Annotated in this window: 53 protein-coding genes, 5 pseudogenes and 1 riboswitch (2 of these 59 cut by a window edge); of the genes and pseudogenes, 29 read left to right on the top strand and 29 right to left on the bottom strand. The window is 59.5% G+C overall.

Going from position 1 to position 55,859, the window contains the following annotated elements; all coding sequences use genetic code 11:
* The 3 genes in view from C5L12_RS05620 to C5L12_RS05610 are tightly spaced (each overlapping or abutting the next) and all read right to left on the bottom strand, a layout consistent with a single transcriptional unit that may run on beyond the window.
* Window positions 1-23: the 5' portion of a DUF3618 domain-containing protein gene (locus tag C5L12_RS05620; protein WP_105371028.1), read on the bottom strand. Its footprint begins 1,000 nt before the window's first position; the window shows 23 of its 1,023 coding nt (coding positions 1-23); it begins with the start codon at window positions 21-23; the stop codon falls past the left edge of the window.
* Entirely contained in the window at window positions 23-439 is a 417-nt protein-coding gene (locus tag C5L12_RS05615; protein ID WP_105371027.1) for a phage holin family protein, read from the bottom strand. Before C5L12_RS05615 ends, C5L12_RS05620 begins: the two co-directional genes overlap by 1 nt.
* Window positions 432-1,097, bottom strand: coding sequence for a nutrient deprivation-induced protein (locus C5L12_RS05610; RefSeq protein WP_105371026.1), 666 nt, complete (start codon window positions 1,095-1,097; stop codon window positions 432-434). Before C5L12_RS05610 ends, C5L12_RS05615 begins: the two co-directional genes overlap by 8 nt.
* Before the next feature lie 254 nt (window positions 1,098-1,351).
* Between C5L12_RS05610 and C5L12_RS05605 the strand changes: the two genes are divergently transcribed.
* Window positions 1,352-2,401, top strand: a complete 1,050-nt coding sequence (locus tag C5L12_RS05605; RefSeq protein ID WP_105371025.1) for a glycoside hydrolase family 25 protein — start codon at window positions 1,352-1,354, stop codon at window positions 2,399-2,401.
* A gap of 10 nt (window positions 2,402-2,411) precedes the next feature.
* Here C5L12_RS05605 and C5L12_RS05600 read toward each other — a convergent pair whose 3' ends face one another.
* The gene (locus tag C5L12_RS05600; RefSeq protein ID WP_205839309.1) at window positions 2,412-3,365 is read right to left on the bottom strand and encodes an IS110 family RNA-guided transposase; all 954 of its coding nucleotides are present in this window, start codon (window positions 3,363-3,365) and stop codon (window positions 2,412-2,414) included.
* A gap of 253 nt (window positions 3,366-3,618) precedes the next feature.
* A complete protein-coding gene (locus C5L12_RS05595; protein ID WP_105371024.1) occupies window positions 3,619-4,695 on the bottom strand; it encodes a class I SAM-dependent methyltransferase in 1,077 nt (358 codons plus the stop codon).
* Between the two features lie 144 nt (window positions 4,696-4,839).
* Between C5L12_RS05595 and C5L12_RS05590 the strand changes: the two genes are divergently transcribed.
* Both C5L12_RS05590 and C5L12_RS05585 read left to right on the top strand, forming a co-directional pair.
* Window positions 4,840-5,886, top strand: coding sequence for a GlxA family transcriptional regulator (locus C5L12_RS05590; RefSeq protein ID WP_105371023.1), 1,047 nt, complete (start codon window positions 4,840-4,842; stop codon window positions 5,884-5,886).
* Between the two features lie 78 nt (window positions 5,887-5,964).
* Entirely contained in the window at window positions 5,965-6,279 is a 315-nt protein-coding gene (locus C5L12_RS05585; RefSeq protein WP_105371022.1) for a hypothetical protein, read from the top strand.
* Between the two features lie 61 nt (window positions 6,280-6,340).
* On the opposite strand, the gene gcvA is transcribed toward C5L12_RS05585, so the two are convergent.
* Entirely contained in the window at window positions 6,341-7,282 is a 942-nt protein-coding gene (gene gcvA / locus C5L12_RS05580; protein WP_105371021.1) for a transcriptional regulator GcvA, read from the bottom strand.
* Between the two features lie 163 nt (window positions 7,283-7,445).
* On the opposite strand from gcvA, the gene speB reads away from it, so the two are divergent.
* From speB to C5L12_RS05525, 11 genes are all read left to right on the top strand, one after another.
* Window positions 7,446-8,504 carry an agmatinase gene (gene speB, locus C5L12_RS05575; protein WP_105371020.1) on the top strand — a complete coding sequence of 353 codons (1,059 nt, stop codon included), beginning with the start codon at window positions 7,446-7,448 and terminating at the stop codon, window positions 8,502-8,504.
* Between the two features lie 74 nt (window positions 8,505-8,578).
* Window positions 8,579-9,667 carry an ABC transporter substrate-binding protein gene (locus tag C5L12_RS05570; protein WP_105371019.1) on the top strand — a complete coding sequence of 363 codons (1,089 nt, stop codon included), beginning with the start codon at window positions 8,579-8,581 and terminating at the stop codon, window positions 9,665-9,667.
* Between the two features lie 134 nt (window positions 9,668-9,801).
* The gene (locus tag C5L12_RS05565; RefSeq protein ID WP_105371018.1) at window positions 9,802-10,839 is read left to right on the top strand and encodes an ABC transporter ATP-binding protein; all 1,038 of its coding nucleotides are present in this window, start codon (window positions 9,802-9,804) and stop codon (window positions 10,837-10,839) included.
* Window positions 10,836-11,690, top strand: coding sequence for an ABC transporter permease (locus tag C5L12_RS05560; RefSeq protein ID WP_105371017.1), 855 nt, complete (start codon window positions 10,836-10,838; stop codon window positions 11,688-11,690). Before C5L12_RS05565 ends, C5L12_RS05560 begins: the two co-directional genes overlap by 4 nt.
* The gene (locus C5L12_RS05555) at window positions 11,687-12,481 is read left to right on the top strand and encodes an ABC transporter permease (protein WP_105371016.1); all 795 of its coding nucleotides are present in this window, start codon (window positions 11,687-11,689) and stop codon (window positions 12,479-12,481) included. Before C5L12_RS05560 ends, C5L12_RS05555 begins: the two co-directional genes overlap by 4 nt.
* Window positions 12,478-13,245, top strand: a complete 768-nt coding sequence (locus C5L12_RS05550) for a carbon-nitrogen hydrolase family protein (RefSeq protein WP_105371015.1) — start codon at window positions 12,478-12,480, stop codon at window positions 13,243-13,245. Before C5L12_RS05555 ends, C5L12_RS05550 begins: the two co-directional genes overlap by 4 nt.
* 116 nt (window positions 13,246-13,361) lie before the next feature.
* Window positions 13,362-13,661 (top strand): hypothetical protein, encoded by a 300-nt coding sequence (locus tag C5L12_RS05545; protein ID WP_105371014.1) that lies wholly within the window; start codon window positions 13,362-13,364, stop codon window positions 13,659-13,661.
* A 136-nt stretch (window positions 13,662-13,797) separates the two neighbouring features.
* The gene (locus tag C5L12_RS05540; protein WP_105371013.1) at window positions 13,798-14,178 is read left to right on the top strand and encodes a GFA family protein; all 381 of its coding nucleotides are present in this window, start codon (window positions 13,798-13,800) and stop codon (window positions 14,176-14,178) included.
* A 38-nt stretch (window positions 14,179-14,216) separates the two neighbouring features.
* Window positions 14,217-14,642 carry an HD domain-containing protein gene (locus C5L12_RS05535; protein WP_105371012.1) on the top strand — a complete coding sequence of 142 codons (426 nt, stop codon included), beginning with the start codon at window positions 14,217-14,219 and terminating at the stop codon, window positions 14,640-14,642.
* A 75-nt stretch (window positions 14,643-14,717) separates the two neighbouring features.
* A complete protein-coding gene (locus C5L12_RS05530; RefSeq protein WP_105371011.1) occupies window positions 14,718-15,497 on the top strand; it encodes an SDR family oxidoreductase in 780 nt (259 codons plus the stop codon).
* A gap of 134 nt (window positions 15,498-15,631) precedes the next feature.
* Window positions 15,632-16,183, top strand: a complete 552-nt coding sequence (locus C5L12_RS05525; protein ID WP_105371010.1) for an isochorismatase family protein — start codon at window positions 15,632-15,634, stop codon at window positions 16,181-16,183.
* On the opposite strand, the gene C5L12_RS05520 is transcribed toward C5L12_RS05525, so the two are convergent.
* On the bottom strand, window positions 16,180-17,769 hold the full coding sequence (locus tag C5L12_RS05520) for an ABC-F family ATP-binding cassette domain-containing protein (protein WP_105371009.1): 1,590 nt from the start codon (window positions 17,767-17,769) through the stop codon (window positions 16,180-16,182). The genes C5L12_RS05525 and C5L12_RS05520 overlap by 4 nt on opposite strands.
* Window positions 17,770-19,170: 1,401 nt before the next feature.
* Complete coding sequence (pepT, locus tag C5L12_RS05510) at window positions 19,171-20,406, bottom strand: peptidase T (protein WP_105371007.1); 1,236 nt, start codon at window positions 20,404-20,406, stop codon at window positions 19,171-19,173.
* Between the two features lie 212 nt (window positions 20,407-20,618).
* Between pepT and C5L12_RS05505 the strand changes: the two genes are divergently transcribed.
* The 6 genes from C5L12_RS05505 (at window position 20,619) to C5L12_RS05480 (ending at window position 27,054) form a co-directional block, all read left to right on the top strand.
* On the top strand, window positions 20,619-21,629 hold the full coding sequence (locus C5L12_RS05505) for a LacI family DNA-binding transcriptional regulator (protein ID WP_105371006.1): 1,011 nt from the start codon (window positions 20,619-20,621) through the stop codon (window positions 21,627-21,629).
* Between the two features lie 41 nt (window positions 21,630-21,670).
* Complete coding sequence (locus tag C5L12_RS05500; protein ID WP_105371005.1) at window positions 21,671-22,945, top strand: ABC transporter substrate-binding protein; 1,275 nt, start codon at window positions 21,671-21,673, stop codon at window positions 22,943-22,945.
* An 82-nt stretch (window positions 22,946-23,027) separates the two neighbouring features.
* A complete protein-coding gene (locus C5L12_RS05495; protein ID WP_105371004.1) occupies window positions 23,028-23,879 on the top strand; it encodes a carbohydrate ABC transporter permease in 852 nt (283 codons plus the stop codon).
* Window positions 23,876-24,706, top strand: coding sequence for a carbohydrate ABC transporter permease (locus C5L12_RS05490; RefSeq protein ID WP_105371003.1), 831 nt, complete (start codon window positions 23,876-23,878; stop codon window positions 24,704-24,706). Before C5L12_RS05495 ends, C5L12_RS05490 begins: the two co-directional genes overlap by 4 nt.
* A 12-nt stretch (window positions 24,707-24,718) precedes the next feature.
* Complete coding sequence (locus C5L12_RS05485; RefSeq protein WP_105371002.1) at window positions 24,719-25,777, top strand: ABC transporter ATP-binding protein; 1,059 nt, start codon at window positions 24,719-24,721, stop codon at window positions 25,775-25,777.
* A 20-nt stretch (window positions 25,778-25,797) separates the two neighbouring features.
* The gene (locus C5L12_RS05480) at window positions 25,798-27,054 is read left to right on the top strand and encodes an MGH1-like glycoside hydrolase domain-containing protein (protein ID WP_105371001.1); all 1,257 of its coding nucleotides are present in this window, start codon (window positions 25,798-25,800) and stop codon (window positions 27,052-27,054) included.
* 70 nt (window positions 27,055-27,124) lie between these two features.
* Here the strand turns inward: C5L12_RS05480 and C5L12_RS05475 are convergent, their stop codons facing one another.
* From C5L12_RS05475 to C5L12_RS05460, 4 genes are all read right to left on the bottom strand, one after another.
* On the bottom strand, window positions 27,125-27,526 hold the full coding sequence (locus C5L12_RS05475) for a response regulator (RefSeq protein ID WP_105371000.1): 402 nt from the start codon (window positions 27,524-27,526) through the stop codon (window positions 27,125-27,127).
* 10 nt (window positions 27,527-27,536) lie between these two features.
* Window positions 27,537-29,162, bottom strand: coding sequence for a sensor histidine kinase (locus tag C5L12_RS05470; protein ID WP_105370999.1), 1,626 nt, complete (start codon window positions 29,160-29,162; stop codon window positions 27,537-27,539).
* A 229-nt stretch (window positions 29,163-29,391) separates the two neighbouring features.
* Window positions 29,392-29,604, bottom strand: a complete 213-nt coding sequence (locus C5L12_RS05465; RefSeq protein ID WP_105370998.1) for a hypothetical protein — start codon at window positions 29,602-29,604, stop codon at window positions 29,392-29,394.
* An 11-nt stretch (window positions 29,605-29,615) separates the two neighbouring features.
* Window positions 29,616-29,801 (bottom strand): hypothetical protein, encoded by a 186-nt coding sequence (locus C5L12_RS05460; protein WP_105370997.1) that lies wholly within the window; start codon window positions 29,799-29,801, stop codon window positions 29,616-29,618.
* A gap of 133 nt (window positions 29,802-29,934) precedes the next feature.
* On the opposite strand from C5L12_RS05460, the gene C5L12_RS05455 reads away from it, so the two are divergent.
* Window positions 29,935-31,632, top strand: a complete 1,698-nt coding sequence (locus tag C5L12_RS05455) for a glycoside hydrolase family 13 protein (protein WP_280952512.1) — start codon at window positions 29,935-29,937, stop codon at window positions 31,630-31,632.
* On the opposite strand, the gene C5L12_RS05450 is transcribed toward C5L12_RS05455, so the two are convergent.
* Window positions 31,618-33,810, bottom strand: a complete 2,193-nt coding sequence (locus C5L12_RS05450; RefSeq protein ID WP_105370996.1) for a heavy metal translocating P-type ATPase — start codon at window positions 33,808-33,810, stop codon at window positions 31,618-31,620. The two genes, C5L12_RS05455 and C5L12_RS05450, sit on opposite strands and share 15 nt — an antisense overlap.
* 113 nt (window positions 33,811-33,923) lie before the next feature.
* Window positions 33,924-34,018: riboswitch (TPP riboswitch) on the top strand.
* A 46-nt stretch (window positions 34,019-34,064) separates the two neighbouring features.
* On the opposite strand from C5L12_RS05450, the gene thiM reads away from it, so the two are divergent.
* The 3 genes from thiM to thiD are packed head-to-tail and all read left to right on the top strand — an operon-like array spanning window position 34,065 to window position 36,312.
* On the top strand, window positions 34,065-34,862 hold the full coding sequence (gene thiM / locus C5L12_RS05445) for a hydroxyethylthiazole kinase (protein ID WP_105370995.1): 798 nt from the start codon (window positions 34,065-34,067) through the stop codon (window positions 34,860-34,862).
* The gene (thiE, locus tag C5L12_RS05440) at window positions 34,859-35,494 is read left to right on the top strand and encodes a thiamine phosphate synthase (protein WP_105370994.1); all 636 of its coding nucleotides are present in this window, start codon (window positions 34,859-34,861) and stop codon (window positions 35,492-35,494) included. The genes thiM and thiE overlap by 4 nt, the downstream gene beginning before the upstream one ends.
* The gene (gene thiD, locus C5L12_RS05435) at window positions 35,491-36,312 is read left to right on the top strand and encodes a bifunctional hydroxymethylpyrimidine kinase/phosphomethylpyrimidine kinase (protein ID WP_105370993.1); all 822 of its coding nucleotides are present in this window, start codon (window positions 35,491-35,493) and stop codon (window positions 36,310-36,312) included. Before thiE ends, thiD begins: the two co-directional genes overlap by 4 nt.
* A 28-nt stretch (window positions 36,313-36,340) precedes the next feature.
* On the opposite strand, the gene C5L12_RS05430 is transcribed toward thiD, so the two are convergent.
* The 10 genes from C5L12_RS05430 to hutF form a co-directional block, all read right to left on the bottom strand.
* A complete protein-coding gene (locus C5L12_RS05430; RefSeq protein ID WP_105370992.1) occupies window positions 36,341-36,922 on the bottom strand; it encodes a HutD/Ves family protein in 582 nt (193 codons plus the stop codon).
* 8 nt (window positions 36,923-36,930) lie between these two features.
* Entirely contained in the window at window positions 36,931-38,604 is a 1,674-nt protein-coding gene (gene hutU / locus C5L12_RS05425) for a urocanate hydratase (RefSeq protein WP_105370991.1), read from the bottom strand.
* A gap of 1 nt (window position 38,605) precedes the next feature.
* Window positions 38,606-39,415, bottom strand: coding sequence for an N-formylglutamate deformylase (gene hutG, locus C5L12_RS05420; RefSeq protein WP_105370990.1), 810 nt, complete (start codon window positions 39,413-39,415; stop codon window positions 38,606-38,608).
* A gap of 1 nt (window position 39,416) precedes the next feature.
* Entirely contained in the window at window positions 39,417-40,952 is a 1,536-nt protein-coding gene (gene hutH, locus C5L12_RS05415) for a histidine ammonia-lyase (protein ID WP_105370989.1), read from the bottom strand.
* Window positions 40,949-42,181 (bottom strand): imidazolonepropionase, encoded by a 1,233-nt coding sequence (gene hutI / locus C5L12_RS05410; RefSeq protein ID WP_105370988.1) that lies wholly within the window; start codon window positions 42,179-42,181, stop codon window positions 40,949-40,951. The genes hutH and hutI overlap by 4 nt, the downstream gene beginning before the upstream one ends.
* A complete protein-coding gene (locus C5L12_RS05405; RefSeq protein ID WP_105370987.1) occupies window positions 42,178-43,686 on the bottom strand; it encodes an HAL/PAL/TAL family ammonia-lyase in 1,509 nt (502 codons plus the stop codon). The genes hutI and C5L12_RS05405 overlap by 4 nt, the downstream gene beginning before the upstream one ends.
* Complete coding sequence (locus C5L12_RS05400; protein WP_105370986.1) at window positions 43,679-44,509, bottom strand: quaternary amine ABC transporter ATP-binding protein; 831 nt, start codon at window positions 44,507-44,509, stop codon at window positions 43,679-43,681. The genes C5L12_RS05405 and C5L12_RS05400 overlap by 8 nt, the downstream gene beginning before the upstream one ends.
* Window positions 44,502-45,359, bottom strand: coding sequence for an ABC transporter permease (locus C5L12_RS05395; protein ID WP_105370985.1), 858 nt, complete (start codon window positions 45,357-45,359; stop codon window positions 44,502-44,504). The genes C5L12_RS05400 and C5L12_RS05395 overlap by 8 nt, the downstream gene beginning before the upstream one ends.
* Window positions 45,360-45,464: 105 nt before the next feature.
* Entirely contained in the window at window positions 45,465-46,502 is a 1,038-nt protein-coding gene (locus C5L12_RS05390; protein WP_105370984.1) for an ABC transporter substrate-binding protein, read from the bottom strand.
* Window positions 46,503-46,548: 46 nt separating this feature from the next.
* Window positions 46,549-47,919, bottom strand: coding sequence for a formimidoylglutamate deiminase (hutF, locus tag C5L12_RS05385; protein WP_105370983.1), 1,371 nt, complete (start codon window positions 47,917-47,919; stop codon window positions 46,549-46,551).
* A 135-nt stretch (window positions 47,920-48,054) separates the two neighbouring features.
* On the opposite strand from hutF, the gene hutC reads away from it, so the two are divergent.
* Both hutC and C5L12_RS05375 read left to right on the top strand, forming a co-directional pair.
* Entirely contained in the window at window positions 48,055-48,789 is a 735-nt protein-coding gene (gene hutC / locus C5L12_RS05380; protein WP_105370982.1) for a histidine utilization transcriptional repressor HutC, read from the top strand.
* A gap of 103 nt (window positions 48,790-48,892) precedes the next feature.
* The gene (locus tag C5L12_RS05375; RefSeq protein WP_105370981.1) at window positions 48,893-49,495 is read left to right on the top strand and encodes a YdeI/OmpD-associated family protein; all 603 of its coding nucleotides are present in this window, start codon (window positions 48,893-48,895) and stop codon (window positions 49,493-49,495) included.
* Window positions 49,496-49,533: 38 nt separating this feature from the next.
* Here the strand turns inward: C5L12_RS05375 and C5L12_RS05370 are convergent, their stop codons facing one another.
* Window positions 49,534-50,268, bottom strand: coding sequence for a leucine-rich repeat domain-containing protein (locus C5L12_RS05370; RefSeq protein ID WP_105370980.1), 735 nt, complete (start codon window positions 50,266-50,268; stop codon window positions 49,534-49,536).
* Between the two features lie 106 nt (window positions 50,269-50,374).
* Window positions 50,375-50,755: pseudogene (locus tag C5L12_RS05365) on the bottom strand (integrase core domain-containing protein); the annotation flags it as partial.
* Between the two features lie 143 nt (window positions 50,756-50,898).
* Between C5L12_RS05365 and C5L12_RS05360 the strand changes: the two are divergent.
* Window positions 50,899-52,192, top strand: a pseudogene (locus C5L12_RS05360) (IS110 family RNA-guided transposase).
* Window positions 52,193-52,402: 210 nt separating this feature from the next.
* Here the strand turns inward: C5L12_RS05360 and C5L12_RS05355 are convergent.
* Window positions 52,403-52,939 (bottom strand): annotated as a pseudogene (locus C5L12_RS05355) (DDE-type integrase/transposase/recombinase); the annotation flags it as partial.
* Window positions 52,940-53,003: 64 nt separating this feature from the next.
* Between C5L12_RS05355 and C5L12_RS05350 the strand changes: the two are divergent.
* Entirely contained in the window at window positions 53,004-54,056 is a 1,053-nt protein-coding gene (locus C5L12_RS05350) for an IS110 family RNA-guided transposase (protein WP_105371053.1), read from the top strand.
* A gap of 238 nt (window positions 54,057-54,294) precedes the next feature.
* On the opposite strand, the pseudogene C5L12_RS05345 reads toward C5L12_RS05350, so the two are convergent.
* Window positions 54,295-54,558, bottom strand: a pseudogene (locus C5L12_RS05345) (transposase); the annotation flags it as partial.
* Between the two features lie 151 nt (window positions 54,559-54,709).
* Window positions 54,710-55,162, bottom strand: a complete 453-nt coding sequence (locus tag C5L12_RS05340) for an ankyrin repeat domain-containing protein (RefSeq protein WP_105370977.1) — start codon at window positions 55,160-55,162, stop codon at window positions 54,710-54,712.
* 100 nt (window positions 55,163-55,262) lie between these two features.
* Here C5L12_RS05340 and C5L12_RS05335 point away from each other — a divergent pair.
* Window positions 55,263-55,467, top strand: a pseudogene (locus C5L12_RS05335) (UTRA domain-containing protein); the annotation flags it as partial.
* An 85-nt stretch (window positions 55,468-55,552) separates the two neighbouring features.
* Here C5L12_RS05335 and C5L12_RS05330 read toward each other — a convergent pair.
* Window positions 55,553-55,859, bottom strand: partial view of a tetratricopeptide repeat protein gene (locus C5L12_RS05330; protein ID WP_105370976.1) — the 3' portion only. The gene runs 125 nt beyond the window's last position; only the last 307 of its 432 coding nucleotides appear in the window; the start codon falls outside the window, past its right edge; it ends in the stop codon at window positions 55,553-55,555.

Below are 55,859 nucleotides of genomic sequence, written 5' to 3'. Positions count from 1 at the left end.
GCGTTATCAGAAATGTGAACCATCACACACGCTCCTTGATCATCTGGGCGTCCCGGCGAAGCGAGGACGAGGTACGATCCAGTTTGAGATTTTCGCCACGCAGGGTGGCAAGGCCTTTGGAAATCATCATCCATGCCGCAAGTGCGACAAGCACTCCGACAATGACGGAGGACAGCGCATCGGCGCCGGGTTCAGCCATTCCGCGGGAAACGAAAAATGCGGTTAGCCCCCTAACGAGGGCGGCCAGGAGGACGCCGACTGCGGCGATGGCGAAAATCACGCCGGCCGCGAATGCCTCTACGCCGGTCAGCGCGGACGACATCTTTGCCGAAGCTTCCGTCTTGGCCAGAGTAATTTCCTTGCGGAACAGGCCGGTGATATCGGTCACCAGGTCCCGTACCAGTTCCGGAAGGGGGCGATTGTCGAAGCTGTTAGCCATTGTGGGTGCCTCCTGTCTGATAACCCGTACCAAAATTTGTGCCCGTCCCGGTGGTAGCGGGAGAGGTGAGCGCGGATTGCGATCTGGTAACGCTTGCCTCATCGCTGCGTGAGGTCTTCGGCTGTGCGTGGCGATCTGCGGATGCAGTCAGAAAGCGGCTAGCGGCAAAACCGGCAAGCGCTGCGATCCCGAGGAAAGCTGCCGGGTTCCGGCGACCAAATTCCTCCGCCATTCCAGCGATCTCACCGATATCCTTGCCCTTGATATCATCTGCAAAGCGCTGCACGCTTGAGCCGATCTGCTTTGCGTAACGCCCGACAGCCGCTTGGTCGCCTTGCTGCAGTTCGTCGCCAACCTTGCCGATGGCCGCGGCGATGCCACCGACCCGCTCAGCGGCAAAGTCCTTTTGACCGGCTGCTGCTTGCTTTGCCTTTTCAGTTGCCTGGCTGATTTCAACGCGGGCAGCTGACTTGGCCCCACGCAAATCCTCCCTGGCCTTGTCCACGATTCCGGCCCCAGCGCCCTGCCGAGATTCCATCCCGGGTCCGGAGCCCTGGCCGGATTGCGGGGTCGGAATATCCCTGGCCGGATTGCCGGCGTCCGCATACGGAGATTCGGGTTGAGGACCTTTTGTGAGATTAAGGTCACGTTCTGTCATTGGTCTCTCCCAGTGTTCTAAGACAGGATCGGCGGATTACCGTCTGTGCGATGTCTACCCAACCACCCTGTTAGGAAGTTGTTCCCACCAGGCCTGACAAGCCGCTGCAGCCGTTGGTGTTTCCCCAAGCGGGAATAAGAGAGAATTCAAGGGCCGGTAATTAAGATTGCATTCAGTGTTTTCCGGTAATTTTCCATTAGGTATTCCGTCGGCAGACGGGATGAGACTCCGGTTTATGTTGCGTACGGGTTGTCATGCGTCTAACGGTCTTGCCACTTTTCATCGCTGGCTTCGCACTTGCTGGCTGCACGTCCAGCTCAGGCTCGGAAAGCGCCGCTTCGGGCGTCGCCGCCAAGGAAACAACCGGCTCGGTCGTCCAACCGGCAGCGCCAGTGCCATCGGTCGGCGTCGGCAAGACCTCTCGAGTCGGCTCTCAGGCGCCACAAGCGGAGACGCTTGCGTGGTCTACCCCGGCACCAGGACCGCAGGCCTTCGTCCGCGAAACAACGGTCGGGATGCCGCTTCCCACGGAACGACCCGTTGCCACGCTGATGCCTGAAAGCCCCGCGATCGAACCGGCGCCGGGGCGCGGACGCATGCAGATCTACAGCCGCCGCTTTCGCGATGCCAAACCGATCAACTTCGGACGCGTCTCGCCGAAGGATTACGCCGTTCACGGCGTCGACGTATCGCGCTGGCAGGGCGATATCGACTGGACGAAACTCCGCATGCAAGGGGCGAATTTCGCCTATATCAAAGCGACCGATGGCGGCGACCATCTTGATCCGATGTTCAGGACGAATTGGCGCCGTGCCAAGGAAGCCGGCCTGAAACGCGGCGCCTACCACTTCTTCTACTGGTGCCGCACGGCGGGCGAGCAGGCGGAGTGGTTCATCCGCAACGTGCCGAGGGATCCGGACGCGCTGCCGCCGGTCATCGACGTGGAGTGGAACGGCGAATCCCGCTGCAAGCAACGCCTTGCGCGAAAGCGCGTGCTGGAGAAGATGCAGGTCTTCATGGATATGCTCGAACGTCACTACGGCCGGCGCCCGATCATCTATACGGCACCCGATTTCTACGAGGACAACCTCTCGGGCGAATTCCTGAACTACCCCTTCTGGCTGCGCGCCGTTGCCCAGCATCCCTCCAAGGTCTATCCGGGCCGCAAATGGGTCTTCTGGCAGTATTCCGGTTCGGGCCTGTCACACGGCGTCGACGGCAAGATCGACCTCAATGTGTTCCATGGCAGCGTAGAGCAGTGGCACAACTGGATCTCGCCGAGAACCGCGATGGCACAAAACTAAAGCAACGGTGTTAGGTGTCAATCGCGTTAGCGTGGTGTTCCCGCATTCTTGCGTTGAGGATGATGATCATCTTTCGCATGACGGCGACGAGCGCGACTTTGCCGGGTTTTCCTTTCGATTTCAGCTTTTCGAAGAAAGCTCTGATGTGGGGATCGAAGCGGATTGCCGGCAGGGCTGCGATGTAGAGGGCATCGCGAACCGGTTTTCGACCGCCGGCAATCATGCGCTTGCCGCGCATCTGGCCGCTGTCCCGGTTGAGCGGCGCGACGCCGATGAGCTTGGCGATCTGTCCTTTGTCCAGGCTTCCGAGTTCAGGCAGACCTGCCAGCAGGAAGCAGGCTGTGCGCAGACCAATGCCCTTGAGCGACATCATGACAGCGACCTTGCCCGAGAGCGCCTTATCCGCCTCGAGGCAGGCTGTCATCGCCTCGACAACCGCCTGGCGCTGGTCAAGCAGGAACTGTAGGCTTTCTTCGATCCAGACCCTCGTCTTGTCGTCGGCCCGGCTGGCCAGCTTCTCCCGGCGGTTTTTCTCCTGCACGATCATGTGTGACAGCTGCCTGTAGCGCGCCACCAGACTGACCATATTCATCTGGGCTGGAGAAGCTGGCAGGACAAGTTCGGTTTCCATCCGCCGACCGTAGTCGGCCAGGATGAAGGCGTCGATCCTGTCGGTCTTGGAGAGTTGGCCGCAGGCGCCGGCGAACTGTCGCACCTGTCTGGCATTGACGCGCGCCACCGGCATCCGCGCTGAAAGAAGCGCATCGAGCACACGGCGTTCGTAGCCGCCGGTGGGCTCCAGCAGGAAGCGCTCGATCCCTTTCAATGGCGCGACAAAGGCCAGGAAGCGGGCAACTCCTGCCGCCGTGTTGGCAAAGCTCGCCGAGCGGCTATCCGGCAGGATGCAGAGGTCAAAAGAGGATTTTGATATGTCGATGCCGACAAAACGACTAGTATAAGACATGAGGCAGGTCTCCCTTATACGCGAGCGCGAAGCTCCCTCAACGGTGCGACGATGCCTCGATGAGCGCAAAGGGTTCTGCTTTTTTGCGAACGAAGGTTCAGGGCGGCCAAGCCCAACCGCTTTGCCCTCAGCCATTGCGGTGTTGCGATCACCCCAATGACAAACGAGGCCGGAGCATCATAACAGACGCTCCGGCCTCTCAATGTATAAGGGCGGGATATTCTTTCCCGCCCCCGATCTCCTTCAGGTCAAGTCAAAGCCGCGCTTCAAGGATCAGATTGAACGGCGTTGCCATGGCCCGCCTGAAGTGGGTGAAACCTGCCTTGTAGAACAGATCCCGCAATCGCGCCTCGCCGGCTTGTGCCCCCAGCACGGTGCGGCCGCCGTCGGAAATGGCATGCGCACAGCAGATGGTTGTCGAGGCCGCGTAATAGAGGCGCGCGACGGGCGAAATATTGTCCTCCACGCGATCATTGGCAAAGGGCTCCACCAGCATCACGGTACCGCCAGGGGCGAGCATTCGTGCAGCGTGTTTTGCAGCAGCGAGCGGGTCGCCCATGTCATGGAGGCAATCGAAGAAGCAGATCAGGTCATAACCTGCCCCAGGATAGTCTTCCGCACGTGCCTGTTCGAACGTCGCCCTGTCTGCGACGCCCGCATCGGCTGCAATCTTCCTCGCCTCGAGAACGGATTTATGGTGCGTATCAAAACCCCGGAAGCGCGAGGCCGGGAAGGCTTCTGCCATCATGACCGTGGAATGGCCATAACCGCAACCGACATCGGCAACAGACGCCCCGGCCGTCAGTTTTTCGATGATGCCATCAAGCGAAGGCAGCCATTCAGGGACAAGACTGGCCTTGTAGGCGTTCCGGTAGAACGAAGCGACGCCGCAATAAAGACGGCCGTCGTGGTCTCCCCAGGGGATTCCGGATCCTGTCCGGAAGGCCTCAAGCGCCTTGTCCTCATCCGCCCACATGGAGGCCGGCACGGCCCAGGCGCCTGCGACGAAAACCGGGCTTTCGTCATTCGCAAGTACCAGCGCCTGTTCCGGGGTGAGTTCGAAACGATCCGTTGCGGCGTGGTAGGCGAGATAGCCGCCTGCGACCTGCGAGTTCAGCCACTCGCGCACATAGCGCTCCGCACAGGACGTGCGGTTTGCAAGCTCCCGCGAAGTCAGCGGGCCTGCACCTGCCATTGCCTTGTAAAGGCCGAGGCGGTTGCCGATGCTGATCATCACGCCTCCATAACCGGCGGAAAGATCCCCGATGGCACGGGAAACGATTGCGTCCAGCTTTGCCGGATCTATCGCAGTGCTCGTAACATAATCCATATTGCTATCTCCTTTTCATTCATCTGTTGTGATGATGACTGGAAGATCGCAGGTCAGGGGCTCGACCGGCAGAGCGGGAAACACCAAAATCGGGTCGTTTGGGCCACCTGGTTGCAGCGGCACGAATCGATATGGAGAAGGGTCATGTCGCGTGAGGCGACCGGAACGGATGTCAGGCCGATACATGTGAGCCTTGTGGCTATTCCCGACGCGGTGGTCTCGACGCTCAGCGGTGTGTTCGACGTTATGAACGCCTTTTCCGTTTTCCCGCCTCCGGGACCTGCAAGATCGCAACCTTTCGAAGTACAGATCGTCGGGCTTGAGGCGGGTCCGCTACCGCTGGCAAGTCGCGTGCCGATTACCGTGCAGCGGAGTATTGGAGAAATCGAAACTACCGAGATCATCATTGTTCCCTCCATATTGCTCGCAGCAGATGGCTGGCAGAAAGGTCGATATCCGCAGCTGGTTGCCTGGATACGCAGCATGCACGACAAGGGCGCCCTCCTGTGCTCGGCATGTTCCGGCATCTTCCTGCTGGCAGAAACAGGTCTGTTCGACGGCGCCGACGCCACCGTGCATTTCGGCTACGCCGATACCTTTGCGAAGACCTTTCCTAAGGTTTGCATCCATCCTGAACGGGTGCTGGTTGTCTCAGGCGACCGCGAGAATCTCGTTACGTCCGGCGCGTCGATGACATGGCACGACCTCGTTCTTTATCTGATTGCTCGTCATGCCGGAGCCGCAGCAGCGCAGGCTATTGCCCGCAGTTTTGCGCTTCAATGGCATCAGGACGGGCTTGCGCCTTACATCGTGTTCGAAGGGCGCAGGGACCACGGCGACACGGCCGTCAGATCGGCGCAGGATTGGATTGCTGCGCATTTCTCGGTTGCCAATCCGCTCGAAGAGATGATCCGCCATTCCGGGTTGACCGAGCGCACCTTCAAACGGCGCTTCACCAGTGCTTTAGGCATCAGCCCGCTCAGTTATGTTCAACGGCTGCGGATCGAGGAGGCCAAGCGCCGGCTGGAGCGTACGGATATGTCGGTCGACGAGATCAGCTGGCAGGTCGGATACGAAGAACCCGCCTTCTTCCGCCGCCTTTTCAAACGGGTGACCGGCCTTGCTCCGGCAGCTTACCGGAGGCGTTTTTCCATTCCTGATTTTGCCCGTTCAAGCCAGCGCTCCCGTTGAGCGACCATCTCCGATTGAAAGTTCCGGGAACAAATCGCGCGCCGAGGCATTGAAAGCCAGGCAGAAGGAGGAAGCATCATGACTTATGATCCCAATGACAGATTGAATGAACCTCGCACAACCCCCGGGGTGAACAACAATATGGAAGTTCGCCGCAGCTCCTCGTGGGTGCCGTGGGTAGCCGTGCTCGCCGTCATTCTTGTCGGCGCCTTCGTTTGGTCGCAGATGGGCAGTTCGCCCACCGATCCCCAAACCACCTCTTCAACCACGCCGCCGGCCGCCGACAACGCCTCTCCGGCCCCGGCTCCTGCAACTCCGGCTCCGCCGGCTGCCAATCCTGCTCCAGCAACACCGCCTGCCGGTGGTACTGGCGGGACCGGTACGCAGCCTTAAGCCTTCCGTTCTTCCGTGAACGAACTGAAGCCGCCCGACTTTGCCTCGGGCGGCTTCTTTTTTATGCTCTGCGCCCCCGCAGCAGCGTCCGAGCGGATGTTTGTGGCTCCGCAATCCGATCCGCTTCGAGCGAGGCAAATATCCAATCGATGAAGACGCGCACGATGGGCGTGGCACGCACTGCAGGACGGCAAGCGACATAGAAGGAATCGTTTGCTGCCACGCTCAAGTCGAAAGGAACCACGAGTTCGCCGCGGGCGATCAGATTGCTGGCGGTGATCGTGTCGCCAAGTGCAATGCCCTGTCCATGCAACGCGGCTTCCGTGGAGAAGCGGGCGTCTCCCATAAAATGCTGCTGCCGACGCGGCAGCTCGATGGCGTCCGCGGCCGAAAGCCAAGTATTCCACTCACGGCCATCCGCATCGCCGTGCAGCAAGACGTGGTCTTCGAGATCACGCATGGAGCGCAGCGGCCGGCTGTTCAAAAGCGTCGGGCTGGCGACTGGGAACAGTTGCAAATTGCTCCAGAGCCGTGTCCACGCGTCCGGCCAATTGCCGTCCCCATAGAGAATACAGACGTCCACGTCAGGTGAATGAAGCTGCGCCGGGTCATTGGAGGCGAAGATCTTCAGCCTGACGCCCGGAAATTGCTCCGTGAAGGTGTTGAGCCGCGGAACGATCCAGAAGGACAGGAGCGCCGGAACGCAGGTGATCGACAGCTCACCGCTTGTCGCAGGGCGCTTCATTTGCGCGGTGGCGGCAGCAATCTCGCCGAAGGCTTGAGTGACGGCGGGAAGCAGTAATGCGCCCTCAGATGTGAGTTTGAGCCGCTTGCCGCCGCGCTCGAACAAGGAAACGTTCAGCGACTCCTCCAGCGCTTTAATCTGGTGGCTGACCGCCCCATGAGTAACGTTTAACTCACGCGCCGCTGCCGAGACCGACCCGCTGCGGGCCGTCGCCTCGAAAGCGCGCAACGGATTGAGGGGCGGCAGCCGGCCGGTCATTTTGATCCTTATTGTGAGTTTTTCTCACACAAACCCCTAGAACAATCTCAATTGCTTTTCCAGTCTCTCCTGATTGATAATGATGAAAACGAGGGCGATTGCCCCATGGGAACAAAAATTAGGCTGCGTCCCCCGACGCGGCAGAAAAAAAGGCGAGGCATGCATGGCTTTCGACGGCAAGAAGCTCGAGGAATTGCGAGCCAAATATCTCAACAGCCACGGCGGCGAGATCTTCGATGCAAAATTCAGGAAGGTCGGCGAGAAGATCTTCAACAAGGCGGGTACGCGCGTTGCTCCCTATGCCGGAATACCGACGCTGCTTGACGCTCCCTACCTGCCGGTTGATGCACAAAACCCGGATTTCGGTGATCTGCAGGTGGCCATGATCGGCATGCCGATGGACCTCGGCGTCACCAACCGGCCAGGCTCACGCTTCGGGCCGCGGGCGTTACGCACGATCGAGCGGGTCGGCCCCTATAACCACGTCCTGGAATGCGCACCGGCGCATGAACTGAAGGTCGCCGATATTGGCGACGTGCCTTTCCGCAGCCGCTACCGGTTGGAAATGAGCCACGACGACATCGAGAAGCGGATCAATCAGATCGTTGATGCCGGCGTGCTGCCGCTGTCGGTCGGCGGCGATCACTCGATCACTCATCCGATCTTGAAGGCAGTCGGCAAGAGGGCTCCCGTCGGGCTCATCCATATCGATGCCCATTGCGATACGAGCGGCCTCTTCGACGAAACGAAGTTCCACCACGGCGGTCCCTTCCGCAACGCCGTACTGGATGGCGTACTTGACCCGACGCGCACGATACAGATCGGTATCCGCGGGGCGGCCGAATATCTGTGGGAATTCTCCTATGAGTCGGGCATGACAGTGATCCACGCGGAAGAAGTGACCGGCCTCCGTATTCAGGCGATCGTCGAGAAAGCCAAGGCGATCGTGGGCGACGGTCCGACCTATGTTTCCTTCGACATCGATAGCCTCGACCCGAGTTTTGCACCCGGTACGGGCACGCCTGAAATCGGTGGCCTCACCACCCGCGAAGCGCTCGAATTGATCCGCGGCCTGAAAGGCATCAACATTGTCGGCGGTGATGTCGTCGAGGTCGCGCCACAATATGACGCCACTCACAATACGGCGCATGCTGGCGCGCAGATGCTGTTCGAAATCCTGAGCCTGATGGTGTTCAGCCCTTCCGTGAAGGGCCGAAGCTGATTTAAAGTTCGATAGAAGAGTGGGAACAAGCCGGTCCAGGCCAAGAACCGTCCGGCAAACAAAGGAGAGACATCATGTCCGATATCTTCAACAACAAGATCGGCCGCCGTGCCGTGCTCGGCGGAGGGATCGCCGGTGCTTCCATGCTGGCCATGCCGGCCGTGCTGCGCGCTCAGGACAAGAGCCTGAAGGTCGGCGTATACGGCGGCTACTTCAAGGACTCTTTCGACAAGAACATTTTTGCCGACTTTACAAAGGCCAGCGGCATTGCTGTCGAATCCGTCGCGGAACCGACCGGCGAGGCTTGGCTGGTGCAGCTCGAGCAGGCCGCCAAAGCCGGTGCCGCACCTGCCGACGTCTCGATGATGTCGCAGGTCTCGATGCTGAAGGGCCAGTCCACCAATCTCTGGGCACCACTTGACCTCGCCAAAATTCCAAATGCGAAAAACCTGATCGACCGTTTCGTCAACAAATATCCCGACGGCAAGGTCGCAGGCATCGGTGCAGTCTCCTGGTACATCACGCTCGTGTCGAACACCGACGTGTTCAAGGAGGCACCGACATCCTGGGCCGCAATGTGGGAAAAGGACAAGGAAGACAAGCTCGGTCTGCTCGCCCTGGTGTCCAACTCCTTCCTTCTCGAAGTGACTGCCAAGACCTTCATGGGCGGCACCAAGGCGCTTGACACCGAGGAAGGCATTGTCAAGGCGCTTGAGAAGCTCGCCGAGCTGAAGCCGAATGTGCGCCTGTGGTATCGCGATGAGGCGCAGTTCGAACAGGCGCTGAAATCCGGCGAAATCCCGATGGGGCAGTACTACCACGATGTCACCGGTCTTGCCGCCGCGGATGGCAATCCGGTGCGCTCCACCTTCCCGAAGGAAGGTGGCATCCAGGATTCCGGCTGCTGGGCACTCTCACGCGCATCCAAGAAAACGGAAGAAGCTCACACTTTCATCAACTACATGTGCCAGCCGGCCATCCAGGCGATCTTGTCGCGCAAGGTCGGCACTGCTCCGACCATTAAGCGCGACCTGCTCGATCTAACCGCGGAAGAATTCGCCGCCGTATCTTCCGAAATCGAGCCAATCGTCCCGCGCTACGATCTGTATCAGACCAAGTCCGACTTCCTGAACCAGAAGTGGACCGAGATGATCGCGGGCTGACGGGAACCGCTTGTCTTCTGTGACGAGGGTTACGCTCAGGTTCGGGAACGGCTAACATCGGCCGCAGCCGCTTAATCCCTCCCCCTTGAGGGGAGGGTCCCCCACCACTCGCCGAGCCGATTGACGAGAGCAAAATGTCCGGATTGATCCTTGAGCATGTGACGAAGCAATTCGGCACTTTCACCGCAGTCAACGACGTGAGCCTCGCGGTGGCGGACGGCAGCTTCGTCTGCCTTCTCGGCCCCTCGGGCTGCGGCAAGACCACGCTGATGCGGATGATCGCCGGCCTGGATTTGCCGACCGGCGGCTCAATCAGGCTCAGCGGCGCCGACATCACCCAGGTGCCTACCCATAGGCGCGATCTCGGCATGGTCTTCCAGTCATTGGCGCTCTTCCCCCATCTGACGGTCGGCGAAAATATCGCTTATTCGCTGCGCATCCGGGGCGCGGACAAGGACGCGCAGAAGAAGCGCGTCGACGAACTTCTGGCGATGATCCATCTGCCGGGTTTCGCCGACCGCTCGGTCAACAAACTCTCGGGCGGCCAGCGCCAGCGCGTCGCGATCGCCAGGGCGCTTGCGATCTCGCCAAAACTTTTCCTGCTCGACGAACCGCTGTCGGCGCTGGACGCCAAGCTTCGGGAAGCGATGCAGGTTGAACTGCGCCAGTTGCAGCAGCGGCTCGGCATCACCACCATCGTCGTCACCCACGACCAGCGCGAAGCGATGACAATGGCCGACACGGTCGTGGTGATGAACGGCGGCGAGATCCGGCAGGCGGCCGCGCCAGTTGATATCTACCGCCGCCCGGCCGACAGCTTCGTTGCGGACTTCATCGGCCAGACCAACCTCCTGCCATTCGAAACCGACAGCACCGGCCGCGCCGCCGTGCTCGGAACATCTATCGAAGGACTGGCTCCGCTCACCGGACCGGAGAAGGGTCTGCTTTCGGTGCGTCCCGAAGACGTTCAACTGGCGCCCGCAGGCAATGGCTTGATTCCTGGGACAGTGACCTTCGTGCGCGACCTCGGAGGCACGATCGAGACATTCGTGGAGGCAGGCGGCCAGCAGGTGATTGCGGTTTCTTCGCCGCGAAACCGGCCAGCGGTTCACGTCGGTCAGACGGTCGGCATCAAGCTCGATCCAGCGACAAGCGTGGTGCTCGCCAAATGAGACGTGAACCGCCGCAACGCCTAGGCGATTACGGGCCGCTGTTCTTCCCGGCCGGCATGCTGACCCTGTTTTTCGTGGTGCCATTTGCCACGATGATCGCCGTTTCATTTTTCCAACGCCAACAAGGCGGCTTTTATACGCCGGCCTTCGTGCTAGACAACTATGCGAGGTTCCTGAGCCTCTTCTTCGGCAAAGTCCTCGGCTTTTCCCTGTTTCTCGCCGTCGCGGTCGCCATTGCCTGCGTCGTCGTCGGGGTGCCCTTCACCTATCTGCTCGCTCGCTCCTCACGCAAGACGCAGATCGCCTGGCTGGTCGCGCTGCTCTCCATCCTTTCCCTTTCAGAGGTGATGATCGGTTTTGCCTGGTCGACGCTTTTTTCGCGCACTGCCGGCATCACCAATCTCTTCGTCTGGCTGGGATTGATGAGCCAAGCCCAGGCCCTGACGCCAAGCTTTGGTGCGGTGATGACCGCCATGGCCTACCAGGCGTTCCCCTACACTGTCCTCGTCCTTTATCCAGCCCTGGTCCGGCTTGATCCGACGCTTTCGGAAGCTGCGCGTACGCTTGGTGCTTCGCCGGCAAAGGCCTTTTTTACCGTTGTTGTGCCAGCCTTGCGCAACACCATCCTCGCAACGCTGATCATGGTCTTCATCTTCGCGCTTGGCTCCTATCTGCTGCCGCAACTTTTGGGGCGGCCGCAACATTGGACACTCTCGGTTCTCATCACAGACCAGGCAATCTATCAGTCGAACATGCCGTTCGCTGCCGCAATGGCAGTTTTCCTGGTGCTGGTGTCGCTCGCACTGGTCGGCCTTGCAGTTTATGCCGGACGGCAGAAGGAGGCGAAATGACAGCGCTGCGCCGCCTGCTGTTCTTCGTCGTCGGTCTGTTTTTGGCCTTGCCTCTGATCGTCGTTGCCGGCGTTTCGATCAATCAGCGGCAGACGCTTGCTTTCCCGCCTCAAGGCTTTTCGCTCTCCTGGTACGCCCAGATCTTCACCAATCCAGAATGGCGCAACGCCCTGGTCGCCTCGCTGACGCTGGCGGCCACATCAGCCCTGCTGGCACTGCTGATCGCCCTGCCGCTCGCCTGGTTCCTGTGGCGCCGCCTGGCGCCCTGGGCCAATATCTTCCAGCTTCTCGGGGTCGCCCCCTTCACGCTACCACCCGTCATCACGGCGCTTGGTCTCCTTACCTTCTGGGCGACAACCGGCTTTTATGGTCAGTCCTGGACGGCGGTCATCAGTCACGGGATTTTCTTCGTCACTCTGCCGCTTGTGACACTGTCCCTCGGCTTTTCAGCCATCGATCGCTCTCTGGTCGAGGCGGCAGCGACAATGGGCGCCGACGATCGGACGATTTTCCGTACCATCGTTCTGCCGCTCATCCTGCCGTATATCGTCTCCGGTTACGCCTTCGCCTTCGTGCTGTCGCTCAACGAATATATCGTGGCCTACATGACGATCGGCTTCACCATGGAAACGCTGCCCATCAAGATTTTCAACGCGTTGCGCTATGGATATACGCCGACCATGGCTTCGGTGACGGTGCTGTTCCTGGTCATTGCGGCGGTCATTTTCGGTCTGGTGGCACGGTTCGGTGACCTACCGAAACTGCTCGGTGCTCTCTCGGAGGACAAATGAAAATCGCCGGCTTTCAGATGGAGCCGGTCGTCGGCGATATCGAGGCAAACCTCGACAAAATTGCAGGTGCCGCGGCAAAAGCTGCACAAGAAGATGCCAGGCTGCTTATCGCTCCGGAACTGGCATTGACAGGTTACGGTGCCGCTGAAGCCTTTCCCGAACTCGCCACACCCGCTCACGGACCGGTGACGGATAAACTGTCGGAGATTGCCGCCGTGCATGGGATTGCCATCCTTGCGGGCTTTGCGGAGAAGGCGTTTGAAAACACCTTCAACAGTGCCTTCTTTACCGACGGCAAGGGACAGACGGCGGTCTACCGCAAATGCAATCTCTACGGGCCCTATGAACGGAAATGGTTCCGTCAGGAAGACCCACGCGAGGTTCTGGCGGATATCAGCGGCATCCGGATCGGGTTCCTGATCTGCTACGACGTGGAATTCCCCGAAAACGTGCGTCGTCTCGCCAAGGCGGGCGCCGATCTTGTCGCTGTACCGACGGCGCTGCCGGCCGGTTCGTCGGGGGATTTTATCACCGAACACATGATTAAGGTGCGCGCTTTCGAAAACCAGGTTTTCGTGGCCTACATCAATCATTGCGGCTCCGATCCGCTCTTTTCCTACGCTGGCCTGTCGTCCATCGCCGCGCCGGACGGCAAGCTGCTGGGGCGAGCATCGATCACCGACGAGGCACTGATCTTTGCTGATATAGACCCTTCGGTCTACGCTCGCTCGCGAGCGGAAAACACGTACCTTGCCGACCTGTGATCACGGCCGCTTGCATCAGTCCCGCCTACTCGTGCCACTTCTGGATGGAACGGTTTACTTTTTCGTCAGTTAGCTAAGCGTCATCAGTGGCGGGTAGGGACCAACGGAGAAAGACCATGCTCAAGATAATCTCGATATCTCTTCTGTCACTTGGACTGGCGACGAGCGCCTTTGCTCAAAGCAGCGGCGGCGGCAATGCGCAGGACCAGCCTGGTGATCCTTTGAATAAGGTCAACCCAGGTGCGACACATGCGCCACAAGCCACCGACGATATGACCACCCACAGCACGCGCACCAACTGTGCGCCCAATCTGCAAACGAAGAGCACCTCGAACATGCCGGACAAGACCGGTAATACCAACGTCACGGCAGGTGAGGCTGGTGCCAATACAAGCGGCCAGTCGTCGGATTGCTGAGGTGTTGACTGATAGACGAAAAGGTCGGCGTGAGCCGGCCTTTTTTTGATGGCCGGCACAAGCGTCCGTCGGGCTTTCCATTATTGGGTTCCCGCCCTACCTGCATTCGTCGGACGAACGGATAAGGAGGAAGCCGATGATAGTCCGGTCAGGCAGCTGCCTCTGCGGCAAGGTGACATACAGCGTGAGGGACGCTCCTCTTCGCATCGGCCTTTGCCACTGCGTCGACTGCCGCAAGGAAAGCGGCTCGAGCTTCGTTACCTTCGGCCTCTGGCCGCGGAACGCCTTTAAAAGCTCGGGCGATGTGCGATATTTCCGCGGCCGCGGTTTCTGTCCGGATTGCGGTTCGCGTGTCTTTAACGAGAGCGACGGAGACGCCGTGGAGATCCGTGTAGGGTCGCTCGACATGGCGCCTTCCGATCTCGAACCGACCTACGAAATTTGGGTGAAGCGTCGGGAAAATTGGTTGCGTGCGCTTCCGATCGCTCAATACGAGCAAGATCGAGACAGAGAGTAGCGGGACGCCTCGCTGGCACTCCATCAAAGGGGTTTTTCATGCCGCAGAGGGATTTGCTTGCAAGAGCGATCGCGATCGCCGTTGACGCACATGAGGGACAATCGTCCAAGACCGGGGGCCCGTTCATCGAACATGTGCGACGAGTGGCCGAACAAGTTTACGGAAGCGACGAAAAGCTTGTCGCTTGGCTGCACGATGTCGTCGAGAAAGGACCGGGCTGGTCATTGGATCGCCTGCGCCAGGAGGGTTTTCCTGAACAGATCGTCGCGGCAGTGGATGCATTGAGCAAACGCGACGGCGAGGACTATTTCGAATTTGTCCGGCGTTCCATCTCCAACTCGCTTGCACGGCCCGTCAAGCGCGCTGATCTGAACGATAATCTGGCTCAGGCAAAACAAATGGGGGGAGAGATATCCAAATTTGTCGAGGGTCTGCGCATCCTTGATGAGCAATATCCACGCTGAGCGGCGGAACCTTGGGCCGCCTCCCTCGTTCGTTTCCGCGCAGCACGCGCTGGCATTGACCGACAGGATGGGCTCATGGAATTTCGATCTGAAGTGGCTCTGGTGACAGGCGCGGGTTCGGGCATCGGCAAGGCGGCAGCGATCAAGCTTGCAGCTGAAGGCGCCAAAGTCGGCGTGCTTGGGCATACGAAGGAAGAAATCGACAGGACCGTCGATGACATAAGAAATGCAGGCGGCGAGGCTGTCAGCCTGGAAGCGGATGTGTCGGACGAATCTCAGATGCGCGAAGCCGTAGACAGGCTGGCGAAGACTTTTGGGCGCATCGATATTGTAGTCGCAAATGCGGGAATCAACGGCGTTTGGGCTCCGATCGACGACCTGAAACCGCAAGAATTTGACAAGACGATCGCGATCAACCTGCGCGGCACCTATCTGACGTTCCACACCGCGGTGCCGTATCTGAAAAGACAGGGCGGCTCTGTGATCGTCGTCTCTTCGATCAACGGCAATCGCACCTTCAATACACCGGGCGCCACGGCCTATGTCGCGACCAAGGCGGCACAGGTAGCCGTGGTGCAGCAACTCGCCCTGGAACTCGGCAAGCATGGAATTCGGGTCAATGCGGTCTGCCCGGGAGCAATCGATACGAACATCAATGATAACACGACCGTGCGCAGCGAAAAAGATACGGCGGTCCCGGTCAAATTCCCGAAAGGTGATATTCCGATAACCGGCGGCAAGGCAGGAGAAAGCGAAGACGTGGCCGAAGTCATCCTGTTCCTGGCGTCCAGCCGTTCGCGGCATGTCACAGGCGTACCTATTTTCGTCGATGGCGGGCAAGGCCTGCTGAGATAGGTCACGCGGCATTCAATAACGGCTAACCGGTTGTCTCGAGACGCTGCCCTTGGACCGTAGCGACGCCTTCGCTCTTGAAACTCCCGTTGCAGGCAAACTAGTATCAACCGATATGAGGCTGCGAAGGTACTGCTATGCCGATCAAACCGAAATCCGGAAAGGCTCCGATCATCGTCATCGATCTTCAGACTGGCATGTTTGACGGCGTTGCCGATCCACCTCTCAATGAGGCTGACCGTCTGGTCGAACGGGCGAGAGCCATCTTGGACTGGGCTCGCCGGCAGGGTCGAAGGATCGCTTTCATCCGCCATGATGGGCCTCCAGGCGACCCCCTGGCGCCCGGCGAGCCCGGCTGGCCCGTCTGGCCCGCGCTTGGCCAGGCCGACGACGAGCCGACCTTCTCGAAAAGCGTTGGTGATGCCTTCAGCAATCCTGATCTCGGCCGCTGGATCGAGGAGCAGAACGCGCCCGAAGTGGTGTTGCTTGGAGCGCAGACGGATTTTTGCGTCGCGGCAACGGTGAAAGGCGCCCTATCAAACGGTTTCAGGGTCACGGTCATTTCGGATGCGCACAGTACGCTCGACCAGCCGGACGAGGCGGCATCGGCAATCATCAACCGCTACAATGCACAGTTCGCCGAGGCCGGCGTCAATCTCGTGACGACCGCCAGCTTCACTGAAATCTAGGGCCCGATACCGAGTGCGAGCCGACGGGTAACACCGATCTCATTCAGAAACATTTCATCATGGCTGACCACCAGAAGCGCGCCATCATAGACGCGCAATCCGGCTTCCACCGCAGCGATGGAATCGATGTCAAGGTGATTGGTCGGCTCATCGAGGACGAGCAGCGATGGCGGCTCCAATCCACCGAGCACGCAGGCAAGGCCTGCACGCAGCACCTGCCCACCCGACAACGAGCCGACAACCTGTAAGGCAGCGTCGGCGCGAAACATGAAGCGCGCCAGCGCCGCCCGGCGGGCGTTTTCATCCGCGCTAGGATTGAGCCGCCTGAAATTGTCTCGGATCGTCGATGTGGGATCCAGGAGGCTTACCTGTTGGTCGAGCATGGCGGTCTTCACCATTACCTTTATTGTGCCCGAAAACGGGTGCAATCGGCCGGTAACGAGCGACAACACCGTGGTCTTGCCCGATCCATTCGGGCCTGTTACGGCGATGCGCTCCGGCCCGATGATTTCGAAGGAGAGTTTGCTCAGGACCGGAACGTCCGGAGCGTAACCCGCGGTGACGTTCTCCATCCTCAGCACAGTCTTGTTCCCCGGCAGGCCAGTCGGCGAAAACGTGACCAGAAGCGGCTGGAGAATCTCGATTTTTTCCCGCGCCAAAGAAATATCCCGGATTGCCTGACCCCGGCGGCGCTCGGCAAGCCGGGCATTCTCACCGCTGGTGTTGTCCGCCTTGCGTTTTAGGCCGCCCGCCGCGATGCGCGGCATATCTCCCCTCGCCGCCTTCTTTTTTCCAACGCTGTCGCGTCGCGCCTTGCGCTCCGTCGTTTCCTGAACGGTGCGGTTGACCTCTGCCATTCGCTTTTCGGCATCTGCAAGATCATGTTCTGCGGTCGCCAGCGCCAATGTCTTCCGCTCCCGGTAATGGCTCCAGTTGCCGCCGTAGCGATTGGCGCCGAGCCACGTCAGCTCGAAGATCGCATCGACGGTCTCGAGCAGTTCGCGGTCGTGGCTGACGATGATCGCCCCATCTCGCCACTGGCAGAGAAAATCGATCACAGCCCGCCTGCCGTCACGGTCAAGATTGTTGGTCGGTTCATCGAGGATGAGGAAATCCGGTTTGGCGAAGATCAACGCCGCAAGCCCGGCGCGGGTGCGCTGGCCGCCCGAGAGGGTCTGGAGCGGCGTTTGCGCATTTGCGTCCAACCCGGCGCGCGCCAAGGCCTCCGCCATACGCGCTTCCAGCATCCAGTCGGCCCGGGCGAGTTCGTCTGCCGTCGCCTCGCCGTGTTCGGCCCGGGCGAGGAGGCAGAGTGCTGCACGTGTGCCGAACAGATCGGCGATCGTCTCATGGGGTCCGACCTGTACGCTCTGATGTAACATGCCGAATGTGCCGGAGATGGACACTGCGCCGGAAGCGGGCGAAAGCTCGCCCGTGATAAGCTTCAGGAGTGTCGTCTTGCCGACGCCGTTACGACCGACAAGCCCGGCCTGTTCTATTCCGAAGCTGAGGTTCAGGTTTGAGAAAAGCGGCCGACCGTCAGGCGTGGACCACGAAAGATTGGACAGAGTGATGGAAGCAGGCATGGACAGACCTCCGGATTGCAAGGCGAAGCGGCATTGCGATCGGATTGATATCCATGGTTGACCATCCTGTCGGTGTTGCGGATGGTCGGAAGCTAGGTCGGAAATGCGGCTGGTTCAAGGTGGATGAAGGCACGCAACGGCCTTCCATTCCCGCCGCCGGGTGTGTTCGCCGAAAGCTTAAACCGGTTTGGGACAAGGAAAAAGTTCGTCGGGGTTGGCCGTTGCTAAGGGCGAAAGTCCTACGATGGGCCGCGACCTTCGGACCGAAGTCCCATACGGGGAACCCTCTCCGGAGTTGCGGTGTTTAGGCTGCAAGTACGCGAAGCCCACTCTCAGCGCCACATTGCATCGGCTTCGCCCATAGTGGCGCATGAAAACTGGGGAACCCGTCGCCTTGCGCGGCGGGTTTCCTCATCGTGCCGTCGCATCAGCGGCCCGCTGGCAAGTCAACTTGCATGTCTCCGACAAGTGGCTCGTCATTGGCGTCGTCATTGAGTGCGGAAATGCTCAACACGCATGCGACGAGCCCGGCGACAAGTAGCAACCCATAAGGCATCGGTGTTTCTCCTGTGCCCCCGAGACCGAGTACACGCGGGAAAACCTAACGTTTCGGCAAGGAACGTGGTTAACGGGCCGATAAAGGAGCCGTTCTGGCACACATGGCGCTTGGCTCGTACGTCGTCTTTACTCTCAGTCCATGTTGGAGGCGAGGAGGTCGCCAGATGTGGCGGCCTCCTGGTCGGCTCGTTAATTCGAAGGAGCCGGCGTAGCCGGTGCTGGACTTGCTGGCGGGGTCGTCCCCGTCGAGGCTGGAGGTGTTGCTGGAGCGGTAGCTGTCCCGGCAGGCTCTTGGGATCCTGGCATGAACATCATCACGGCTATGATGATGACTATGACTGCAACGATACCGATTATCACGTTTCTATTCATGAATGCTCCTCCGTAAGCCTTTAGTGGCTCCCGGTGAGTTAGATCGGACTGCGCATTTGTCCACCCGCCGCCTTATTACAGCGGCCTTTTTCATTCTCGCGATTGGGTCTGGCCTCCATCTCGGCCGAGATACCCAATGCCAGATAAGCAGGGAGGACGCCATGCCGCGGCGCCCCAGCAACCTGATGTCGGGGGCAGATCAATATTTGCTTCGGGCGTGGCGCGGGATGCAGGCGATCAATAAAAAAGAGGACCGAAGCGATTTTCGCCTCGGTCCTCGTTGGCCCCCGCCATGTGTTGCGCCTCTTATCGCCGGAATGTGACTATGCGGCAATCCCGGGTTTTCACCTGCGCTAAACGATACGTGGAATCCCTATGCCGTTCTCGTTCGCGGCACATAGCGCAAACCCTTTTGCAATCGCCTTGTTCTCAGTCGCGACCAAGGCGGCGAGGTCAGCGGTCCACCGCGTCTTAAGCCCGCTCCTCCCAGAGCTTGGCAAGCTCGACGATGGTCTTCACCGCCTTTTCCATGTCCTGGCTGCTGACGAATTCGAGCGGCGAATGGAAGGCGTGACCGCCGGCGAAGATGTTCGGGCAGGGAAGCCCCATGAAGGAGAGCCGCGAACCGTCCGTGCCGCCGCGGATGCTGCCGCGAACCGGCTCCATGCCGGCCCGGCGGATCGCTTCGACCGCATAGTCCACGATCTCGGGATGCCTGTCGAGCACTGCTTTCATGTTGCGATACTGCTCCTTCACCGTAAAGGTGAAGCTCGAGCCCGGATAAGCGGCCAGCACCTCCCTGGTGATCTTTTCGAGCAACGCTTCCTTGGTCTTGAGGCCTTGCTCCGTGAAATCCCGAATGATGAAACTCAAGTTCGCCCTTTCCATCACGCCGGAAATGCCCGTCGGATGGATGAAGCCGTCGCGGCCCCTGGTGGTCTCCGGCGCCAGGTCCTTCGGCAAACGGTCGATGATCGCACCGGCGATGCGGATGGCATTCTCCATCTTGCCATAGGCAAATCCCGGATGGATCGCGACCCCCCTGATGTCAATCTCGACTGCATCGGCGGAAAAGGTCTCGTCTTCGATCGTCCCGGCAGTTTCGCCATCGAGCGTATAGCCGAAATCGGCGCCGAGCTTCGCCAGGTCCACCTTGTCGACACCGCGGCCGATCTCCTCGTCGGTTGTAAAGAGGATACGGATCGCGCCGTGCTTAATGTCGGGATTGTTGATCAGGAACTCGGCGGCCGACATGATCTCGGCAATGCCGGCCTTGTCGTCGGCGCCCAGGAGCGTCGTACCATCGGACGTGACGATGTCATGGCCGATCAGGTCCTTCAGCACCGAGTGTTCGGAAACCCTGATGACCTGGGTTTGGTCGCCGACAAGCCGGATATCGCCGCCCTGATAGTTTTTGACAATCTGCGGCTTAACACCGGTGCCGGAAAAATCGGGTGCCGTGTCCATATGGGCGGTGAAGCAGACGACGGGCACATTGTTCTTCGTGGTGGTCGCCGGAATCGTTCCGTAGACATAGCCGTGCTCATCGAGATGCGCGTCACTCACCCCGATCGCCAGCAGTTCCTCAACCAGCAATCTGCCGAGGTCCTTCTGCTTCATGGTGGAAGGCTGGGTCGGCGACTTGGCATCCGACTGGGTATCGATGACGACGTAACGGAGAAAACGATCGGTAACGCTATCGGCCATGGCTGAAAATCCAATCTAGCAAAACAGAAGGATGAGTTTTAGCGGGCGGAGTCGGTCAGGTGAATGGGCGCCGCGCCGATTTTTCTCCTTATTGTTCCCGCCCCCCTGTCCGTCGATCATCTTCCCCGCACCATTCCCCTCAATCCAAAACGTTTTGGCTTGACTCCCAAAACGTTTTGGAGAATCGTCTTGGTCGTTCTGGGAGTGAGAAGTTGGCCAACCTAAAGCAGCTTGCGCAGTCGCTCGGATTGTCGATCACCACGGTTTCCCGCGCACTCGACGGTTACGCGGATGTTTCCGCCGCGACCCGTGAGCGCGTCCGCGATGCTGCAGAAAAGGCGGGGTATCGGCCAAATGCTTCTGCCCGCAGACTTCGCCGGCAACGCGCCGAACTGGTGGCGGTTACGCTTCCGAGCGACCCCGGCCATATCGGCCCGCCTCACTTCCTCGATATGCTCTCGGGCTGTGCCGAACATCTCGCTGCCGCCGGCCTCAACCTGGTCATCGCGCCCGTTCCGCGCGGCGAAAGCGAACTCGAAATTTGCCGCCGTTTCGTCGACGGACGGCGCGTCGATGCCATGTTGCTCGTCCGCACCAAGCGTAAGGACGAGCGCGTGGAATTCCTGCAGTCCCGTGGCATTCCTTTCGTCACCAACGGCCGCACCGAAAGCCCAGTGCCTCATCCCTATATCGATGGCGACGGATTTGCGGGCTTCCATGCCGCGACACTGCGGTTTCACGCAGACGGCCATCAACGGATCGGCCATATCGCGGGGCCTCAGGAGTATTATTTTGCGCATGTGCGCCGTATGGGTTGGCAAGCGGCGATGCAGAAGGTCGGCCTTCAGGCCAGTCTTTGCTGCGAAGGTCCGCCAACAGAACAAGGCGGATATCTTGCAGCACTCAAGCTCCTGAGCCAGCCTTCCCGCCCCACCGCGCTTATTTGCGCCACCGACGAGATGGCGATCGGCGCGCTCCGTGCGCTCCGTGAGGTCGAGGGCGGAAGTCAGATCGCTATCATCGGTCACGACGACCTTTCAATGGACGCCTTTACCAGTCCACCGCTCTCGACCATGCGCATGACTGGAGGGAACCTCGGCGCGAGCTTCGCTTCCTTGCTGCTTCGCGCCATTGCCGGGGAACCGGCAGAGGATCTCCAGGAACTTCACCCGATCGAGTTTGTCGACCGCGACAGTCACCGCCGCCCACCGATTGCAGCATAAGCAGCAGCACAGCTTACAGAAAGAAACTGGAGGAGGAGAATATGAAACGTATCGTATCATTTGGAATTCTGGCTTCCACCGTGCTGGCTTTCGCCTCACCGGTGCTTGCCCAGACGATTTTCGTGTCGACCCAGCTTCGCCCGATCGAAGAGGCGACCGTCGTTCGCGAGGAGCTTTTGCAAGACGTTGGCGACGTCGATTATGTGGTGGAAGAACCGCCACAATTTGCGGTGCGAATGGAGGCAGAGCGTCAGGCCGGGAAACATACCGTGAGCCTCGTCGGCGCCTTGCATGGAGAGCTTTCGCCGCTCGCCGACAAGAACGCACTGGAGCCCCTCGACGATCTGGCAAAAAAGCTTGCCGCTGGCGGCATGCCGCAGGCGGTCCTTGATCTCGGCAAGCTTGGAAAACCAAACCAGCAATATATCCCGTGGATGCAGGCGACCTATGTGATGGCTGCCCGCAAGGAAGCACTTCAATATCTGCCGGCCGGCACGGACGTAAACGCGCTGAGTTACGACCAGCTGATCGAGTGGGGCAAGAAGCTGCAGGAGGCCACTGGCCAGCCGCAGATTGGCTTTCCCGCAGGACCAAAAGGCCTGATGGCCCGCTACTTCCAGGGTTATTTCTATCCGTCCTTCACCGGCGGTGTGGTGCGTACCTTTCAGGGCGCCGAGGCGGCGGCCGGCTGGGAAAAACTGAAGGCCCTCTGGGCCTTCGTAACCCCCAATTCGACCAACTACGACTTCATGCAGGAGCCGCTGGCTGCCGGCGAAGTCATGGTCGCCTGGGATCATATCGCGCGGCTGAAGAATGCCATTTCCGCTTCGCCTGATGACTATGTCGTGTTTCCGGCGCCCTCTGGGCCAAAGGGGCGGGGTTATATGCCGGTTGTCGCGGGGCTTGCAATTCCCAAAGGCTCACCGGACAAGGCTGGGGCAACAAAGGTCATCGAGCATCTCACGACGCCCGATGTGCAGCTCCTGACTGCTTCACGAGTGGGCTTCTTTCCGACACTGAACGTCAAGCTGCCGGAAGACCTTGATCCCGGCGTGGCCCTGCTTGCCGGAGCGGTGACGGCCACGCAGACATCCAAGGACGCCTTGATCTCGCTGCTTCCCGTCGGGCTCGGCGACAAGGGCGGCGAGTTCAACAAGGTCTACATGGACGCGTTCCAGCGCATCATCCTCCGCAACGAGCCGGTGGGCGACGTTTTGAAGGCCCAGGCCGCGACGCTCACCAAGCTGATGGCCGACACGAAGGCTCCCTGCTGGGCACCAGATGCCAAAAGCGACGGTCCCTGCCCCGTCCAATAATGCCTTTCAAGGCCGAACTGGCGGCCGGGCGCAAATGCCCGGGCGCTCACCCTGAAACGATGGCTTTAGGAGGCGGGAGCTGATGACCAATGATCGCCGCTGGATTCCCTATCTTCTGATCCTGCCGTCCGTCGCCTTTCTGGCGTTGCTCTTCATCGTGCCGCTGGTGCAGACAATATGGCTCGCGGTGTCGGACAATGGCGCCCTTTCGCTAGCCAATGCCGACCGCATGGTGAACGACATCAACTTCACACGCTCGCTCAGGAATACCTTCCTGCTGACCCTGATGGTCGTGCCGGTCCAGATCGCTATCGCGCTGGTGATGGGTTCGATGGTCGCGAAAGTCGGGCGCGGACGTGAAACCATCCTCTGGATCTGGACGATTCCGCTCGGTATTTCCGACCTGGCGGCAGGCCTGGTCTGGCTGTCGATCCTGCAGAACACGGGTTACCTGAATTCCGTGCTCTTCGGGTTTGGGATTATCGAGCGGCAAACAGGATGGCTTTCCTACCAGACACCGGTGGCACTTTTCTTCGCCATTGCCGTCGCCGAGATCTGGCGCGGCACGGCAATCGTCATGGTCATCATCGTCGCGGGGCTGAACCAGGTGCCGAAGGAATTCAGGGAAGCCGCCGAGATCTTCGGTGCAGGACCCTGGACGCGCTTCTGGCGCATCACGCTTCCGCTCATCCGGCCGGCGCTGCAATCGGCACTGATCCTGCGGACGGTCCTCGCTTTCGAGGTCTTCGCCGTCGTCTATGCGCTCGGTGGGCGCAATTTCCCGGTCCTGGTGGGGGAGGCTTATAACTGGCAGAACCAGAACCAGAACTACAGCGTCGCAGCGGCCTACGCGGTGTTAATCATGGTCATCTCGCTCGCCGCAACCCTCGTTTACCTCAAGGCAATCAAAGTCGATCCGGAGCGCCTGCCATGAGTTCGACAAAACCCGCAGGTTTTATTTCTTCCCGCCGATGGCTCCTCTGGAGCGGCATAGCAGCACTCTGCGCCTGGGTTCTGGTGCCGATCTATCTGGTTGCCCTTGGGGCGCTTGGCGGACGCCAGGGCGTCTATCAATGGCCGAAGACCGGCCTTCCGATCGGTATCTCGATCGACCCATTCGTCCTGTTCCTGAAGACGGAAGGCGTCGTGCAGTCCTTTCTAAACTCACTGGCAGCGGCGGGGATTACGGTTGCGCTCTCGATCCTGCTTGGGGCACCGGCGGGCTACGCACTTGCGCGCTATAATTTCTTGGGAAAAGACAGTTACCGCCTGCTGGTCTTGCTCACGCGCGCTTTTCCGCTGGCGATCCTGGCGCTGCCGCTGACTGTTTCCTTCATCAGGCTCGGCCTCTACGACACGGTGGTCGGGGTTGGCTTGATCCATACCGTGCTGGCATTGCCGTTTGCAGCACTCGTCACGCAAGGGATCTTTCTCGGCGTCCCAAAGGAACTGGAAGAGGCAGCCTGGGTATTTGGATGCACGCGTATCCAGGCTTTCTTCAAGGTCGTGGCTCCGTTGGCGCTTCCGGGCATCGTGGCAACTGCCGTTTTCGCTTTCGTCATCTCCTGGAACGAAGTCTTTGCCGCCTCTGTGCTGACGGTCCGAAACCGGACCTTGACGGCCTATCTGCTGACGGTTCTGTCGGAGAGCCCGATGCATTATCGCTTCGCCGGCGGCCTCATGCTCATTCTCCCATCGGTCGTCTTCATATTCGCGGTCAGGCGCTACCTCTTCGCGATATGGGGCATTTCCTCCAAATAACGGGACCTCTCCATGGCCAATATTGTGATCGACCGTATTCGGAAAAGCTTTGGCGCCTTCGAGGCCCTGAAAGAGGTCTCGCTGACGATCCACGACGGCGAGTTTGTGTCGCTGCTCGGTCCCTCCGGCTGCGGCAAGACCACGCTGTTGCGCATTATCGCCGGACTTGAAACGGCAACCTCCGGCGACGTACGGATTGGCGACAACTCAATCATCGGCCTGCTTACCAAAGACCGCGGTCTGGCCATGGTCTTCCAGAACTACGCGGTCTTCCCGCATATGACCGTCTATGAAAACGTAGCGTTCGGTCTGCGCATGCAGAAAGCCGATGACCTCCGTGTAAAAGCGCAAGTCGAGAAGGCTGCCGGCCTTCTCCATATCGAGCCCTATCTCGATCGCTATCCTAACAAATTATCCGGCGGCCAACGGCAACGCGTCGCCGTCGCCCGCGCCCTTGCGGTCGAGCCCAGGGTCCTGTTGATGGACGAGCCGCTTTCAAACCTCGATGCGCTGTTGCGACTGGAAATGCGCACCGAACTCAAAACCGTCCTGCAAGCGGCCGGCACAACGACGGTTTACGTCACGCACGACCAGACCGAGGCGATGGGCCTGTCCGACCGCATCGCGGTAATGCATGGCGGTGTCGTCGAACAGATCGGCAGTCCTGTGGAGATCTACAATCGTCCAGCAACACGCTTCGTCGGCGGTTTCATCGGGAATCCGCCGATGAACTTTATCAAGGTTGCGGTCTCAAACGGCCAGGTTGCGGCTGGCGGCGAGCAAATTTCAGCGCCGAAGGACGCCGGGTACGAAGTCATCCTCGGCATGCGCGGTGAGGCTGTCGAACTGGCGCCGCTGTCTACCGGTCTTGAGATGAAGGTTCGCGTTGCCGAGCCTATGGGCTCGCATCTGCTGCTCACCGGCTCGATTCACGACCAGCCGGTCCGCGTCGTCCTGCCCGCATCGGAGACTGTGAAAAGCGGCGACACGATCGGTCTGAAACTCGATCGCAACCGCATTACCTGGCTTTCGCCCGAGAGCGGCAAAGCCTATCCGGCACTGACGGCTTAAGAAATCTCGGAGTACCCGGCATGAACATGCATATCAATGAGGCTAAGCGGATTCTCGTCGCCAATGATCGCGGCGGTTATACGGTTCCCACGGACCGGCTCTACCCCTTCCAATGGAATTGGGATTCCGCCTTCGTCGCCATGGGATTTGCACTTTATGACGCCGAGCGGGCTTATCGCGAACTCGAACGATTGGTCGAGGGCCAGTGGGCGGACGGCATGATCCCGCATATCGTCTTCCACCAGCCGAGTGACACCTATTTTCCTGGCCCGGATGTCTGGCGTACGAGCCATATGATCCCGACCTCTGGGATCACTCAGCCGCCGGTCTTCGCGATCGCCTTGCGCAAAGTTTTCGAAGCAGCAGGCCCGCAAGCCAGATCCCGCACCATCCCCCTCTACGAAGCGGCCCTGAAATGGCACCGCTGGTGGTATTCAGCGCGAGATCCGGAGGGCACTGGCCTCGTTGCGTTGCTTCACCCCTGGGAGAGCGGTAGCGACAATTCTCCCGCCTGGGACATCGCGCTCGCCCGCGTGCCAATCACGACTGACACGCCCGTGGTACGCAGGGACACCGGTCACGTGAATGCCGAAATGCGCCCGCGTGACGAGGACTATAGTCGCTTCATCCATCTCGTCGACACCTATGCCGCCTGCCGCTGGAATCCAGCAAAGCAGTGGCAGAAGGCGCCGTTCAAGGTCGCCGAAATCCAGACCACGGCGATCCTCTTGAAGGCGGGGGAGGACCTCGAATACCTTGCACGCTTGTTTGGCAGGAGTGCGGAAGCGGATGCGATCGCCGCGCTCAACGATCGTACCCGCAGAGCATTGATCCGCCAGTGGCGGCCGAAGCTTTCCCGCTTCGTCTCACGCGACCTCATCTCGGGCGAGGATATCGAAGCGGCTACGCAAGCCGGGTTTATTCCTCTGCTCGCGCTTGACCTCGAAGCTCCGGTTGCCGATGCTCTGGTCAATGAGATGAGCGCCTGGTCCGAAGGTCTCAAGGTCGCCTTTCCGACCACCAGACCGGGCATCGTGGGCTGGGAGCCGAAGCGCTACTGGCGTGGCCCGGCCTGGGCAATCATCAATTGGCTGCTGATCGACGGGCTGAAGCGAAACCGTTATACGGACGCGGCCGAGGACCTGCGAAGGTCGACTATCGCCGCGATCGAATCCGAAGGATTTGCTGAATATTTCGACCCGGTAACAGGAGAAGGCTGCGGCGGCCTCGGGTTCTCCTGGACTGCTGCCGCCTATCTGTGGCTGATAAGCACCTGACACGTGAGCAAAATCGCAGCGGCGGCCATGACGAGTTTCTACCCTCGCCGCCGCTCGACATCTCCAAGGCCTAAAAGCCCCGGCCGGCCTTTCGGTTATTCTCGATTCGCGTGAGGCAACCCGTCACCTTCGCCATCAGCAGATCAAAATCGATCGGCTTCGTCAGATAGGCTTCGGCGCCCCCCCGCAGTCCGGAGAGAACATTTTCCCGATCCGTCAGAGCCGTCAACATGATGAAGGGGGTGTCGGCGAAGTCAGGATAATTGACCTGAATCTCGGCCAGAAGTTCGTGGCCGCTCATGACCGGCATGGAGATATCGCAGATCACGAGATCCGGCCATTTGGAGACCAGAAGATCCAGCCCCTCCTGACCATTGGCGGCCTGAAGGGTCGAGAAACCGGCATCCTCCATCTCCTCGACCAGGAGCTGACGGATATCATGCTCGTCGTCTATGCATAAGATCGTGGTCATTGTTCCATTCCTAAGCTGTCTTTGCCTCAAGGACCTCTTCAAATGGCAGGTCCAGAATAAAGGTCGTACCTTGGCCAAGCTCGCTTTCGACGGAGATCGAACCGCCGTGAAGCTCGATGATTTCCTTCACAATATTGAGGCCAATCCCCGTCCCGGCGATGCCGGTTGCACTGCGCGCCCGGAAATAGGGCTCGAACAGCTTCGGCACGTCGTCCGAATCTATTCCGATACCGGTGTCCTTGATGGTGACCAGGACGCGCTGCCCCTGCTGCCAACCTCTCACATCGATTTCGGGAGAGTTGGGCGAATATTTCACTGCGTTGGAGAGCAAATTCGTGAAGACCCGACCGAGCGCGACACCATCCACCATCTGGAAGGCGGGCAGGTCGGCGAGATCTGCGCGAATGTTATGATCCTTGCTGATCTCCAACCGGTGCGCGATACATTCCTCAATCACTGCGGAAAGAGAGCAGGGCCTTTTATCGATTGCGATCGTGCCGGTGGCTATTCGGCCGGCGGCCAAAATACTCTCCATCAGCTCGACCATACGCACGACCGCGCCCTTGATCTGCACGCACTTGTCGGAAAGGAATTGCGGCGTCACGGCACCCTTCGTGCGGGTCAGCCGCTGCGCTGCTCCGTCGATAACGGCAAGCGGCGTGCGAAACTCATGAGAAATCATCGCCACGAACCGTCGCTGAAGGGCGTTGATCGCCCTCTCCTGCTGTAGAAGGCGGTCCAGTTCGACATTCTTCAACTGGACTTCGACAGTCCTTTCCTCGACGGTTTTTTCCAGCCGATCGCGGTGCTCGCGCAGCCTCTGCTCGCTTGATTGTAAGGCTTTAAGGGCGAGCTGGCGGTCATGAACGTCTTCCAGCAGACCATACCACCTGCATACCTCGCCAGCCTCGTTCAGGCGGGGTGCCGCGCGGTTGCGAAACCAGCGATACCGACCCTTTACAGGCCCGATGCGATAGACCATGTCGAAGCGGGCGGCGTTTTCCACCGCTGCCTGCCATTGCTCGATGACGTGCGGAAGATCCTGCGGATGGATCGTTTTTTCCCAACCCCGTCCGAGAGCTTCGTGTAAATCGAGCCCGGATGCATGCTGCCAACTCGGTCCGACCTCGATCACATCTCCCGAGGCGTCCGCCACCCACGGGGTCTGTGGGTGGAGCTCCACAAAAGAACGATAATGCTCTTCGCTCGCACGTAAAACCTGTTCGGCGCGGCGCAATTTGGTGATGTCGGAGATAACCGCGATCAACACGGGTTTTGTCGTCCCGCCAATAGGAAGGAGTGCTCGACGTTTATGGGTTACCAGGATTCGAGTGACGCCGCCTCGACCGGTTACTTCTTCTTCGAGCAGGCTTTCCTGGCCGGTCGCCATCACCTCAACGTCTATTGCCCGTATTCGGTCGGCATCCGATTTTTGCAGAAATTCATGCCCCGTGCGGCCTAAGAGATGCTCCGGCTTCATGCCGATCATGTCGCAGGCTTTTTTATTGAGATACAAGAAGCGCGATTGGTCATCTTTGATGAGAATCGGCTGATGGGCTCCTTCGAACAGAGCCTGCAAAATATCCATATCCTGCAGCTGCTCGTCGGTTTCTCTCAAATGGGAACTGCCCGCCAATCAAGCCTCCAAAGTAGCCGGCCATAATTCTAGTGACGCTAATTTAGCGCCTTCGGCTTACCGAATGCTGAAAGAGGCTCCTATCGTTTTAACAGGCAGGCGAAACCAGGCCGAACACTGAGCGCTTACGGGGCATTAAATGCTCTTACGCCCAGTCGAAATCAGACAGCGACGCAAGAACCCTTCTCGCGGCAGCGAAAAGGGTTCCTTCAGATCGGTTTGTCCCGGCTCAATGGGCGGGTCGCGTTCCGCCGCCCTTCTTTTCGGAATCGTGGGTGTGATGGCTGTCTCGCTCACCGCCACCGCCGGAAACACGGCTCTTGGAACGACGATCATCGTCCGCAGGCGGTTTTTTAACTTCAAGCGGCGCCTTTGCATTTTCGTGGGAAGCACCGGGACCACCCTGACGGATGCTGGCAGGGGTCTTATCGGATGTCGACATCGCAAGTCTCCTTATCGATCCTGCTGGTAGCCCTGGTGGGTCGTGTTGACCTTGGTGTTACCCTGCTGCCCCTGCTTTTCGAAATTCGCCGCGCCCGGATTGGTCGTGCGTTCATCGCCGGTTCCCGAGGTCGCAGGTTCGCCGGTACCCTTCGGGCTGCGGTTGTCTTCCGGGACGGGTGGAAGTCTACTGTTCATCGGGTGCTCCTCTAACTTGTTACCTCTTGGACTAACCCCCGAGCCGCCAGCCTGTTCCAATTTTGGGGGAACACGGGTGAGCTTGCGACGTTGCGCCAGTGAGCGATTTGAGCAGGCAGGGAGAGACGACGATATGAACCAGGTCCCACATCAGCCCGCGGCTATGGCCGAGCAACCGACATCGCCTCCTATGGAGCGCAAATGGTGGCACACGGCCACCGTATATCAGATTTATCCGCGAAGCTTCGCCGACAGCAACGGAGACGGTATCGGCGATCTACCGGGCATTACCTCAAAGCTGGATTATCTAAAATATCTCGGCATCGACGTCATCTGGCTTTCACCGATCTACAAGTCGCCAATGGACGACAACGGCTATGATATTTCCGATTACCGAGACATTGCTCCCGAGTTCGGCACCCTGGCGGATTTCGATCGCCTGATAGCCGAGGCCAGGAAACGCGGTATCGGGATCGTCCTGGATCTGGTCGTCAACCACACGTCCGACGAACATCCCTGGTTTCTCGAAGCCCGCAAGTCCCCCAGCAATCCCTATCGCGACTTCTATATTTGGCGAAAACCCGGTCCCGACGGCGCCCCTCCGAATGGCCTCATGTCTTCCTTTGGCGGACCGGCCTGGACGCTCGATCCTCAAACCGGGGAATATTACCTCCACCTCTTCTCCCGTCGCCAGCCGGATCTCAACTGGGAAAACCCGAAGGTCCGGCGAGAAATCTACGACATGATGAACTGGTGGCTCGAACGTGGCATTGCCGGCTTTCGCATGGACGTCATCGACTATATCGGCAAGCAGGTCGACCAGGAACTGGTGAAGGACGGGCCGCATCTGCACGACTATCTGCAGGAAATGAACCGCGAAACCTTCGGTGGCCGCAACATTCTTACCGTCGGCGAAGCCTGGAGCGCGACGCCGGGTTCGGCCTTGCTCTATACCGGGCGCGATCGCAACGAACTTTCGATGGTCTTCCAGTTCGAGCATGTCACGCAGCAATGGGACGAAGTCTACGGCAAGTGGCGCTCCAAGCCCTTCGATCTCGTGAAGCTGAAGTCGGTGCTCAGCAAATGGCAATATGCGTTGTCGGAAGACGGATGGAACTCCCTTTTCTGGGGAAACCACGACCTGCCCCGCGCCGTCTCCAAATATGGCGACTCCCGCGGCTATCCGTCCGAATCCGCCAAGATGCTGGCGACCGTGCTGCATCTCTTGAAGGGCACACCCTTCATCTATCAGGGCGAAGAAATCGGGATGACCAACGTCCCCTTTACCAAGATAGATCAATATCGGGATATCGAGACCCTCAACATGCACCGCCTGCACATCGAGGCCGGGCTGTCGCCGGAGGAATTCATCACAGGCGCCAATGACAACGCACGTGACAATGCGCGTACGCCGATGCAATGGAGCGCTGCGCCCCATGGCGGCTTTTCCTCCGGCGTGCCGTGGATAGAGGTCAACCCCAATTATACAACGATCAATGCAGAAGCTGCCATGACCGACGAACGTTCGGTCTGGAACCACTACCGGCAGCTGATCGCCCTAAGGAAAGCACATCCGGTTATCGTCTATGGGCTTTATCAGTCCTGGCTGGATCAGCATCCGGACGTTTTTGTCTATTCCCGCAGCCTCGACCATGAGCGGCTGGTCGTCATCGCCAACTTCACCGCACGGGAAGTATCTTTGACCATACCGGATGAATTGAAGACCACCGGCCGATGCCTGATCACAAATTACCACCCCATCGACAACCTTGGTCCGGTTGTGGAACTCAAACCCTATGAGGCATTTGCCATCCTTTCACCGACCGCGTAGCAGACGCAGCGCATTGAGCGTGACAAGCACAGTGGCACCGGTATCCGCCAGAATTGCCGGCCAGAGCCCGGTCACACCGAGAACCGTGGTTACAAGGAAGACGGCCTTCAGGCCGAGAGCAATGGCAATGTTCTGGTGGATGTTGCGCATCGTGCGCTTCGACAACTCGATCATGTCGGCAATGTCGCGTACACGGCCGTGAAGTACCGCGGCGTCGGCCGTTTCGAGCGCCACATCCGTGCCCCCGCCCATGGCGATGCCGACGTCCGCCGCCGCCAAGGCCGGCGCATCGTTGATACCATCACCCACCTTGCCAACTGTAAAACCCTTGCGTTTCAATTCCGCAATGATCCGCTGCTTGTCCTCAGGCATCAGCTCGGCATGCACCTCGAGGCCGAGATCCTTGCCGATCGCGCTCGCGGTACGGGCGTTATCGCCTGTCAACATGACCGTCCGGACGCCGGCATTCGTCAGCGCTTTCAAGCCCTCTTTCGCGTCGGGCCGCGGTTCGTCGCGCATGGCGATCGCGCCGGCCAGCACCCCGGCCGCGATCAACACGGATACGGTCTTACCCTCATCATTAAGGCCGGCGATCTGCCGCCGATGCGCCATGGACAGCGAAACCCGATCGGCCGCTGCTTTCGGCGAACCCAGGAAGGCCTCCTGGCCCTCGACGACCGCCGTTATACCCTCGCCGCCAAGCGCCCTCGCATCGCTCGCGGCAGGAATGTCTACTTCATCGTCCGCAGCCTTGGCGAGAATGGCCATCGCCAGCGGATGACTGGACCCGGTTTCGAGCGCGGCAGCGATGCGAAGCACCTCATCGGCATTACGCCCGAAGGCAATCACATCGGTTACCCGAGGCTTACCGGCGGTCAACGTGCCGGTTTTGTCCAGCGCGATGGCTGTGACCTTGCCCACCATTTCGAGGACCGCACCGCCTTTCATCAACAGACCGCGCCTGGCACCGGAGGACAGTGACGCAGCAATTGCAGCAGGCGTTGAGATGACCAACGCACAAGGGCAGCCGATCAGAAGAATGGCAAGCCCTTTGTAGATCCAACCTTCCCAGGCTTCACCAGTGATAAGTGGCGGCAACACTGCGACCAGCGCTGCGACGACCACGACGGCTGGCGTATAATAGCGCGAAAAGCGGTCGATGAAGCGTTCGGTCGGTGCGTTGCTTTCCTGCGCTTCCTCGACCAGGCGCACAATCCGGGCGATGGTATTGTCGGCGGAAGCCGCTGTCACTTGCACCCGCAGGGCCGCGTCTCCATTCACCGTGCCGGCGAAAACCGCATCGCCGACAGTCTTTACGACCGATATGCTCTCGCCCGTCACCGGCGCTTCATTGATTGCGCTTTCGCCGGCGACAATGATGCCGTCCGCAGAGATGCGGTCGCCTGGCCGCACCAGGATGATCGATCCGATCCCAAGATCTTCTGCCGGTACTTCTCGTGTCTTGCCGTTTATTTCCAGCAGCGCGGTCTTCGGCACCAGTGCCGTCAGGCTTTGAATACTCTGGCGCGCTTTGCCGGCGGCGACACCTTCCAGAAGCTCCCCGACGAGGAATAGGAAGACCACCGCCGCCGCTTCCTCCGACGCATCGATGACCACGGCACCAAGGGCAGCGATGGTCATCAGCATCTCGATCGAAAACGGCGTACCCGCCAAGGCCGCCATGACGGCGCGGCGGGCGATCGGCACCAAGCCGACGAGCATGGCGGCTACGAAGATATAGGTGTCGTAGGCCGGAACCAGGTGCCCGACCCCATAAGCTGCTGCCAGTGCAATACCTGCCAGTATCGTCAGCCGTCCTTTGGCGCTCTTCCACCACAATCCGTCCATGCGATCGTGCTCATGCAATCCTGCAAGATCTTTCGTCTCGGGGAGACCATGGTCGTGACCTTCATGATCAAGGCCGTGATCCGGCAGCTCTGCTGGTCGAGGCGACTTCTGCCCAAGAGCGCGCAGCGAGTAACCAAGCCCGGTAACCTTCGTTTCGATCACTGGCAGGTCGCACGTTCCATCATGGCTGACCATCATCGTGCCTGCAGCAACAGAAACGGAAACATCCTGGACGCCGGGAATGCGTCGAACTGCTGTGTCGATCTTTGCCGCGCAACTTGCGCAATCCATTCCGCCGATCTTGTAACGAGCCTGATTCTTTGCTGTCATCTTTCTCTCCGCCTGGGATCGGGTACCATAACTACAACCTCTAGCGACTAGAGCTACAAGTAGTTTTTTTGACAAAAATCGCTGGCGCCCATGGCGGCATATGCGCTAGTCCTTGCCTCAGACAGGGGCGTCCGGGTTGCCGGGCTGAGAAGTACCCTTTGAACCTGAACCAGATCATGCTGGCGGAGGGAGTCGCCTGGGCTTTTTCTGATGAAATGCCCTGCGCCCCTCCACCTGAAAAGGCGAGGACGCAGATGACAGACACTCCAGGCCAGATTCTATCGGCAATGCGCCAAAAGAACCCCCTTGTGCAGAACATCACCAATTTCGTGGCGATGAACATCGCGGCCAATGTGATGCTCGCCGCCGGCGCCTCGCCAGCCATGGTGCATGCGAAGGAGGAAGCAGGAGATTTCGCTCGCATCGCTGCGGCGTTGACGATCAACATCGGAACGCTTTCGCCTTACTTCCTTTCCGGCATGAAGGAAGCGGCAAAAGCTGCCAGCGAGGAGGGCAAGCCCTGGATCCTCGATCCGGTCGCCCATTTCGCGACCCCCTACCGCAGCGCTGCCGTTACAGAACTCCTGGCGCTGAAGCCCACAGTCATTCGCGGCAACGCCTCGGAGATCATGGCACTTACAGGAGCGCAATCTCGCGGTCAGGGCGTCGACAGCGGCGACAAAACCGAAAAGGCCGAAGACGCCGCCGTTGCGCTTGCTCGTGATCACGCCTGCGTCGTAGCCGTTACCGGCGAAATGGACTTCGTTACCAACGGTTCTCGCTCCGTCCATATCCTCGGCGGATCTGATCTTATGCCTCGTGTTACGGCACTTGGTTGCTCTCTGACCGCTCTGGTTGGTGCCTTTGTCGCAGTCCGTCCGGATAGGCCGTTCGACGCGACGGTGGCCGCCCTCGCGATGTTCGCGGTCGCGGGGGAGGAAGCAGCACTCACTGCTAATGGCCCCGGTTCTTTCTCTCCCCTTTTTCTTGACCGGTTGGCATCGCTTTCGCCAGAGACGCTGGATGCCAAAGCGAAGGTCGTAGCAGCATGAAAGCCTTCGATCTATCCGTCTATCTCGTCCTCGATCCCGAGTTATGCCAAGGCCTCGGCATGGCGCAGACCGCTCGGCTCGCCGTGGAAGGTGGTGCGACCATGGTTCAATTGCGTGACAAAAACGCCAGCACCGCAAGGATGATCGAGACCGGTCAGGCGTTGAAAGCGGCACTCGCAGGCAGCGGCATACCTTTGATCGTCAATGACGATGTCGAAGCCGCGATCGCCATCGGCGCCGAGGGAGTGCATGTGGGACAGAGCGACATGGGGGCATCGATGGCGCGCCGCCGCGTCGGAGAGGGTATGATCGTCGGCGTGTCGGTCGAAACCGAGGAGCTTGCGCAGGGCGTCGATCCATCTCTCGTCGACTACGTCGGAATAGGCCCGGTCTTCGCCACTCCCACCAAACCGGATCACAAGCAGCCGATCGGCTTCGATGGATTGGCGCGTATCGTGGCGGCCGCATCGGTGCCAGCGGTCGCCATCGGCGGCCTCAGGGCGGAACACGCCGGCAAGGCGCTGGCGGCAGGTGCCCACGGGATCGCCGTAGTCTCCGCCATTTGCGGCCAGCCGGACCCGAAGGAAGCCGCACGAAGAATAACTGACGAGGTCAGAAAGGCGCGCCTATGATCCGCAATGTTTTATCCATCGCAGGCTCCGATCCCTCCGGCGGCGCGGGAATTCAGGCGGACCTGAAGACGTTTTCGGCGCGGGGCACCTTTGGAATGGCAGTCCTTACTGCCTTGACGGCGCAAAACACGGTGGGGGTAACAGGAGTGCATCTCGTACCGCCTGCTTTCGTGGCCGGGCAGATCCACGCCATTTTTGCCGACATCCGGGTCGATGCGGTCAAGATCGGCATGATTGCCAATGCGGAAATCGCCGAAGTCGTTGCGGATGCCCTCCGTCCCTATAATGACAATCTGCCGATCGTGCTCGATCCTGTCATGGTCGCCAAAGGGGGGGCGTCACTTCTGGCTTCCGATGCGATAGAGATCCTGATCCGTCGGCTAATACCCATGTCCACGCTGGTCACGCCCAACCTGCCGGAAGCCGCGGCTCTTCTAGGTGAAGCGATGGCGGTAGACCGCGCGGGAATGGCCGGCCAGGCCGAGAGACTACTCCGGCTGGGGCCGAAGGCGGCGCTGATCAAGGGTGGCCATCTTGAAAGGGCTGAAAGCCCCGACGTCCTGGCGGAATCCACCGGTCTTCACTGGTTTGAGGGTACGCGGGTCTCCACGCAAAACACCCATGGCACAGGTTGCACCTTGTCCAGTGCGATCGCCGCCGAACTTGCCAAAGGCGCTCCGCTTGCCGAATCCGTTGCGATCGCCAAGGACTATCTTGCAGGCGCCATAGCTGCAGCCGGCACACTGAGTGTCGGCAACGGCCACGGGCCTGTCCAGCACTTCCACGCGCTATGGGCGAGTGAACAACAGCCGAGCTGACCTGGGCGGGAAGGTTGCCTGCCTCCCCTCACGAAAGGCGCTCCATCTCGATGAGATAAACGACGCTGCTCTGCTCGGCGGTCAAATGGACATGCACATCCGGGGCTATCCAGCAAAGGACGTCTTGTCCTTCTGCCGCAAGCTCGATTCCATCCGCTCGAACCATGCAGGTGCCCGTAAAAACAATCGCGGAAAGTGCCTTGGCGGTATTGAAGACAAGGGGTCCCTCGAAGGCACATCGCTGCACGTGATGCCATGCGTAGCCGCGAAGCGTCATGACGTTGAGGTCGGTAATCGGGCCGCCCAGACATCTGGCGGAGACGCTACTATCGCCGGAGAATGGAAAAGGGCCGCACAATGCCCGCATTTCCGGCTGCAGGACGCCGTCCACCGTTAGCTGCATGCCGTCGCCGGCAAGGACCGCGATGGTCCGGTCAATGCCGGGAAAGGGCGAGAAATCACTCTCGCCCTCTACTGTCGCGAGGCTGACGCGCCAGAGAAACCGGCCATCTGGATCGCCCGGCAAGGGTTCGGACGCCACCTCCCGAGTGACGCCCTTGCCATTTTTCCAGGGCATGGCCCTATGCTTGTCTGCCTTGAGGAGACGCATCTCGGTCCTCAATTGCCGAGGATGCCCGGCAGCCGCAAGCCCTTTTCCTTAGCGCATTCGAGCGCGATTTCGTAACCCGCATCGGCATGGCGCATGACGCCGGTGGCCGGATCGTTCCACAGAACTCGCTCCAGACGCTTGGCAGCGTCATCGGAGCCGTCTGCGCAGATGACAACGCCCGAATGCTGCGAGAAACCCATGCCGACACCGCCCCCATGGTGCAGTGAGACCCATGTCGCGCCAGAGGCGCAGTTGAGCAGGGCATTGAGAAGCGGCCAGTCGGATACTGCATCCGATCCGTCCTTCATGGCTTCCGTCTCGCGGTTGGGTGAAGCGACGGAACCACTGTCCAAATGATCGCGGCCGATGACGACAGGTGCTTTCAATTCGCCACTCTTGACCATTTCGTTAAAGGCCAGCGCCAGACGGTGACGATCGCCCAGGCCCACCCAGCATATCCGGGCCGGCAGGCCCTGGAAGGCGATGCGCTCGCGGGCCATGTCCAGCCAGTTATGCAGGTGCTTGTTGTCCGGCAGCAGTTCCTTCACCTTGGCATCGGTTTTGTAGATGTCCTCCGGATCGCCGGAAAGTGCCGCCCAACGGAAGGGGCCGATACCACGGCAAAACAGCGGACGGATATAGGCAGGCACGAAGCCCGGGAAAGCGAAGGCGTTCTCAAGCCCCTCTTCCTTGGCAACCTGGCGGATATTGTTACCGTAATCGAGCGTGGGAACGCCCATATTCCAAAAATCGACCATGGCGGCGACATGGATTTTCATCGAAGCCCGGGCGGCGGCTTCAACCGTCTTCGGATCGCTTTCCTGCTTCGCCCGCCATTCGGCGACCGTCCAGCCGATCGGCAGATAGCCGTGAACCGGGTCATGGGCCGAGGTTTGATCGGTCACGATGTCGGGCTTTACACCACGGCGAACCAGTTCGGGAAATATCTCGGCAGCATTGCCGATGAGACCGACAGACTTGGCTTCACCCGCTTTCGTCCACTGGTCGATAAGTGCCAGAGCTTCATCCAAGGTATGGGCCTTCGCATCGACATAGCGGGTGCGCAGGCGGAAGTCGACGCGTGTCTCGTCGCATTCGACGGCGAGGCAGCAGGCACCGGCCATGACGGCCGCAAGCGGCTGGGCGCCTCCCATGCCCCCGAGACCGCCGGTCAGTATCCACTTGCCCTTCAGGTTGCCGCCATAGTGCTGGCGGCCGGCTTCCACGAAAGTCTCGTAGGTTCCCTGCACGATGCCCTGCGTGCCGATATAGATCCAGGAACCGGCCGTCATCTGGCCGTACATGGCCAAACCTTTGCGGTCGAGTTCGTTGAAATGGTCCCAGGTGGCCCAATGCGGGACAAGATTGGAATTGGCGATTAGGACACGCGGTGCGTCCTTGTGCGTCCGAAACACACCAACCGGCTTACCCGACTGCACGATAAGGGTCTCCTCTTCGGTCAGCGTTTTCAGTGTCGCGACGATGCGATCGAAATCCTCCCAGGTGCGGGCGGCACGGCCGATGCCGCCATAAACCACCAGTTCATGCGGACGTTCGGCAACGTCCGGATCGAGGTTATTCATCAGCATGCGCAGCGGGGCTTCGGTCATCCAGCTCTTGGCGTTCAACTCCGGGCCTTGCGGTGCACGGACTTCGCGGATGTTGTGGCGTGGGTTGCTCATCTCAATTTCCCTCGGTCTTCAATTGATCCGCAACGGTTTCGATGCGTGTCAGGATCTCTTTCAGGTGGAAGCGCAGCTCCTCGGCCTTCGTCTCGTCATAGGCGAAGGGTGGTTCTTCAGCGGCCAGATGCGAAATCTGCGAAAGCTCCATCTGGATTGCATGGACGCCCGTTTCCGGCCGCCCGTAGTGACGGGTCGTCCAACCACCCTTAAAGCGGCCGTTGAGGATCGCCGTGTAGCCTCTGGCTGAGCGAGCCACTTCGATAGCTGCCGCCTCGATACGAGGATCGCAGGTACGCCCCATATCCGTACCGATGTTGAAATCGGGCAGTCGTCCTTCAAACAGGAACGGAATGAGCGAACGGATGGAGTGGCAATCATAGAGCACCGCGACACCATTGATCGTCTTGACCCGTTCAATCTCGGCAAGAAGGGCTGCGTGATATGGGGCATGAAAGTGTTGCAGCCGATAGGTGGTATCGGCTTCAGTCGGTTCTTCGCCTGGCTTCCAGATCGGCTTTCCGTCAAAGTCCGTCTCGGGGATCAGACCGGTGGTATTCTGGCCGGGGTAAAGGCTCGCGCCGGTGGGATCGCGGTTGGCGTCGATGACATAACGATGGAAGGTCGCCCGCACGGTCGTCGCCTGCGGTAACAGATCGGCGTAGAGATCATGAATGTGCCAGTCGGTGTCCGCGAGCAACCGTCCGTTCTCGTTCAGGCGCTCTCGAACGTCTGGTGGAACCTCTGTCCCTGTGTGAGGGAAGGCGAGAATGACGGGGGATGTGCCCTGAACGATTTCAAAGACTGCCATATTAGCCCTCCAATCCCGGAAGCAGACCGTCGGAGACGCTCGCGACGAGTGATCCGTCCGCCACAAGAGCACTTGCAGCAGCCAGATCCGGCGCCATGAAGCGATCCTCTTCAAGGGTCCGGACGACGGCTCGCAAAGTGGCGATCGCCTTCTGCAGTTCAGGACTGGTGGTCAACGGTGCGCGAAAATCCACCCCTTGGGCCGCCGTCACCGCTTCGATGCCGATGATGCCGAAGAGGTTTTCCGTCATCTGCAGCAGCCGGCGCGCACCGTGGCAGGCCATGGAAACATGGTCTTCCTGGTTGGCCGAGGTCGGTGTCGAATCCACCGAGGCCGGATGCGCCATCTGCTTGTTCTCGCTCATCAAGGCGGCGGACGTGACTTCGGCAATCATCAGGCCGGAGTTCAACCCCGGCTTCCTGGCCAGAAAGGCCGGAAGCCCGTAGGAAAGCGTCGGATCAACCAGAAGCGCTATGCGGCGCTGAGCGATCGCGCCGATCTCGCAAACCGCAATGGCGATCTGGTCTGCGGCAAAGGCCACCGGCTCGGCATGGAAGTTGCCCCCGGAAACGACGCTGTCGTCGGACAGAACCAGCGGGTTGTCGGTGACTGCATTGGCCTCGATTTCGAGCGTGTGGCCGGCCATGCGCAACAAGTCGAGACAAGCGCCGTCGACTTGCGGCTGGCAGCGGATGCAGTACGGATCCTGCACTCGCTCGTCACCCTGCAGATGGCTTTCCCTAATAACCGACCCGGCGAGCAAACCACGCAATGCCGCCGCTGTGTCGATCTGGCCCCTGTGGCCACGCAGCGCGTGAATGTCGGCGACAAATGGTGCGGACGACCCCATCGCCGCATCGGTCGAAAGCGCCCCGGTGATCAAAGCCGCCTGCGCCGCCCGATGTGCACGAAACAGGCCAGCGAGAGCCAGAGCTGTCGATGCCTGGGTGCCGTTGATCAGAGCCAGCCCTTCCTTGGCGGCGAGGACGACCGGGGTCAGCCCGGCGCGCTCTAGCGCGACACCGCCCGGCAGCCGCTCGCCTTCATAAAAGGCTTCGGCCTCGCCCATCATCACCGCTGCCATATGCGCGAGCGGGGCCAGATCTCCGGATGCGCCGACCGACCCCTTTTCCGGGATCAATGGTATCACGCCCCTTTCCAGCATGGCCTCGATCAGGCGCACCAGTTCGAGCCGCACGCCGGAAGCGCCACGGCCGAGTGACACCAGCTTCAGCGCCATGATCAGGCGAACGATATTTTCCGGCAGCGGCACGCCAATCCCGCAGCAATGGGACAGGATCAGATTGCGCTGCAGCACTGCCGTATCGCTGGCGTCGATCTTGATCGATGCGAGTTTTCCAAACCCGGTATTGACCCCATAGACCGGTTCGTTGCCGGCTGCGATCGCAGCAATCCGGGCAGCGGCGCGTTCAATGCCAGAATCAAAGCTGCGGTCCAGTACGGCACGCCCGTTGTTCCAGTAGATCGCCGCCAGTTCGGCGAGCGATACGCGGCCGGGATGAAGTGTGATCGTCACGATGAAACTCCTGACATGGATGTGGAAGTCAGCTCGCCGCGCCAAATCCGCCGATGCAGAGGATTGAAGCCGATCCGGTAAACCAGTTCGGCGGGGCTCTCGATATCCCAGATGGCGAGATCCGCCTGTTTGCCGACCTCGATAGTGCCGATGCTGTCCAGACGGCCAAGCGTCCGGGCCGCCTCACGGGTCACACCGGCCAAGCATTCTTCAACCGTCAGGTGAAAGAGAGTGGCGCCCATATTCATTGTCAGCAGCAGCGAAGTCAGCGGCGATGTGCCGGGGTTGCAGTCCGTGGCGAGCGCCATCCTCGTTGCGTGCTTACGAAACAGCTCGACCGGCGGTTTCTTCGTTTCGCGGATGAAATAATAGGCACCGGGCAGCAGGACGGCGACGGTTCCAGCCTCGGACATGGCGACAGCGCCTTCCTCATCGGTATACTCCAGGTGATCTGCCGAAAGTGCGCCATATTCTGCGGCAAGAGCCGCGCCATGAAGGTTGGAAAGCTGATCGGCATGCAGCTTGATCGGGAGGCCAAGCGCCCTCGCCGCGTCGAAGACGATACGCATCTCGTCCGGCAGGAAGGCAATGCCCTCGCAGAAGCCATCCACGGCATCTACGAGCCCTTGCGCATGCGCGGCTTGAAGCCCCGGCAACACCACGTCGCGGATAAAATCGCCATTGCGCCCTTTGTAATCTGCCGGCGTCGCGTGCGCCCCGAGATATGTGGTGGTAAGGTTGACCTTGCGCTCGTTCGCGAGAGACCGCGCAGCGCGCAACATCTTGAGTTCGTCCTCGACGGTTAAGCCATAACCGGATTTGATTTCGACGGTGGTGACGCCTTCCGCCATCAGCGCATCCAGCCGCGGCAGGCTTTCGGCCACCAGATCCGTTTCGCTCGCCTCTCTCACCTGCCGGACGGACGAAACGATGCCGCCGCCCGCACGGGCGATCTCCTCATAAGATGCCCCGGCGAGCCGCATTTCGAATTCTCGTGCGCGGTTTCCGGCATGGACGAGATGGGTATGACAGTCAATCAGCCCCGGCGTGATCCAGCGGCCCTCGCAGTCCAGGACGTCGAGGCGATCGACCGCGGAGACACTTGCTTCATCGCCGACATAGGCAATGCGGCCGCCTTCGATCAAAATCGCCCCGCGGTCAATCACTCCGAGCCCTGGGTGGTTCGGCGACATGGTTGCCAGCCTTGCATTGCGCAACAGTGTCGTCATAGCGCCTCGCTTTCAGATCCAACACGGGTCACGCCAATGAGGCCGCGAACCCGGCCTACAAGGGCATTCAGCGGTTGATCATCCTGATAAAAAGGTACTTCCCGCCGGACCAGATCATAGAGCCGCGCCGTTCGAGCGGCCTTGGCTGCCGATCCCGGCTGCTGATCATAGGCCTGCGCCGCCGCCGCCACTTCGATCGCAAGAACGGTCTGCAGATTGTCGAGGATCGCCAGCGCCTTGTCGGCCGCCGGTGTGGCATGGGTCAGAATGTCTTCCTGCAGCGCGGACGTGATGCCGCCATCAAGGCTTGCAGGCGCAGCCAGTCGACGATTTTCCGCCACAAGCGCGGCGGCCGTGTACTGAATGATCATGAAACCGGAACATACGCCGCTTCCGGCGGCAAGAAACGCAGGCAGGCCGCTCACGAGCGGGTTCACCAACCGGTCGATCCGCCGCTCGGAAATCGCCGCGAGCTCGGCAGCAGCGGTCGCCACGCTGTCCATGGCCAGACCCAAACCGGCCCCGACTGCGTGAGCCTGCGAATGAACCTGCGGCGCTTCCGGTGAGCCGGTGACGATGGGATTGTCCGTCACGCTAGATAACTCCCGATCGATGACCTCCTGGGCCTGCTCCAAAGCATCACGGACGGCACCATGGATCTGCGGCACCGCGCGGAGGCTCAAAGGATCCTGCGTGCGGCTCCCGGCCGATTGCGCCAGAAGCTGACTTCCCGCAAGCCAGTGGCGGAGGTTTCGCCCGACCCGCTGCAGCCCCGCGGAACGGCGCAGCGAAAGCGGCATTTCGGCAAACGGATCAGCCTGGGCCCCGAGGTTTTCGTAGGTCATCGCCGCGGCCGCATCCGCCCAGTCGAGCAGATGAAAGAAGCGCGAAATCGCCAGCGCACCAAGACCTGTCGCACAGGGTGTCCCATTGACCAGGCTCAGGCCTTCCTTCGCCTTCAGCGTAACCGGTTCTAGGCCGACCCGGTTCAGCGCCTCGCGTCCAGCGATCAATTCGCCGGCCTGCCTGCATTCGCCTTCGCCGATCAGAACCAGACCAATAGCCGCGGCATGAGTGAGGTAGCCGACCGAGCCCCGCGAAGGAATGACGGGCAGGATATCCGCATTCAGCAATGCCAGAAGCGCCTCGACCACTTTAACGCTGATGCCGGAAAAGCCATGCGCGAAATTGGCAATCTGCGCGGCCATGATCGCGCGCGTCTCCGCATTGCCGAGCGGCTCGCCGACGCCGCAAGCATGGCTGAAGAGGATGTTTCGTGAGAGCGTCTGCTGATCGTCGCGATCGATGACGACATCGCACAGCGCACCAACACCGGTATTGATGCCATAGCCGCGGATTTCCCGTTCGACCAGTGCATCAACAATCGCGCGCGCCTTTGAAATCCGCTGCCAGGATTCGGCGGAAAGAACCAACTCAGCGCCATTGGCGATTGCCGCAATCTCTTTCCAGGTCAAAACTTTATCGAGAACGACAACGTCAGCCATGATGGGCTGCCTCTGCACCGGCACGGCGCTGCACGAAACGGGCAACATAGTCATCTGCCGGCGTATTCAAGATCTGGCTTGGCGTACCGACCTGCACGAGCCGACCGTCCTTCAGAATGGCAATCTCGGCGCCGATACGCAGCGCCTCATCGAGATCGTGCGTGATGAAGACGATGGTCTTGGAGAGATTCTTCTCCAATTGCAGCAACTGGTCCTGCATATCGCTGCGGATCAGCGGATCCAGGGCCGAAAAAGCCTCGTCCATCAGGATCACGTCGGTGTCTGCGGCCAGCGCACGCGCCAGCCCGACACGTTGCTTCATGCCACCCGAAAGCTGGTGTGGATATTTGTTCTCGTAACCGAGCAGGCCGACGGTCTCGATCCATTTCATGCCGATCGGATTGGCCTCCGCCTTGCTTAAACCCCGCACCCACTGACCGTAGACTACGTTCTGCAACACCGTCCGATGCGGCATCAGGCCGAAGCTCTGGAACACCATGCTCACGCGGCGAGTGCGGAACTCCCTGAGGTCACGTCGATTGAGGGCGAGCACATTGCGACCATCAACGAGGATCTGCCCGCTGGTCGGCTCGATCAGGCGATTGATATGGCGCACCAGGGTGGATTTTCCCGAACCGGAAAGCCCCATGATCACAAAGATGCGGGATGCGCCGATCGTCAGGCTGATATCGTTCAGACCAACGCTGCATCCGGTGCGCTCGAGAATTTCGCCCTTCTCGGCACCGTCGCGCGCCATTGCCAGGGCGTCGCGAGAATTTCGGCCGAAGATCTTGAAGACATTGCGGATCTCTATCTCAGCCATTCTGGCCGTCCTCCAGCTTGGAACGGCCGAAGCCTTGGGTGATACGATCAAGTACGATGGCCAGGATGACGATACCCAGTCCGGCTTCGAGCCCTTTGCCGACATCGAGCGTCTGAATGCCGTTCAACACCTGTTCGCCAAGGCCCCGCGCGCCGATCATGGAAGCCACCACGACCATGGAAAGGGCCATCATAATGGTCTGGTTGAGGCCGGCCATGATCGTTGGCGTCGCAAGCGGCAGTTCGACGCCGAACAGGATCTGCCGCGGGCTGCCGCCAAAGGCGGTTGCCGCCTCGACAACTTCGCCGTCGACCTGCCGGATGCCGAGATCGGTCAATCGGATCAACGGGGGTACTGCATAAACAATGGTGGCCAGCACGGCCGGTACCTTGCCGAGCCCGAAAAGCATGATCGCAGGAATGAGATAGACGAAACTCGGCATGGTCTGCATCACATCGAGAACCGGGAGTGTGATGCCGCGCATGAGACGGCTCTTGGCCAGCCATATGCCCATCGGCACACCGATGGCAATCGAGATCAGCGTTGCCATCAGCATCAGAGCGAGCGTTTGCATGGCCAGATCCCACAGACCGAGGGCTCCGATCACGAACAGCATCGCCGCGACGATGAAGGCGAGTGCAAGCTTGCGCGTTGCCTGCCAGGTTAGCGCCATGAAAGCGATAATCACCAGCCACCAGGGCAAGCCGCGCACGATCCATTCGATGAAGAGGATGGCCTGCAAAATCGTCTGCGAAATCGCCTTGAAGACGAAGCCGTAGCTGACCACCAGCGACTGCACCGCCGTATTTATCGGCCCGCGGATGGAGATATGGAAGCTGTCGGGAAACATTGCTCAAGTCCTTGAGATGGCAAACCGCCCGCGCCCGCGCTCGAAACATCAAAGCGACGCGACGCATGGTCGTGGCCGCGCGCAGAGACGCGCGGCCACCTGAGACTATTTCAACGAGGCTTCGATCTTGGCCTTGGCGTCGGCCGAAACCCAGGCGTTCCAAACAGCACCCTTGGTCTTCAGGAACTGGTCGGCGGCAGCAACCGCGTCAGCCTTCTGATCGACCATGTAAGCGAGGCTCGCATTCACCTCTTCCAGTGGGAAAGTCGCCTTTTCCAGGATCTGGATAATTTCAGGCGCCTCCTTGGCAAAGGTGCTGTTGACGCCGTAGGCCACTTCGACGGTCGGGAAGGCGCAGCCAGCTTCGCGCTTGCCTGTCGCGCTTGTCAGCTCCTTCCAGCAGGCTTCGCTGTAGGCAGGTTCCTCAAGCTGAACCAGCTTGAACTTGCCCATGATGGCCGTAGGGCTCCAATAGTAGAAAAGCACCGGCTCACCCTGCAGATATGCCGAACTGATGGCCGCATCGAGCGCAGTTCCCGTGCCGGGGCGGAAGTTCACATAGGCATCCGTCAGCTTGTAGGCCTCAAGCTTGGCGGTGTTGACGCCTTCGCAGGTCCAGCCGGACGGGCAATTCAGAAAGCGGCCCTTGGAAGGTTCTTCCGGATCCTTGAACAGCTCTACGATCTTCGGGTCGGAAAGCTGCGAAACGCTCTTCAGGTCGGGCGCCAGCGGCTTGACGCCCCGCGCCTGGTCTCCCTTGACGAGATATTCCGGCACGAACCAGCCTTCGGAAGCACCGACAAACGTCTTGCCGACCGAAGTGACTTGGCCCGCTGCGGCTGCATTGTTCCAGACATCGGAACGGCCGATCCACTCCTCGGCAAAGATCTGCACGTCGTTGTTGGCGGTTGCCTGCTCCAAAGTGACGGAATTGCCGGGGATTGAGTCCACCTTGCAATCATAACCCTTCGACAGGATCGCCTTCATCACCTCAGTAATGAGGGCGCCGCTCTCCCAATCGATGCCGGCGAAGGTGACGGTCTTGCCGTCTGCGCAATAGGAGGCCGCGTTGGCACCGGTAAAGGAGCCGCCGAACATCAATCCGGCGGCAAGCAGCGTGTATTTCAGTTGGGCACTCAGCATGAAATTCCCCTTTTTGTTAGCTCATGAGTTGGTGCAAGTTGAAGGCCTAGGCCAGTTTCAGAAGAACCTCCCGGAACGCACGATCGATTGCCTCCTCATCCCTGTGGCGACCCTCTCGGACCACCCATTGTCCCCCCGCCATAACGTCGCGAACCGCTTCGGATCCAAGCGCAAACAGCCACCGGTCGAGAACCTGATCGCCGGAAGCTGCGCCGATGAAAGGATTGTTGCCGTCGAGAACCACCAGATCGGCCCTTGCTCCGACTCGGATACCGCTGGTGCGCAGCCCGGCCGCCTGGCAGCCTCCGGCAAGTGCTGCGTCGAACAGGGTCCTGCCGACGGATGCACCCGGACCGGTAGCGAGCCGGTTGCGCCGACGATCGCGCAGCCTCTGGCTGTATTCCAAAAGGCGCAACTCTTCCCCGACCGTCGTCGCGACATGGCTATCCGTTCCAATGCCGAAACGTCCACCCGATCCGACGAAATCCGTTGCGGGAAAAATTCCGTCGCCCAGATTGGCTTCGGTCGCCGGACAAAGACCGGCCACCGCCCCCGAGCGAGCAAGCCGCTCGGTTTCATCGGTGGTCATATGCGTGGCATGGATGGCGCACCACCTGTCGTCCACGGGCATCTCGTCGAGCAGGAATTCCACCGGTCGGCGTCTGCTCCACGCGAGACATTCCTCGACCTCGCGCTCCTGCTCAGCCACATGGATATGGATCGGCCCGCCGGTTTCTTCGGCCGCCAAGATCTCCCGCATTTCGTCTGGCGTCGCTGCCCGCAGCGAATGGATCGCAAGACCAAGTGTCGCGCCCGCAGATCGGCAATCGGGCTTCAACGCCTCGAGAAGCCCAAGAAATTGGTCGACGTCATGGATAAACGGGCGCTGCCCCTCGCCGGGAGCGATCCCGCCAAAACCGGCATGGGCATAAAAGACCGGCAGGTGGGTCAGCCCTATCCCTGCGGCTTGTGCGGCACGTAGGATGCGCCGGGATGTTTCCCCCACATTTGCATAGGGGCGGCCACCGGCAGCATGATGGAGATAGTGGAATTCGACGACGTGACCGAAGCCGCCCTTGATGAGTTCACTGTACAACTTGGTTGCGACGATCTCGATATCATCCGGAGACATTCGGCCGACGAGATGGTACATCGCGTCACGCCACGTCCAGAAGCTGTCATCGGTCGACCCGGCAAGCTCGGCAAGGCCGGCCATGGCCCGCTGAAAAGCATGGGAATGCAGGTTTACTAGAGGGGAAACCACCGGCCCGGCCAGTTCCACGAGATCTTGCCTTGCGTCGGCATTGGTCTCGATTGCGGTAATCAATCCCTCGCCGTCGACGGCCAAGACCACATCGGACGCCCAACCTTCCGGTAGCAAAATCTGTCTGCACAGGAGAGTTTGAGATGCCGCCATTTGCTTCACCTGAGAAAGTTGTATAGGGAACATGGCAGAGTTTTTGAAAGGGGGCAAGTGGCCTGCAAAAACTTTACGCTTTATTTTCGATGCGTATTTTGTATGCACATGACGGCGTCACGAGGAGAACCGAGCATGCCCGAGGGCGACCAGACCATCCAGGCTTCGGGTTCACGGGAGCTTCCTATTTATGAGCGGCTAAAAGCGGACATCAAGAAGCGGATTGAAACCGGCGAATGGCCGGCGCATCACCGTGTGCCTTCCGAGAATGAAATCGCCGAGACGCTGAACGTCAGCCGCATGACGGCCAATCGCGCCTTGAGAGAACTTGCCATGGAAGGCGTGATCGTCAGGGTGCAGGGACGCGGCTCCTTCGTGGCCAGCAAGAAGCGAAGCGCGCCCTTTATGGGCGTCCGCAATATCGCCGACGAAATTGCCGAGCGGGGTTCCACCCACAGACCTCATGTCATCCTCTCCCAGACCGAGGTCTGCGGTCATGAGCTTGCGGAAGCCATGAAGATCGAAGTCGGCATGCCGGCCTTCCATTCGGTGATCCTGCATCACGAAGATGACGTGCCGATCCAGCTGGAGGATCGCTTCGTCAATCCTGCGGTGGCACCGGATTATCTCGCCCAGAATTTTCAGGTCACGACGCCCAATGCCTATCTGACGCTGATAGCACCGATCTCCCATACGGAACAATTCGTCGAGGCCGTGCTTCCGCAACCGTGGGAATGCAAACATCTGGCGATCGCTCGTTCCGAGCCCTGTCTGCTGATCCGCCGGCGCACCTGGTCCGCAGACCGGATCGTCACATCCGTTCGGCTTCTCTACCCCGGCACCCGCTATCGTCTGGAGAGTTCGTCCTAGGCAACATCCGGCGAAGGAAAGCCGCTCTCAGGGCGCCGCTTTTGCCAGCGTGTTAGACATGGGGATCTTGATCAAATCACTTGCACCAGGAGACGATCGTTCCATGCCACCTGTTACTGTCGACCCCGAGAAAATCCGCGAATTTCCGGATGCTAACGCTTTCTACAATTGGCTTGGCGTGAACCACGATAATGCCACCGAAATCTGGATACGAATCTTCAAGGTGAATTCCGGCATTCCATCAATAACGCCCAAAGAAGCGATTGACGTCGTGCTGTGCTGGGGATGGATCGACGGCATCAGGAAAGGGCTGGACGAGAAGAGCTTTCTGCAGCGCTATACGCCGCGCAACAGGAAAAGCATTTGGAGCCAGATCAATGTCGAGAACGTCGAACGCCTGATCAACGAAGGGCGTATGACTAGGAACGGACTGCGCGAAGTCGAGGCAGCAAAGTTGGACGGACGTTGGCAGCGCGCCTATGCCAGCGGCAAGGATATGCAGGTTCCCGACGACCTTCAGGCGGCGATCGACGCCGAGCCGAAGGCCAAGGAAATGTTTGGCCGGCTCAGCGCACAAAACCGTTTCGCTCTCGCCTTTAGAGTCCACAACATAAAGACCGAGGCAGGCCGCCGGAAGAAGATCGAGAGCTTCGTCGAGATGCTCAAACAAGGACAGACGATTTACCCGCAGAAGAACTTGCCGTAGCGGGAATTCATTGGCGAGAAAAGCAGGAGGGGAAGGTCTCACCAACCAAAAATGCTGTTGAACTCGCGCCCCAACTTCCCGAGATCGCCCCCCTCCTCGTAGAAAGGGTCACGCGGCCGATAGGCATTAATCACGTAATTGCGCAGCTTCGGAAACCGCTCTTTTCGCAACTTGCAAGGAAGGTGAGATATTTCTAGGTTTTGGATATTATCGTGCTTTAGGTTTTCCCAAGCTTCGAGCTTGTTTTTCCCATATATTCTTAGCGACCGCAGGTTCTTCAACTCCGAAATAACCGAAACATAACCTGCGATCTTGCAAGAGGAAATCTGCAAAACTTCAAGCTCATTGAAACGCAGAATGTCCTCGACGTCTTTAATCGTCGAAGCGATCAGGAAAAGCCTCTTGATGGGAGCGCCTTCGAAAATCGACAGAGAGCCGGAAAAGCCTTGGAGCGAGAGATTGGCAAGTTTCGGCCACCGGCCATTCAACGCTTTGATCTTATTGGCCGTCCAGTTGAGATTGAGCCATGCCTCAAGTTCGGGAAACAGGTCCGGCAGCTCCTCGCCAAAGGGCACATCCTGGGTTGTGATCGCTTTCACGCTGCCGAACTGCTTGAATTTGCTGAAATCGAAATCCTTGGCGAAAGCCCCCGATCCCGAAATGCTAATCTTCCCGATCGCATTCTTGTTCTTGATACGATCAAGGCTAGGGCGAAGTATTCCTGCAGCCTTCCCTCGGCGATATCCTGAACTTCGATGGAGAAGCCACCACATTCATATTGGTCGATCAGATCACCGTATTTTTCGAAGCCATCCTTGTTGAAGGTTGCTTCCTTCTTCGCAAATCCGGATTTTACCGCGCGTGACCTTGCCCCAAGTTTTATCCAGTTTTGAGTTCGCTCCAGCGGTTTAGGCTTGCTGTATTTGGGGCGGTAGCGGCGGGTTGCGGTGCGGAGCCATTCCGGCTGCGCAGCACCGCATCACGTCGCGGGTTGATTGTCTGAGCGAACTCGGCAGGTGTCATCCAGCCGAGTCCAGAGTGTGGTCGATGATCGTTGTAATCGCTGCGCCAGTTTGAAAGCGCTGATCGAGCATGGGTCAGTGACGAGAAGAGAGTTTCATTCAGGAACTCGTCTCGCAGCCGCCCATTGAAGCTTTCGATGAAGGCGTTCTGGATCGGTTTGCCCGGTGCGATGTAGTGCCATTCTACCTTGGTCCGATCCGTCCATTGCAGGATCGCGTTGCTGGTGAACTCGCTGCCATAGCACATCGGGAAACTTGCTCTGACATTGCGGACGGCGCGCGAAGCCATGCGTAGCGCAGCGCGCCGTCTGGGGTGGTCATGGCCGGTCGACAGGTCTCTAAAGTGAAGTTGTCGAGGCAACACTTTGGAGACGACAAGCCATGACCAAATATCTTTCTACTCCCACAAACGCCGTGCTGGTAGCGATCGATATGTCGAAGCACCGTCAGGAGGTCCTTATCGAGCGGCCCGAGGGTGGCCGGCGCCGTCGTATGACGGTGATGGCGACCAAGGATGACTACGACCGCTTGGTCGAGGAACTCGCTTCCATGGCACGACAAATCGTCGTCGGCTTTGAAGCTACCGGCAATTATCACCGTACGCTGGCACATAAGCTGCTTATGGCAGGTTTCCAGTTGCAACTGATCTCTTCAGTTGCATTGGCCAGAACGCGAGAGGCACTGCATAATGGCTGGGACAAGAACGATCCGAAGGATGCACAGGTTATCCTGCACATGCTGCGGATCGGCGCCACCCAGGTTTACGTCGATCCGCTTGAAGCTGGCATCAACGATTTGCAGGAACTGTCGAAGACGCACGAAGTCATCTCCAAAGCCAAGACCCAGACCTGGCACCGCATCCTGAACCACTACCTGCCGCTCTATTTTCCCGAGATCGCCCATTTTGCCGGTAACAGCCGGTCGGACTGGTTTCTGGCGTTGATCGAACGCTTCCCCACACCCAGCAGCATCACTTCACTCGGACGCGAAGCGTTTGTTGCGGAGGCGTGGTCGCTCGTCGGACGTAAAGTCTCAAAAGCACGATTAATCAACGACATCTTTGAGACAGCTTCCTCGTCGGTGGCGCTGCCCATCGCCGAAGACGCCGTCGCGATCAGCATGTTCCGCATGATCATTGGCCAAGGGCGAAGCCTGATCCGTGAACGCAATCGCATCGAACAAATCGCTCAGTCGCTGCTGGCCGACCATCGGGATTATCAACTCCTGTGCAAGATTCCCGGGATAGGACCGATCAATGCTTTGACCATCTTGGCGGAGGCCGGCGACCTGCGTCGCTTCAGGCACCATCGCCAATTTCTGAAGTTCTGCGGTCTCGACCTTGCGACCTCGCAGTCGGGCACCTTCCGAGGCCGGACAAAGCTATCGAAGTACGGAAACGCTCGTCTCCGCCGAACTTTCTGGATGGCTGCCCAGGTCGCATCCCGCCAACGTGATAACAGCTTCCGCGACAAACTTGGAAGATACATGGCTGGCAGCGCCAATGATGCAGATCGCAGACGTAAGGCGATGACAGCTCTTACTGCCAAGATGGCACGTGTCGCTCACGCGGTCATCAAGACACAGACAGAATACCGGCCGTTCATTGAACGACCGGAGACCAGGTGGAAGGACCCCTCTCTGCAAGTGCCGTGAGGGCGCGATTGCGACCCTATAGATAATGTTCGGGCCTTCCACCTGGGCACGTATCCCATCTTAAGGACGGTGAGGACCACGGCGAGCAACATGCCGATGGATCCTGTGTTTGCTATGGCAGGGAACGATCCCGTTGACGGTGGAAACCATCTGGAGCAATCTAAGTGCATCGGCTGTTGCTGATGCAGGGAGACCTGTTGGCCTGTTCCCGTTTTGCTTGCCCACATAGGACGTTGTCGCTGACGATCATCTTTGGCTTGCCACGCCCCTGGATGATCCGGTCAAGCTCGCGGGCAACCCGCAGACCGGAAAGCGACGTATCGGCGACGAGTGCCAGGCATTCCCTGGTGCAATCGTCGACGACCGTCAGCACCCGGAACCTGCGACCGTCGGTAAGTTGATCCGACACGAAGTCCAGCGACCAACGATCATTGGCTGCCATCGGGACAAGCATCGGTGCTCGCGTGCCAATCGCTCGTTTCCGACCGCACCGTCAGCTTCTCTTCCCGATAGAGCCGGAAGAGCCGCTTGTGGTTCACCAGGTGACCCTCACGCCTGAGCAGCACATGAAGGCGTCGATATCCAAAGCGGCGGCGTTCATGCGCCAGCGCCTTCATCCGCTCGCGAAGGTCATGGTCATCGCTGCGCCTGGTTTCGTAACGGACCGTCATCCGGCAAAAGCCGATGGCTTTACACGCCCGCTGTCGCTCATCTGGTGGTGATCCATCAGATGAGCGACAGCTTTCCGCCTTGCTGCGGGCGTCACCACTAATGGGATGGTCCGCCTCGTCCTCCGGCCGCATCATGAGGCGGTCAAACCGAAGGAGGTTGCAATGCCAAAACGCAATGTGCCGCGCCCAGCGGCGGTCTACGGAATTGATATCGGCAAGAACATATTCCACGTCGTCGGCCTCGGAAGCGATGGCGTGCCAGTCCAGAAGGTTCGCTTCCGCCGCGACACACTGCTGCAGTTCTTCGAGCGTGCGGCGCCGGCGATCGTAGGGATGGAATCGTGTGCAGGATCTCAATGGATCGCCAGGAAGATGCAGGCACTTGGACATGAGGTGCGCTTGATCCCCGCGCAGTTCGTGAAGCCCTACGTAAAGTCGAACAAGAGCGACATCATTGATGCGGAAGCGATCGCTGAAGCTGCCACGCGACCAACAATGCGATTTGCTGCACTCAAGAGCGAGGAACAAGCCGATCTTCAGGCCTTACACAGGGTCCGGGATCAGATGATCGGAACGAGAACGCGTCTGATCAATCAGATGAGAGCTTTCTGCCTCGAATACGGGATTGCCCTGCGCCAAGGCGCGGGCCTGTTCAAGCTCGACCTGCCGCAAGCTGTCGACGATCAATCCAACGATCTCTCGTCGGCAATGCGTAAGCTGCTTGCAGACCTGTTTGCAGATCTGCGCCAGTTGGAACAGCGCATTGGTGACGTCACACGCGAGATCGAGGCGGTAGCTAATCGCGAGGACGTCGCACGACGGCTCATGACGATCCCTGGGATCGGAGCGTTGGGGGCAACTGCGCTCCTGGCTGCTATTGGAAACGGCCGACAATTCCAGAAAGCTCGCGATCTGGCAGCGTGGCTTGGCCTTGTGCCACGGGAATACTCGACCGGAGGAAAGCAGAAGCTTCTCGGCATCAGTAAGCGCGGAAACCGCTACGTGCGCAAGCTCCTCGTTCACGGAGCACGATCCTGCTTTCGGCACCTGGACCGAACACGAGATCGACTGGGGAACTGGCTGGATGGTCTTCAGGCTCGGATGCACCCCAACAAAGCTGTCGTCGCACTTGCCGCTAAAATGGCCCGGATCGTCTGGGTCGTCCTGACCAGGCCTGGAGCACTCTACGAACGCAGAGACCCTGCCTTCACCTGACGCTCCTGGCTCGATTGCAAGGATCGGGAATAGTGATGACGAAACAGTGGATCAACATGCCGTAAGTCCTGTGCAAAAAAGCGGGCCTCATGCCCGAACCATTTATTGGGAACGGCGTGTGCGGATCTCATCATGGCCTGGCTGCAACCGCAGCCCACTCGCGAGAGGCCGGATACATTTATGCAACTGGAATCGTCATTTGCGATGTCTTGAACCCTTGCGCGGACGAGGCGGACCATACATTCTTTCCCAAAAGGTCTTTCAAAGCCGCATTGTCGAGCATCGCATCTGCCAAGAGCCGTTTCAGCTTCGTGTTCTCGTCTTCCAGCGTCTTCAGCCGCTTAGCTTCGGATACGTCCATGCCGCCGAATTTGGCCTTCCATTTATAGATGCTGGCATCGCTGACGCCGTGCTTGCGGCAAAGCTCCGAGACCGGTGTGCCAGCCTCGTGCTCCTTCAGAATGCCGATGATCTGTGCGTCTGTGAAACGATTGCGCTTCATTCCCTGGTCCTCTCAATGGGCCAGAGCTTACTTCAAAATGGATTATTTCAACGGGGCAAGGTCACGGTCCAGAAACAACTCACTGTGCCGATGGCGAGAGTATCCAGTCTCCTAGTTTGATCGACACTTGCGACATTGGCCTGGGCCGTGATCAAACTCCGAAAAGCTTCATCATTGCCTGATTTTTCTTCGTAAGCGCCATGTCCGCCGAAGATCGCCCGGCTGCATTTTTGCGGTGGGGGTCCGCACCCTTTGTGACAAGCAGTTCAATCAGTGGCAGGCTCGGGCGGGGGTTCAGTACCGACGTCCAAAGCGCGTCATTCCCATACTTGTCGAGACGATGCAGATCGGCGCCCTTATTCACGATGTCCGTTGCCAGATCATACATGCCCCGTGAGATCGCATATTGAAGCGCTGTCTGGCCATTATCGTCCTGGTGATCGAGAGGTATGTCAGCCCGCAGGATCGCTTCAGCATGTTCCGATCTGTAAGCAATCGCTTCCTGAAGGTAGCTGCGATTGTCCCCACTTATCTCGCTGAAGTCCGCGATCACCTGAGGGTCAAAATTCGGATCAGTCCTTAACTCTGCGAAAAAATTAGTCATTTTCAGGATTGGCCGTTCTCCGCCTTATAATCTGCTATCGTCTGTGACGCAGCGTCATCCAAAAACCCCTCAGATCTGCAGGGGGGGCGGTGCGCTCCCATATCTGACGCTGATATCGCCGATCTCCCACGGCGCAATTCGTTGAGGCCGTGCTCCCGCAGCCGTGGGAATGCAAGCACCTGGCGATCGCCCGTTCCGAGCCCTGCCTGCTGATCCGCCGGCGCACCTGGTCGGCAAATCAGATCGTCACATCTGTTCGCCTACTCTATCCGGGAACCCGTTACCGGCTAGAAAGGTCGTCCTGAATGAGGAAACTCCGGCGCTGGCCGCGATAGACCGGGCGATGGCGGCGGACATCCGGCTGCAGATAGCGCTTGAATGCTCGATAACTTAATCGATCAGCTTCCGCTTGCGCAAATGGTCCAGATATTTGGGATCAGACTCCTCGAAAATGTCTTCTCCTTCGGCCATGTAGGCGCGCAACAAAGGATCGGTGCTTTCCTCTTGATGACCAAGATCGTATAGGCACGTGCCGATACCGAGTTGCACGAAGCCGTTCGCATAGCCGTCAGCACTGGCGGCCGCCTGTCGGAAAGAGGCGAGAGCTTCTTCAGTCTCGCCCTTCTGTTGCTGCGCATCGCCAATGGATGCATTGAGCCAAACCGCAGCTTCCCATTTTTGCCGTGGTTCCGGCAGC

The sequence above is a fragment of the Neorhizobium huautlense genome (genome assembly GCF_002968575.1).
In the GTDB taxonomy this organism is placed as follows: Bacteria; Pseudomonadota; Alphaproteobacteria; order Rhizobiales; family Rhizobiaceae; genus Neorhizobium; species Neorhizobium huautlense.
This window is presented reverse-complemented; position numbering and strand designations above follow the sequence as displayed.

Bases quoted from the DNA above. Each gene is read 5' to 3' on its own strand.
- C5L12_RS05600 (WP_205839309.1), bottom strand. From the start codon at position 3,365: ATGTCTTATACTAGTCGTTTTGTCGGCATCGACATATCAAAATCCTCT.
- C5L12_RS05375 (WP_105370981.1), top strand. From the start codon at position 48,893: ATGCCACCTGTTACTGTCGACCCCGAGAAAATCCGCGAATTTCCGGAT.
- C5L12_RS05475 (WP_105371000.1), bottom strand. From the start codon at position 27,526: ATGACCACGATCTTATGCATAGACGACGAGCATGATATCCGTCAGCTC.
- C5L12_RS05495 (WP_105371004.1), top strand. From the start codon at position 23,028: ATGACCAATGATCGCCGCTGGATTCCCTATCTTCTGATCCTGCCGTCC.
- C5L12_RS05550 (WP_105371015.1), top strand. From the start codon at position 12,478: ATGAAAATCGCCGGCTTTCAGATGGAGCCGGTCGTCGGCGATATCGAG.
- speB (WP_105371020.1), top strand. From the start codon at position 7,446: ATGGCTTTCGACGGCAAGAAGCTCGAGGAATTGCGAGCCAAATATCTC.
- C5L12_RS05395 (WP_105370985.1), bottom strand. From the start codon at position 45,359: ATGTTTCCCGACAGCTTCCATATCTCCATCCGCGGGCCGATAAATACG.
- C5L12_RS05460 (WP_105370997.1), bottom strand. From the start codon at position 29,801: ATGAACAGTAGACTTCCACCCGTCCCGGAAGACAACCGCAGCCCGAAG.
- C5L12_RS05390 (WP_105370984.1), bottom strand. From the start codon at position 46,502: ATGCTGAGTGCCCAACTGAAATACACGCTGCTTGCCGCCGGATTGATG.
- C5L12_RS05500 (WP_105371005.1), top strand. From the start codon at position 21,671: ATGAAACGTATCGTATCATTTGGAATTCTGGCTTCCACCGTGCTGGCT.
- C5L12_RS05540 (WP_105371013.1), top strand. From the start codon at position 13,798: ATGATAGTCCGGTCAGGCAGCTGCCTCTGCGGCAAGGTGACATACAGC.
- C5L12_RS05555 (WP_105371016.1), top strand. From the start codon at position 11,687: ATGACAGCGCTGCGCCGCCTGCTGTTCTTCGTCGTCGGTCTGTTTTTG.
- C5L12_RS05480 (WP_105371001.1), top strand. From the start codon at position 25,798: ATGAACATGCATATCAATGAGGCTAAGCGGATTCTCGTCGCCAATGAT.
- hutF (WP_105370983.1), bottom strand. From the start codon at position 47,919: ATGGCGGCATCTCAAACTCTCCTGTGCAGACAGATTTTGCTACCGGAA.
- C5L12_RS05455 (WP_280952512.1), top strand. From the start codon at position 29,935: ATGAACCAGGTCCCACATCAGCCCGCGGCTATGGCCGAGCAACCGACA.
- C5L12_RS05570 (WP_105371019.1), top strand. From the start codon at position 8,579: ATGTCCGATATCTTCAACAACAAGATCGGCCGCCGTGCCGTGCTCGGC.
- C5L12_RS05585 (WP_105371022.1), top strand. From the start codon at position 5,965: ATGACTTATGATCCCAATGACAGATTGAATGAACCTCGCACAACCCCC.
- hutU (WP_105370991.1), bottom strand. From the start codon at position 38,604: ATGAGCAACCCACGCCACAACATCCGCGAAGTCCGTGCACCGCAAGGC.
- C5L12_RS05430 (WP_105370992.1), bottom strand. From the start codon at position 36,922: ATGCGTCTCCTCAAGGCAGACAAGCATAGGGCCATGCCCTGGAAAAAT.
- gcvA (WP_105371021.1), bottom strand. From the start codon at position 7,282: ATGACCGGCCGGCTGCCGCCCCTCAATCCGTTGCGCGCTTTCGAGGCG.
- C5L12_RS05485 (WP_105371002.1), top strand. From the start codon at position 24,719: ATGGCCAATATTGTGATCGACCGTATTCGGAAAAGCTTTGGCGCCTTC.
- C5L12_RS05605 (WP_105371025.1), top strand. From the start codon at position 1,352: ATGCGTCTAACGGTCTTGCCACTTTTCATCGCTGGCTTCGCACTTGCT.
- C5L12_RS05565 (WP_105371018.1), top strand. From the start codon at position 9,802: ATGTCCGGATTGATCCTTGAGCATGTGACGAAGCAATTCGGCACTTTC.
- C5L12_RS05595 (WP_105371024.1), bottom strand. From the start codon at position 4,695: ATGGATTATGTTACGAGCACTGCGATAGATCCGGCAAAGCTGGACGCA.
- C5L12_RS05545 (WP_105371014.1), top strand. From the start codon at position 13,362: ATGCTCAAGATAATCTCGATATCTCTTCTGTCACTTGGACTGGCGACG.
- C5L12_RS05490 (WP_105371003.1), top strand. From the start codon at position 23,876: ATGAGTTCGACAAAACCCGCAGGTTTTATTTCTTCCCGCCGATGGCTC.
- hutG (WP_105370990.1), bottom strand. From the start codon at position 39,415: ATGGCAGTCTTTGAAATCGTTCAGGGCACATCCCCCGTCATTCTCGCC.
- C5L12_RS05450 (WP_105370996.1), bottom strand. From the start codon at position 33,810: ATGACAGCAAAGAATCAGGCTCGTTACAAGATCGGCGGAATGGATTGC.
- C5L12_RS05615 (WP_105371027.1), bottom strand. From the start codon at position 439: ATGGCTAACAGCTTCGACAATCGCCCCCTTCCGGAACTGGTACGGGAC.
- C5L12_RS05340 (WP_105370977.1), bottom strand. From the start codon at position 55,162: ATGACTAATTTTTTCGCAGAGTTAAGGACTGATCCGAATTTTGACCCT.
- C5L12_RS05530 (WP_105371011.1), top strand. From the start codon at position 14,718: ATGGAATTTCGATCTGAAGTGGCTCTGGTGACAGGCGCGGGTTCGGGC.
- C5L12_RS05405 (WP_105370987.1), bottom strand. From the start codon at position 43,686: ATGGCTGACGTTGTCGTTCTCGATAAAGTTTTGACCTGGAAAGAGATT.
- thiE (WP_105370994.1), top strand. From the start codon at position 34,859: ATGAAAGCCTTCGATCTATCCGTCTATCTCGTCCTCGATCCCGAGTTA.
- C5L12_RS05370 (WP_105370980.1), bottom strand. From the start codon at position 50,268: ATGTGGTGGCTTCTCCATCGAAGTTCAGGATATCGCCGAGGGAAGGCT.
- C5L12_RS05590 (WP_105371023.1), top strand. From the start codon at position 4,840: ATGTCGCGTGAGGCGACCGGAACGGATGTCAGGCCGATACATGTGAGC.
- C5L12_RS05525 (WP_105371010.1), top strand. From the start codon at position 15,632: ATGCCGATCAAACCGAAATCCGGAAAGGCTCCGATCATCGTCATCGAT.
- pepT (WP_105371007.1), bottom strand. From the start codon at position 20,406: ATGGCCGATAGCGTTACCGATCGTTTTCTCCGTTACGTCGTCATCGAT.
- C5L12_RS05465 (WP_105370998.1), bottom strand. From the start codon at position 29,604: ATGTCGACATCCGATAAGACCCCTGCCAGCATCCGTCAGGGTGGTCCC.
- C5L12_RS05610 (WP_105371026.1), bottom strand. From the start codon at position 1,097: ATGACAGAACGTGACCTTAATCTCACAAAAGGTCCTCAACCCGAATCT.
- C5L12_RS05520 (WP_105371009.1), bottom strand. From the start codon at position 17,769: ATGCCTGCTTCCATCACTCTGTCCAATCTTTCGTGGTCCACGCCTGAC.
- thiD (WP_105370993.1), top strand. From the start codon at position 35,491: ATGATCCGCAATGTTTTATCCATCGCAGGCTCCGATCCCTCCGGCGGC.
- C5L12_RS05400 (WP_105370986.1), bottom strand. From the start codon at position 44,509: ATGGCTGAGATAGAGATCCGCAATGTCTTCAAGATCTTCGGCCGAAAT.
- C5L12_RS05535 (WP_105371012.1), top strand. From the start codon at position 14,217: ATGCCGCAGAGGGATTTGCTTGCAAGAGCGATCGCGATCGCCGTTGAC.
- thiM (WP_105370995.1), top strand. From the start codon at position 34,065: ATGACAGACACTCCAGGCCAGATTCTATCGGCAATGCGCCAAAAGAAC.
- hutC (WP_105370982.1), top strand. From the start codon at position 48,055: ATGCCCGAGGGCGACCAGACCATCCAGGCTTCGGGTTCACGGGAGCTT.
- C5L12_RS05350 (WP_105371053.1), top strand. From the start codon at position 53,004: ATGCCAAAACGCAATGTGCCGCGCCCAGCGGCGGTCTACGGAATTGAT.
- C5L12_RS05560 (WP_105371017.1), top strand. From the start codon at position 10,836: ATGAGACGTGAACCGCCGCAACGCCTAGGCGATTACGGGCCGCTGTTC.
- hutI (WP_105370988.1), bottom strand. From the start codon at position 42,181: ATGACGACACTGTTGCGCAATGCAAGGCTGGCAACCATGTCGCCGAAC.